The sequence below is a fragment of the Isoptericola haloaureus genome (genome assembly GCF_036689775.1).
Taxonomy (GTDB): Bacteria; Actinomycetota; Actinomycetes; order Actinomycetales; family Cellulomonadaceae; genus Isoptericola; species Isoptericola haloaureus.
This window is the reverse complement of sequence record NZ_JBAGLP010000118.1, coordinates 169,577-227,247: the sequence shown is the minus strand read 5'-3', so window position 1 is coordinate 227,247 and position 57,671 is coordinate 169,577. Positions and strand designations below refer to the sequence as shown.

Below are 57,671 nucleotides of genomic sequence, written 5' to 3'. Positions count from 1 at the left end.
TCCCTGAGCCCGGACGACCCGATCGCGGTGCACCTGTACGCCCCGGAGGACGCCGACGACGGCGTGCGGCGGCTCACGGTCGCCTCCCTGCAGGAGCAGCGGCTGACCCGCGTGCTCCCGATGCTCACCGACCTGGGTGTCGACGTGCTCGACGAGCGTCCGTACACGATCCGTCCCGCGGACGGCGGCACCCGGTACCTGTCGGACTTCGGCATCACCGCCCCCGACCCCGCGCTGTGGGAGGCCGACGGCGCCGCGGAGGCGCTCGAGGAGGCCTTCCGGGCGGTGTGGTCCGGCGAGGCCGAGAGCGACGCCCTCAACGCGCTGGTGCTGCACGCCGGCCTGGCGTGGCGCGACATCGTCGTCCTGCGGGCGATCGGGCGGTACCTGCGCCAGACGGGGTCGGCGTTCTCGATGGAGTACATCGACGCGGCGCTCATCGCCCACCCGCAGCTGGCCACCGACCTGGTGCGGCTGTTCGCGCTGCGCTTCGACCCGGACCTCGACGGCGACCGCGACGCCGAGGTCGACCGGGCCGCCGACGCCCTGCTCGGCGCGCTGGACGACGTCGCCAGCCTCGACCACGACCGCATCCTGCGGGCGTTCCTCGGGGTCGTGCGTGCCACGCTGCGCACCAACTTCTACACCCGGGCCGCCGACGGAGCCCCGACGCCGTGGGTGTCGATGAAGTTCGACTGCGCCCGGGTGCCCGACCTGCCCCGCCCGCACCCCATGGCCGAGATCTGGGTCTACTCCCCGCAGGTCGAGGGCGTCCACCTGCGCTTCGGGGCGGTCGCCCGCGGCGGCCTGCGCTGGAGCGACCGGCGCGAGGACTTCCGCACCGAGGTGCTGGGCCTGGTCAAGGCGCAGATGGTCAAGAACGCGGTGATCGTGCCGACCGGCTCCAAGGGCGGGTTCGTCGCCAAGCAGCTGCCGGACCCGGGCGACCGCGAGGCGTGGCTCGCCGAGGGCCGGGCCGCCTACCGCACGTTCATCCGGGGGATGCTCGACCTCACCGACAACCGGGACGGTACCGAGGTGGTGCCGCCCGAGCGGGTCGTGCGCCACGACGGCGACGACCCCTACCTCGTGGTCGCCGCCGACAAGGGCACGGCGTCCTTCTCCGACATCGCCAACGAGATCTCCGCCGAGTACGGGTTCTGGCTCGACGACGCCTTCGCCTCCGGCGGGTCGGACGGCTACGACCACAAGGCCATGGGGATCACGGCCCGCGGCGCCTGGGAGTCGGTGAAGCGGCACTTCCGCGAGCTCGACCACGACACGCAGTCCGAGGACTTCACGGTCGTCGGGGTCGGGGACATGTCCGGCGACGTCTTCGGCAACGGCATGCTGCTCTCGGAGCACATCCGGCTCGTGGCCGCCTTCGACCACCGGCACGTGTTCGTCGACCCCGACCCGGACGCCGCCACGTCGTTCGCCGAGCGGCAGCGGCTGTTCGAGCTGCCCGGGTCCACCTGGGCGGACTACGACGCCGACCTGCTCTCGCCCGGCGGCGGCGTGTTCCCGCTGTCGGCCAAGTCGGTCCGCGTGACCCCGCAGATCGCCGAGGCGCTGGGCCTCCCCGAGGGCGTCACCGCCCTCACCCCGACCGAGCTGAAGCGCGCCGTGCTCCTGGCGCCCGTGGACCTGCTCTGGAACGGCGGCATCGGCACCTACGTCAAGGCCGCCTCCGAGTCCCACGACGAGATCGGCGACCGGGCCAACGACGCGATCCGCGTCGACGGCGGCGACCTGCGGGTGCGGGTCGTGGGGGAGGGCGGCAACCTCGGCGTGAGCCAGCGGGGCCGCATCGAGGCGGCCATGACGGGGGTGCAGATCAACACCGACGCCATCGACAACTCCGCCGGGGTGGGCACCTCGGACCACGAGGTCAACATCAAGATCCTGCTCGGTGCCGTGATGCGCGACGGCCGCCTGGACCTGGCCGACCGCAACAAGCTGCTGCAGTCGATGACCGACGAGGTCGCGGAGCAGGTGCTGCGCGACAACTACGAGCAGAACGTGCTGCTGGGCAACTCGCGGGCGAACGCCGCGGTCATGCTGCCGGTGCACGCCCGCCTCATGGACTGGCTCGAGCAGCGCGGAGAGCTCGACCGCGCGCTGGAGGTGCTGCCCGACGTCGCCGAGATCACCCGGCGCGTCGAGCAGGAGCAGGGCCTGACCCGGCCGGAGTTCGCCGTCCTGGTGGCCTACGCGAAGCTCGCGCTCAAGGAGGACCTCAACGCGACCGACCTCGCCGACGACCCGTGGTTCGAGCGCACCCTGGCCGCGTACTTCCCGGCGCCGGTGCGCGAGGAGTACGGCGAGGACCTGGCCGCCCACCCGCTGCAGCGCGAGATCGTCGTGAACGCCGTGGTGAACTCGATGGTCAACCGCGGCGGCATCACCTTCGCCTACCGGGCCACGGACGAGACGGGGGCCTCGACCGACCAGATCGCGCGCGCCTTCGTCGCGGCCCGCGAGATCTTCGACCTGCGGGGCTTCGTGGAGGCCGTCGAGGCGACCGACAACGTCGTGGCCACCGCGGTGCAGACCGACCTGTACCTGGAGTTCCGCCGGCTGCTCGACCGCGCCGCGCGGTGGTTCGTGCACCACCGCTCCGACGGGCTCGACGTCGGGGCCGAGATCGAGGCCTTCGCCGGGCCCGTGCGCACCTACGGCTCCCGGCTGGGCGAGCTGTTCCAGGGCGAGGAGCTGCGTCAGTACGCCGAGCAGGTCGAGGCCCTGGAGGCGGCGGGGTGCGGCCCGGAGCTCGCCCGTCGCGGCGCGAGCCTGCTCGGGGCGCTGCCCCTGCTCGACGTCGCCGAGCTCGCGGAGACCCGCGGCTGGGACCTGGACGAGGTGGCGCAGACGTACTTCGCGCTGTCCGGCCGGCTCGGGGTCCCGGACATGCTCACCCGGGTCTCCGCGCTGCCGCAGGACGACCGCTGGGACTCGATGGCGCGCGCCGCGCTGCGCGACGACCTCTACGCGGTCACGATCGCCCTGACCGCCTCGGTGCTGGAGGCCACGGAGTCCGGTTCCGCGGTCGAGCGGATCGACGCCTGGGTCGAGGACGGGGGCGCGGCCGCCGGCCGGGCGCTCGAGGCCCTGGTGACCGCGTCCGGCGTGGAGGATCCGGGTATCGCCACGCTGTCCGTGGCCCTGCGCCAGCTGCGGTCCCTGGTGCGCTGACGACGTACCCACCGACGACCGACCCGCTGACGGCCAACCCGCTGTGGGCATGAAATCTGCAGTCCTCCACCGATAGAGGACTGCAGATTTCATGCCCACAGCGGTTCGGGACCGGCCCCGGGCGGGCCCCGGGCCCTGGGGCGGGATTCGCGTCGGGGGCCGGGGACGGGCCGGAGCGAGCGGTCAGGCCTCCAGCAGCAGCGCCTCGCCCTGCCCGCCGCCCCCGCACAGCGCGACGGCGGCGCGGACGCCGGTCTCGCCGTCGGCCCGGCGCCGGGCGAGCTCGTGCGCGGCGTGCACGGCCAGGCGCGCGCCGGACGCCCCGATGGGGTGCCCGAGCGAGATGCCGCCGCCGTGCGGGTTCACGATCTCCGCCGGCAGCCCCAGCACGCGGGCGGACGCCGCGGACACGACGGCGAAGGCCTCGTTGATCTCGACGTGGTCGAGGTCCTCGGCCGTCCAGCCCTCACGGCCCAGCGCCGCGGTGATGGCGTTCGCCGGCTGGGAGTGCAGCGAGGTGTCCGGCCCGGCCACCTGGCCCGCCGAGCGCACGGTCGCCAGCACCGGCACACCCGCCGCCTCGGCCCGCGAGCGCGTGGTCAGCACCAGCGCGGCGGCACCGTCGGAGATCTGCGAGGCGTTGCCCGCCGTGATCGTGCCCTCCCGCGAGAACGCCGGGCGCAGCCGCGCCAGGCTCTCGGCGGTGGTGTCCGGGCGGACCCCCTCGTCGGAGGAGACCACCACGGGGTCGCCCTTGCGCTGCGGCACCTCCACCGGGGCGAGCTCGGCGGTGAACATCCCGTCCTTGGCGGCGCGGGCGGCCCGCTGGTGCGAGGCCGCCGCCACCGCGTCCTGCTCGGTGCGGTCCACGTGCACCGAGCCCGTGTTGTGCTCCTCGGTGCTCAGGCCCATCGCCTGGCCGTCGAACGCGTCCGAGAGCCCGTCGCGGGAGACGGCGTCGAGGAGGGTGGCGTCGCCGTAGCGGAAGCCCGCCCGGGCGCCCGGCAGCAGGTGCGGGGCGTTCGTCATCGACTCCTGGCCGCCGACGAGCACCACGGACGCCTCGCCGGTGCGCAGCAGCCGGGCCCCGTCGACGACGGCGGTGAGCCCGGACAGGCACACCTTGTTGACGGTCACCGCGGGCACCGTCATGGACACCCCGGCGGCGACGGCGGTCTGGCGGGCCGGGTTCTGTCCCGCGCCGGCCTGCAGCACCTGGCCGAAGACCACCGTGTCGACGTCGGCGGCGAGCGCACCCGCCTGCTCCAGCGCGGCCCGGGCCGCCACGGCGCCGAGCTGCACCGCCGAGAGCGAGGCGAGGGAGCCGCCGAGGCGCCCCTGCGGGGTCCGGGCGGCGGAGACGACGACCACGTCGTCGGGTCGCAGGTCGGTCGTGCTGGTCATGAGGCTCGCTCCTCGTCGTCGAGGGCGGGGCCGGGATCGCCGGCGGCCGCCACGGGCTCGATGGTCCGGACGCGGGCGCGCACGGCGTCCACGACGAGCGCGAGCACCTCGTCCGGGCTCTCCAGGTGCGGCGAGTGGCCCACGCCGGAGAGCACGACTTCACGGTACGCCCCGCCGCGGGCCGCGTAGTCCTCCAGCACGGCCCGGGTCTGGCCGACCATCGGCTGCGGCGGGCACGCCTGGACCCCGGGCCACCCGGGCACGGCCCCCAGCGCCCCGAGCTGGGCCAGGTCGAGCGCCGAGGTGTCCGAGACGATCGCGTCGGCGTCGCCGCGGACCCACAGCACCGGGGGCTGCGGGGTGACCGCGGCGAACCCGGACAGGTCGAGGTAGCGCGGGGAGATCGCGTTGTTCATGCCGCGGGTCCCCGGCGCCACGGACGGCCAGCGGTCCGACGGCGTCAGGTCGCCCGGGTAGTGGTCCGGCCCGGTGCGGGTGCTGAGCACCGAGTCCAGCAGCTCCTCCTCCTGGTCGGCGATCGTGGCGGGGTCGGCGACGTAGAAGCCGCGCAGGACGCCGCGGGGCGACCCCGGCTCGTGGGAGCGGTCGCCCGCGGCGATAGCGGCCACGAAGTCCGGGTTGGCGGTGCCGCCGCCGGACCCGGCGTGGTCCTGGGACGTCGGCGTCCCCGCCAGGTCCCGGGTGCCCCCGAACCCGTACGGGGACATCGGCGCCTCGAGCACCAGCGCCGCGAACCGCACGGCGTCGTCGATCGCGAGCTGCAGCACCACCCCGGCGCCGGCCGAGTGGCCGAGCGCCGTCAGCGGGGGAGCACCGGGGGAGTCCAGCCCCAGCGCAGCGACCACCGCTGCCACGTCGTCGGCGAGGTCGCGCATCCCGCGCGTGGCGTCGATCGGCAACGGCTCGCTGTCGCCGAACCCGCGCAGGTCCACGGCCACGCCGCGCACGTCGTCGGGCAGCGCCGCGAGCAGGCGGGCGAAGAAGGCCGACGACGAGCAGTTGCCGTGCACGCACAGCAGGGTCGCCGCACCGCCCGGGCCGGTGTCGCGCACGTGGAACGTGCCCCGGGACGTGGTGACGTCGCTGCGGTGGACCGGACGCCCGCTCACGCGGTGCCCCCGACGGCCGCCGGCGGACGCACGGCGTGCGGTGCCGCCGCCAGCGGGGAGTCGTCCAGCTCGACGGTGATCTCCGGCTCGGTGCGCTCGCGGACCTCCTCCTCGGTCACGCCGGGGGCGAGCTCGCGCAGCACGAGGCCGTCGGGGGTGACGTCGAGGACGGCGAGGTCGGTGATGATGCGGTGCACCACCTCCCGGCCCGTCAGCGGCAGCGAGCACTCGTGCACGATCTTCGGCGACCCGTCCCGGGCGGTGTGCTCCATGACGATGATGAGCCGCGCGGCACCGTGGACGAGGTCCATGGCGCCCCCGGGGCCCTTGATCATCTTGCCGGGGATCATCCAGTTCGCGAGGTCGCCCGTGGCGGAGACCTGCATCGCCCCGAGGATCGCGGCGTCGATCTTGCCGGCCCGGATCATGGCGAAGCTCGTCGCCGAGTCGAAGATCGCCGCGCCGGGCAGCGTGGTCACGGTCTGCTTGCCGGCGTTGATGAGGTCGGGGTCGACCTCGTCCTCGGTGGGGAACGGGCCGACGCCCAGGATGCCGTTCTCGCTCTGCAGCACCAGGTGCTTGTCCGCCGGCACGTAGTTCGGCACCAGCGTGGGCAGGCCGATGCCGAGGTTCACGTACCAGCCGTCGAGCAGCTCGCGGGCGGCGCGGGCGGCCATCTCGTCGCGGGTGAGCGCCATCGCTCAGCCCTCCTTCCGTGCGGTCGTGCCGTTGGTCGTGCCGTTCGTCGTGACCGCGGCGCCGGCCGGGGACGCGTCCTCGCGCACCGTGCGGCGCTCGATGCGCTTCTCGATGTCGGGGCCGACGACGACCATGCGGTGCACGAACACCCCGGGCAGGTGGACGTCGTCGGGGTCGATCTCGCCGGGCTCGACCAGCTCCTCGACCTGGGCCACGCAGACGCGGCCGGCCATCGCGGCCAGCGGCGTGAAGTTGCGCGCCGAGCGGTGGAAGACGAGGTTGCCGAACCGGTCGCCCTGGGCGGCGTGCACCAGCGCGAAGTCGGTGCTGATCGCCTCCTCGAGGACGAACTCCTGGTCGTGGACGCCGTCGGCCGCCGCCACGGGGAAGGTGCGGATCTCCTTGGCGGGGCTGCCGACCGCGATCCCGCCGGCGCCGTCGTACCGGCGCGGCAGACCGCCGTCGGCCACCTGCGTGCCGACGCCGGTGCGCGTGTAGAACGCGGCGATGCCCGCGCCGCCGGCGCGCAGCTTCTCGGCGAGCGTGCCCTGCGGGGTGAGCTCGACCTCGAGCTCGCCGGTGAGGAACTGGCGCTCGAACTCCTTGTTCTCGCCGACGTACGACGACGTCATCTTGCGGAGGCGTCCGGCGTTCAGCAGGACGCCGAGACCCCAGTCGTCGACGCCGCAGTTGTTGCTCACGACCGACAGGTCGCTCGTGCCCTGGGCCAGCAGCGCCTCGATCAGGGCGATCGGGTTGCCGCACAGGCCGAACCCGCCGACGGCGAGCGAGGCGCCGTCCGGGATGTCGGCCACGGCCTCGGCCGCGCTGCCGACGACCTTGTCGAGCCCGGTCGGCTCGGCGGCCGGGGGAAGGGGTGTGCTCATCGGACCTCCTCGGTGCGGGCGCCCAGCAGGGCGCGCGTCTCCGCCGCGACGGCGGCGCTGCCGTCACGGCCCATGATGATCGTGTAGTGGTTGACGTCCGGCACGTCGCGGGGCCGCAGCGCCGGGGCCCGCTGGGTCCAGCGTGCCACGTGCGCGGGGTCGTACAGCGGGCTCGGCTCGTCCAGCAGTCCGCGGGGAGCCCGCAGCAGCGTCGTCGGCCGCTCCAGGCGGGCCAGGGCGCCCGCGACCGGCCCGCCGTCGTGCAGGTCGAGGGCGTCGGCGGCCACCGCCTCCGGGTTCGACGCCGGGCGCAGGCCGTCCGGCGTGGCCACGAGGTCGTAGTCGACGTAGTCCAGCACGGCCGGCCCCCACACGGCGGTGAACGCCGGGTGCTGCGACCAGAAGGACCGGTAGGCCTCCGTGTCGGGGAACGTGCGCCGCAGCCGGTCGGCCGCCGGGCCGAGCACGGCCCGCAGGCGCTCGGCCGGTGTGGCCGCGGGATCGAGCCCGGGCGGCTCGGGCAGGGGCACGCCGCCGTCGACGAGCAGCAGACCCGCCACGACGTCGGGGTGCTGGTCGGCGACGGTCACGGCGACGAAGCCACCCATGGAGTGCCCGAGCACCGGCACCGGGCCGTCGGCGACGGCCCGGGCCACCGCGGCGACGTCGTCGGCGTGCCGGGTCATGCCGAAGGGACCGGGCAGGTCGCGGCTGCGGCCCCGGCCGCGCAGGTCCGGCGCCACGACCCGCACCCCGGGCAGCTCCCCGGCCAGCAGCGGCCAGGCCAGGTGCGAGGCGGTGATGCCGTGCACCGCCAGCAGGGTCGGGGCGTCGGGCGCGACGACGCCGTCGGCGTCGACCGGGTCCCACACGCCCACCCGCAGCGCCCCGCCGTCGACCGGGACGTCGAGCGTCCGGTAGCGGTGCCCGGGCACGACGTGCCGCAGCGCGACGGCGTCCGGCGCGGCGGTCACTTGGCGCTCCAGCCGCCGTCGACGGTCCACGAGGCCCCCGTGACCATCCGGGCGGACGGCCCCGCGAGCCAGGCGACCAGCTCGCCGACCTCCGCCGGCTCGGTGAGCCGCTTGATCGCCGACTCGGTCAGCAGCACCTTCTCCAGCACCTCGGACTCGTCGATGCCGTGCACCCGGGCCTGGTCGGCGATCTGCTTCTCGACCAGCGGCGTGCGCACGTAGCCCGGGTTGACGCAGTTGCTGGTGGCCCCGTGCGGGCCGCCCTCCAGCGCGGTGACCTTCGACAGGCCCTCGAGGCCGTGCTTGGCCGCCACGTAGGCGGACTTGAACGGCGAGGCGACCAGCCCGTGCACGGAGGAGAGGTTGACGATGCGGCCCCAGCCGCGCTCGTACATCCCCGGCAGGGCCGCCCGGACCAGCAGGAACGGCGCCTCGAGCATGATGCGCTGGATGAGCCGGAACGCGTCGGGGTCGAACTCCTCGATCGGGCTCACCCGCTGGATGCCGGCGTTGTTGACCAGCACGTCGGCGTCGAGCGTCAGGTCGTCCAGCGCGGCGGTGTCGGCCAGGTCGACCACCCAGGCCTCCCCGTCGACGTCGGCCGCGACGCGCTTCGCCGCCTCGGCGTCGCGGTCCGCGACGACCACGTGGGCCCCGCGGGCGGCCAGCGCCGCCGCGCAGGCCGCGCCGATCCCGCTGCCGCCGCCGGTGACGACGGCGCGGCGGCCGTCCAGGTACGTCTCGGTGCTCATGCGGACGGTCCTTCCTGGGGCGCCAGCGCCCGTTCGATGAACTGCATGGTCTGGGCGAAGACGTCCTCGGGGATCTCCGGGAGCCGGTCGTCCTGCCCCGGCCCGCCGCCGTCGGCCGGGCCGTCGGCCCCGCCCCACAGCACCCAGCGCATCCCGACGATCTCGCCGATGCCCATCAGCGCCCAGGCGGCCACGGTGGGGTCGACGTCGCCGACCTCGCCGTTCGCCCGCGCCTTGTCCAGTCCGGTGACGTACCCCTCGACGATGCGCTGGTAGTGGCGGCGCAACGCGTCCGGTGCGACGAACTCGGCCTGCCGCACCACCCGGTACAGCGCGGGGTGCTCGGCGGTGAACCGGAAGAAGGCGCGGAACCCGGCTCGCTCGGCCTCCAGGCGGTTGGACGCCTGGGAGCTCGCCTCGTACATGGCCTGGCGCACGCGCTGGTTGAGGTCGTCCACGAGCTCGACGAAGACGGCGTGCTTGCCCTCGAAGTACAGGTAGAAGGTGCCCATCGCGACGCCGGCGGCCTCGGTGATCTTCACGATCGAGGCGTCGTGGTAGCCGAGGTCCGCGAACACCTGCTCGGCGGCGGCGAGGATCTTCGCGCGGGTCCGGTTCCCGCGGGCGGTGCGCGGCGCGTTGCTCATCGGGCCTCCTCGGTGCGGGCACGCAGGGCGTGCCGGGGGATCTTGTGCAGGGACGTGCGGGGCAGCGCGTCGACGAGCGCGAACCGCTGCGGGACCTTGAAGTGCGCGAGCTCGGCGCGGCAGTACGCCTCCAGCTCCTCGGCGTCCGTGGCGTACCCGGCCCGGGGCACGACGAAGGCGTGCCCGACCTCGCCCCACCGGTCGTCGGGCACGCCGACGACGGCCGCCTCGGCGACGCCGGGGTGCCGGTGCAGCACCGCCTCGACCTCGGCCGGGCTGACGTTCTCCCCGCCGACGATGAACAGGTCCTTGAGGCGGTCCACGATCCGGTGGTAGCCGTCGGCGTCCCGCTCGACCAGGTCCCCGGTGCGCAGCCAGCCGCCCGCGAACGCCTCCGCCGTGGCCTGCGGGTCGCGGAAGTACCCGGCGAACAGCCCCGGCCCCCGCACCAGCAGCTCGCCGGTGGCTGCGCCGTCCAGGTGCTCGCCGGTGGCCGGGTCGGCGATCGCGACGTCCACGTGCGGGTACGGCTTGCCGGCCGACCCGGGGCGCTCGCGGGCCTCGTCGTCGGGCAGGCACAGGACGTTGGGTCCGGCCTCGGTGAGGCCGTACCCCTGGGTGAGGGCGACGCCGCGGCGGTGCCACGTGCGCAGCAGCGGTTCCGGCATCGGCGCCCCGCCCACGACGGCGGTGCGCAGCGAGGACAGGTCGGTGCGGGCGAAGCCGGGGTGCTCGGCCAGCAGCAGGTACTGGGTGGGCACGCCCATCATGGTGGTGACGTGCCGTTCGGCGATCAGACGGAGCACCCGCTCGGGCTCGAAGGTGCGCTCGAGCACGACGGTGGCCCCGCTCCACCAGGCCAGCAGGGGCTGGATGTTCCACCCGCCCGCGTGGAACTGCGGCAGGACGCTGAGGACGACGTAGTCGTGCGACATCTCCACCGTGCGCGAGAAGGCCAGGTTGGTCCAGAAGCAGTTCGCGTGGGTCAGCACGGCGCCCTTGGACCGGCCCGCGGTGCCCGAGGTGAACAGCAGCAGCAACGGGTCGTCGTCCTGCACGTCGCGCTGCTCGCCGGGGCCCTCGTCCCGGCGTCGCGAGGGCGGCGGCACCGCGGCCTCGACGCCGGAGCGGCCCAGCCCGGTGGACCGCGGCGGCAGGACGAGCCGGTCGAGCGCCGCCGCGGCCAGGGTGGCGAACTCCTGCTCGACGAGGACCAGGGCCGGGTCCGCGCGGTCGATCTGGTCCGCGAGCTCGCGGGGGGAGGAGCGCCACGACAGCGGGGCGAGCACGAGGCCTGCCTGGGCGCAGGCGAAGAACAGCACGACCTGGTCGGCGCTGTTGCCGGTGACGGTGGCGACGCGGTCGCCGACGCCGTAGCCCGCGGCGCGCAGCGCGCCGGCGAGCTGCGTGGCCCGGTCGTCGAGCTCGGCGTAGGTGAGCGTCACCCCGCGGTCGTCGACGGCGACGCGGTGCGGTGTCGACGTCGCCCGGTCGCGCGTCCAGCGCCCCAGCGTGTGCAGCCCCGTCATGCCGACTCCTCGATCGTCTCCCGTGCGGCCTCGCGCTGCCGGTCCCGGCCGGACCGGTGGGCCAGCCGCTGCGCCGCGCCGGCGATCCCGCCGGGCAGGAACAGCACCACGAGGACGAACAACGTTCCCAGGATGAACAGCGGTTCGCTCAGGGGCACGCGCAGGACGGACGGCAGCCCGGCGATCGCCTCGGAGGAGGCCAGCGCACCGAGTCGCTGGTCGAGCAGCGTGTACAGCACGCCGCCGACGACGGCGCCCCACCGCGACCCGACCCCGCCGAGCACGACCATGACGAGCAGGGTGAGCGTGAAGTCGGCCGACGTCACCCGCGGGACGGCCCCGGACTGCAGCAGCAGGTAGGCCATGCCGACCCCGGTGGCCAGGGTGGCCGCGACGACGAAGACGAGCAGCTTGACCAGGTAGGGGCGTCCGCCGACGACGCGCACGCGCATCTCGTTCTCGCGGGTCGCCGCGGCCACGTGGCCGGCGCGGGAGCGCTCGACCCACAGCACGATCGCGTAGACGACGACCAGGACGGCCAGGGCGAGCCAGTAGAGGTTGCGCGTGTTCGCCACGCCCACGAGGGCGTCGGGGACGTGCGTGGTGTCCAGGGCGAGGCCCTCCTCGCCGCCGGTGGCACCGGCCGGGTTGCGACGGACCAGCACGTTGCCCGCCTGGGCGAACGCGAGGGTGACCATCGCGAACGAGATCCCGGTGACCCGCAGCGAGATCGCCCCCACGAGGTGCGCGACGGCGATGCCGCCGACGAGCACGACGCAGGCGGCCGGCAGCAGCGGCAGGTCCGTGCGGTCCAGCACGATCGCCAGCCCGTAGACCCCGACGGCGAAGTACAGCGCGTGCCCGAAGCTGAGCAGCCCGGCGACGCCGAACAGCAGGTGGTAGCTCAGGGCCAGGGCCCCGACGAGGAGCGCCAGGGCGAGGACCTGCAGGGTGCCCGGGGTGTAGGTGGGGCCGGGCAGCACGCCGGGCAGGGAGATGGCGAGCAGCGGCAGGCAGGCGAGCAGGACGACGAGCCCGAGCCCGATGGCCGGCGGGAGCCAGCGGCGTCGTGCCGGCACCGTGCCACCGTCGTCGGCGGGCAGCGGGGCGGTCTCGTCGGACCGGGGCGAGGACTGCTGGGTGGTCGACGTGGTGGTCATGCTCTCCTCCCGAGGAGGCCGGAGGGACGGACGAGCAGCACGAGCGCCAGGAGCAGGACGACCACGAGGTCGCCGTAGCCCCAGTAGTAGTTGGCGAACTGCTGCAGGACCGCGACGAGGACGGCGGCGACCGCGGCGCCGGTCAGCGACCCGAGCCCGCCGATGACGGTGACGATGAAGGCGAAGATGAGCAGCTGGGCGCCCAGGTGCGGCGAGACGTACCCGAAGTACTGGGAGGCGAGCACCCCGCCGAGGCCCGCGGCCGCGCCGCCGACGGCGAAGACCAGCGTGAACGCCTTGCGGACGTCGATGCCGAGCGCCGTGACCATGGCGCGGTTCTCCACGCCGGCCCGGATGATCAGGCCGAAGCGCGTGTAGCGCAGGAACAGCACGATGCCGACGAGGACGAGGACGGCCGCGCCGATCGCGAGGAACCGGTCGTTGGGGACGGGGGCGCCGGCGACGTCGGTGGTGCCGCGCAGCCAGGCGGGCCCCTCGATGAACTCGGGGTCCGAGCCCCAGGCCCCCTCGAACAGGGCGACGGTGGCCAGGGCGAGGCCGACGGTCACCAGGACCTGCTCGATGTGGCGTTCGTAGAGGCGCCGGACCAGCAGCAGCTCGGTGAGGGCGGCGAACGCGGCCCCGACGCCGGCGCCGACGACGAGCGCGAGGCCGAAGACGGCCCAGCTGTCGGCGCCGAGCCGGCGGGCCACCTCCCACCCGGCGAAGGCGCCGAGGGTGAGGAACGATCCGTGGGCGAAGTTCAGCACGCCCATCAGCCCGTAGATGAGCGACAGCCCGGAGGCGACGAGGAAGTACAGCGCACCGAGGCCGAGCCCGGTGATCAGCAGCAGGACGATCGTGCTCATGCGGCGTTCTCCGAGGTGTGCACGCCCAGCAGGCGCTGGATGCGGTCGGGGTCGTCGAGCAGCTCGGCGGCGTCGCCGGTGTGGACCACGCGGCCGGCGTCGATGACGACCACGGTGGTGGCGAGCCGTTCGATGACCTCGAGGTTCTGCTCGACCAGGAGCACCGGAGCGGTCGCGGCCGCCTCGGCGAGCGCCGTCGCGACCTCCCCGACGATCTTGGGCGCCAGGCCCTTGGTCGGCTCGTCGACGAGGAGGAGGCGGTTGTCGTTGAGCAGCGCCCGGGCCAGGGAGACCATCTGCTGCTGACCGCCGGAGAGCGTGCCCGCGCGCTGCGCGGAGCGCTTGACGAGGTCGGGGAACAGGTCGGCCACGAGCTCGCGGCGCGGGGCGGCGTCCCGTTCGGCCAGGCGCAGGTTCTCCGCGACGGTCAGGCCCGCGAAGACCTCGCGGTCCTCCGGGACGTAGCCGACGCCGCGGCGCACGATGCGGTCGGTGCTCAGCCGGTCGATGCGCTCGCCGGCGAGGGTCACCTCGCCGGTGCGGGCGTAGAGACCGAGGAGCGCCTTGAGGGTGGACGTCTTGCCGACGCCGTTGCGGCCGAGGACGGCCGTGACGCCGGTCGCGGGGACGTCGAAGGTGACGTCCTCGACGACCTGCTGGCCGGCCACGGTGGCGCGCAGGTTCGTCACGCGCAGGATCGGCTCGGTCACGCGACGTCTCCCAGGTAGGCGCTCTGGACGGTGGGGTCGGACATCACGGCCTCCGGGGTGTCGTAGGCGAGCAGCTCGCCGTGGTGCATGACGGCGACCCGGTCCACGAGCCCGAGGACGACGTCCATGTGGTGCTCGACCATGAGCACGGTGCGGCCGCTGCGGTGCAGCCGGCGGATGACCTCGCTGAGCCCGGGCACGTCCGAGGAGGAGACCCCGGCCATGGGCTCGTCGAGCAGGATGACGCTCGGGTCGGTGGCCAGCAGGACGGCGATCTCCAGCTTGCGCTTGTCCCCGTGGGAGAGGTCGCCGGCGGCGACGCCGAGGCGGTGCTCCAGGCCCACCTCGGCGAGGTGCTCGACGGCACGCCGGGTGGCGGCGTCGCGCCGGTGCGGGAACGCCAGCACCGACAGGCTGCGGCCCAGGTGCATCTGGGCGGCGAGCCGGACGTTCTCGAGCACGTCCAGACGCGGGAAGACGCTGGAGGTCTGGAAGGTGCGGCCCAGCCCGGCACGGGCCCGTCGGGCGACCTGGTCGCCGGTGACGTCGCGGCCGTCGATGCGGACCGTGCCCGTCGTGGGGCGCAGGACCCCCGAGACGAGGTTGAACAGCGTCGTCTTGCCGGCACCGTTGGGGCCGATGACGCCGATCATCTCGCCCGGCGCGACCTCGAGGGTCACGTCGTGCAGGATCTGCGCGCCACCGATCTGCAGGCCGAGGCCGTGGGTGGCGAGGGCGGGCACGGTGCGGTCCGTGCCGGGCTGGTGGTGCGGCATCGTCAGTCGGCCTCCGGCGGGGCGACCGCGTCGGACGGCACCTCGTCGACGAGCTCGGGCATCCAGGAGCCGTCGGTCTCGACCAGTCCGACCTGGTACATCGGCTGCAGCACCGCGTGGTCGGTCTCGCGGATCGTCGTCGAGCCCTTGGGGCCGTCGAACGTCCAGCCCTCCAGCGCGCCGACCATGGCGTCGACGTCGTCGCCGCCCTCGGCGATCGCGTGCACGATCATCTGCGCCGCGACGAAGCCGTCGGGCGTGAACAAGTCGGGCGTCCCGCCGGCCTCCTCGACCGCCGTGACCATGGCGTCGTTGACCTCGTTGTCCGGCGCGCCGGGGAAGTAGTGGTTGAGGAAGTCGACCTTGGCCGCGGCGTCGCCGTAGGCGTCGTAGGTGGCGGCGTCGCCGAGGCCGGTGACCACGGTGGTGGCGTCGAGGACGCCCTGCTGGTCGAGGCCCTGCCACATCGCGCCCGACGACGCGCCCGCCCAGGCGACGAAGACGAGGTCGGGGTCGGCGTCGATCACCTGACGGGCGAACGGCGTGAACTCGGTGGCGTCCTCGGGCACGAGGATGCTGTCGACGTCGGCGCCCTGGGCACCGAGGACGCCGTCGACGGCGGCGAGGTTGCCCTGGCCGAACGCGGTGTCCTGGGCGAAGACGAGCACCTTCGCGCCGTCGGGCTCGACGAACGTGCCGGCCGTGGCGACGTCCTGCAGCGACTGCCTGCCGGAGCGGAACGTGTAGTCGTTGATGCCGGTGATCGCGTCGGCGGCGGCCGGGCCGGAGACGTAGAGCACCTGGTTCTGCTCGGCCTGCTCGGCCAGCTTGAGCGCGATGCCGGAGGAGACGGTGCCGCCCATGATCTGCACGCCCTGGCCGATGATGTCCTTGGCGTGGTTGACGGCCTTGTCCGGGTCGCCGGCGTCGTCGAGGTAGGTGACCTCGATCGGCTGCCCGTCGACCTCGCCGGTGCCGTCGGTCGCGTAGTCCAGGCCGGCCTCGAAGCCCTGGTGGTAGGCCTCGCCGTAGGCGGCGAGCGGTCCGGTCTTGGAGTAGATGATGCCGACCTCGACAGGTTCGGCCGCGGCGCTCTCGCCGCCGTCGTCGGTGCCGCCGACCCCGCCGTCCGCCGGTGCGCACGCCGCGAGCGCGAACACCGTGACGGCAGTGGTGGCCAGTGCGAGGGACTTCTTCGTGACCCGCATGACTCTGCCCTTCGTTGGGTTCTCACCCGCCAAACATGACAGGTGATTCAGGTATGAGGATCTTGTCGGGCGAGGCGTCCGGATGTCAAGACGGTGCCCCCGGGATCGGGTCACGATCCCGTCACGAACCGGTCCTGCCGCCCGCCGCCCGGGCAGCACGAAGGCCGCCGCCCGTGGTGGGCGACGGCCTTCGACGGGACGGGCCGGGCGGTCGGGACGACGCGGCCGGCGCCCGCCTCAGTGCTCCCTGCGGTCCTCCTCGTCGCCGATGACCGTGGTGACCTCGTCGGGCAGGTCGTCGCGGTTCATGTCCGGGCCGCGCTCCTGCTTGGCGTCCCACCGCAGGGTGAGGGCGCCCAGCGTGGCGGCGATGACGGACGCGATGAGGATGGCGGCCTTGGCCCCCAGCGTGTACTCCGAGCCCTCCTCGAAGGACAGCTCGGCGATGAGCAGCGAGACCGTGAACCCGATGCCCGCCAGGAAGGCGACGGGCAGCAGGTCGCGGACCCCGATGCCCTGGGCCAGCCGCAACGGGGTCACCCGGGTGACCAGCCAGGTCGTGCCCAGGATGCCCAGGAGCTTGCCGAGCACCAGGCCCGCGACGATCGCGTACACCACCGGCTGGCCCAGGATCTCGGCCGGACCGCCGCCGTCGACCAGGTTCACACCGGCCGAGAAGAAGGCGAAGACGGGCAGGGCGAGCCCCTGCGACCACGGCTTGACCGCGTGCTCGTAGTGGTGCGTCCGCGTCTCGTGCTCGCCGTGGATCGGACGGGCCGTGGCCGCGAAGCCCATCAGGACACCCGCGATCGTGGCGTGCACCCCCGAGGCGTGCATGAACGCCCAGGCGATGACGAACAGCGGGACGAGGATCCACCACTTCGGCGACCGGGTGCGGACGTACCAGGCGAAGACCGCGATGACGACGAGCGAGCCGCCCAGCCAGGCGCCGTTGATCTCGCTCGTGTAGAAGACCGCGATGATGATGATCGCCAGCAGGTCGTCGACCACCGCCAGCGTCAGCAGGAAGGTGCGGATCGCCACGGGCAGGCCCTTGCCGAAGACGGCCAGGATCGCGAGCGCGAAGGCGATGTCCGTGGCGGTGGGGATGGCCCAGCCGTGCAGGGCCTCCGAGCTGCCGAGCGTGAGGACCACGACGACGTAGAAGATCGCCGGCAGGGCCATGCCGCCGACGGCGGCCAGCATCGGGACGCCGGCCTGCTTGGGGCTGCGCAACGAGCCGGCGACGAACTCGTGCTTGAGCTCCAGGCCGACCGTGAAGAAGAAGATCGCGAGCAGGCCGTCGGCGGCCCACTTCGCCAGCGTCAGGTCGAGGTGGATGTACACGGGGCCGATGTACGCCGGGCCCACCACCGTCTGGGACAGCGTCTCGTAGGCCTCCCGCCACGGTGAGTTGGCGAAGATCAGCGCGATCACGGCGGCACCGATGAGGAGGGCACCACCGGTGGTCTCCCGGCGGAGGAAAGTCGCCAGGCGGGTGCCGAAGGACTGGGTCGTCGTGTCGTGGCTCAGGGCATGCTCCTGGGTCGTCGATGGGCACGGGCCGGCGTTCCAGCCGACTTCACCGACCAGACTTCCCGGCTCGCCAGAGGCTCATGCTACCCGCGCACCGTTCGCGCGCCCGGTGGTCAGGGCGTGTCGTCGGTCATCCCCCGGAGGCGGAGCACGGTGCGCCAGTTGCGTCCCGTCGTCCACGTCCCGGTGGCGCGGTCGAGCCGCGCGCTCGTCAGACGACTGCGTCCGATGCCGTCCGGGTAGTGCACGAACAGCGCGCCGTCGACCGTCGCCAGCCGCTCCGGGCCGTCGTGGTCGGCCGCGAGCCGTGCCACGCCGTCGGCGTCCACCGGATCCGGGCCGAGGTGGAGCTGCAGGTGGGAGGGGTCGTCCTGAGCGGGTCCGGGGAAAGGGTTCGCCGCGACCAGGTGCGTCAGCCGGTCCGCGGACACCGCCAGCAGCGGCACCGGCGCGCCCAGTGCGGCGGCCAGCGCCGCGCCCACCCCCGCGGCGACGCCCGGGGCGTCGTCCGGGTCGTCCGTGCCCGACGACGCCACGAGGTTCCCGCTGGTCGCGTACGTGCGGGCGTCGCGGAGACCTGCCTCGGCGGCCGCGGCGCGCAGGTCGGCCGCCGCGACCCGGCGGTGCGGGCCGAGGTTGACCCCGCGCAGCAGCACCACGTAGCTCGTCACGGCTCCATCGTGCCCCGCGGGTCACGGCCGTGTGAATTCTGGATGACACCTTCGCGCCACGCCGTCGGTGTGACCCTGCTCACGGCCGACGGGACGTAGCGTGACCGGCAGGACACCCACCCAGGGTGTCCCCGGGAGGCCAACCGATGGAGTGCATGCTCCGTGCAGGAGGGCCGGCCCCGGTCCTGGTGCACGACGTGCGCGAGGCCGGTCGCCCGCCCCACCCGCCGTTCCGCTCTGCACGAGGGAGCACATCGTGGCCCACACCGATCCCACCGCCCACCCCCGGACGTTCGTCGTCGACACGTCCGTGCTGCTGTCCGACCCCCGCGCCATCCACCGGTTCGCCGAGCACGACGTCGTGCTGCCCGTCGTCGTCGTCACCGAGCTCGAGGCCAAGCGGCACCACGCCGAGCTCGGCTACTTCGCCCGCAGCGCCCTGCGGGCCCTCGACGACCTGCGGATCACGCACGGTCGCCTGGACGCCCCGATCCCCATCGGTGACGACGGCGGGACGTTGCGGGTCGAGCTGAACCACAGCGACCCGGAGGTGCTGCCCGCCGGGTTCCGGCTCGGGGACAACGACACCCGCATCCTGGCGGTGGCCGCGAACCTCGCGGCCGAGGGCCGCGACGTCACCGTGGTGTCCAAGGACCTGCCCATGCGGGTGAAGGCCTCCGCCGTCGGGCTGCGGGCCGAGGAGTACCGCCACGAGCTCGCGGTCGACTCCGGGTGGACCGGGATGCGCGAGATCGCCGTCACCGACGACCAGCTCTCCGCCCTGTACGACGGGACCGAGCTCGAGCTCGCGTCCCTCGCCCCGGAGGTCATGGCCGAGGCCTCCCCGCTGCTGTGCCACACCGGACTGGTCATCCACGGCGGGGGCGGGTCGGCGCTCGGCCGGGTCACGGCCGACAAGCGGATCCGGCTGGTGCGCGGCGACCAGGACGTGTTCGGGGTGCACGGCCGCTCCGCCGAGCAGCGGGTCGCCATCGACCTGCTCAACGACCCGGACGTCGGCATCGTCTCGATGGGCGGGCGCGCCGGGACGGGCAAGTCGGCCCTGGCCCTATGCGCGGGCCTCGAGGCGGTGCTCGAGCGCCGGCAGCACCGCAAGATCCTCGTCTTCCGTCCGCTGTACGCCGTCGGCGGGCAGGAGCTGGGCTATCTGCCGGGGTCCGAGTCGGAGAAGATGAACCCGTGGGCCCAGGCCGTCTACGACACCCTCGGTGCCCTGGTCTCCCCGCACGTCGTCGACGAGGTCATCGACCGCGAGATGCTCGAGGTGCTGCCGCTGACGCACATCCGCGGACGGTCCCTGCACGACGCCTTCGTCATCGTCGACGAGGCCCAGTCGCTCGAGCGCAACGTGCTGCTCACGGTCCTGTCCCGGATCGGGCAGGGGTCGCGGGTGGTGCTCACCCACGACGTCGCCCAGCGGGACAACCTCCGCGTCGGGCGCCACGACGGTGTCGCCGCGGTGATCGAGGCGATGAAGGGGCACCCGCTGTTCGCCCACATCACCTTGACCCGGTCCGAGCGCTCGCCGGTGGCGGCGCTCGTCACCGAGATGCTCGAGGGCCTGGAGATCTGAGTCCCGCCCCCCGAAGCGTTGTGGGCGTGAAATCTGCAGGTCGGCACGGGGTGGCGACTGCAGATTTCACGCCCACAACGTCGGGCGGTGACGCCGTCGGGCGGTGACGCCTGGCGGCCGGGGGAGAGGTCAGGCCTGCGGCGGGCGCGTCATCGACAGCACGTCGAGCGCTGCGTCGAGCTGGGCCTCGGTGACCTCGCCCCGCTCGACGAACCCGAGCGCCACCACGGCCTCGCGGACCGTGATCCCCTCGGCCACCGCCTCCTTGGCGACCTTGGCCGCGGCCTCGTAGCCGATCACGCGGTTGAGCGGCGTGACGATCGACGGCGAGGACTCGGCGAAGGCGCGGGCCTTGTCGACGTTGGCCGTCAGACCGGCGACCGTCTTGTCGGCCAGCACGCGCGAGGCGTTGGACAGCAGGCGGATCGACTCCAGCACGCCCTGGGCGATCACCGGGATCTGCACGTTGAGCTCGAAGGTGCCCGTCGCGCCGGCCCACGCGACGGTCGCGTCGTTGCCGACGACGCGCGCCGCGACCATGAGCACGGCCTCGGGGATCACCGGGTTGACCTTGCCCGGCATGATCGACGACCCCGGCTGCAGGTCCGGGATGGCGATCTCGCCGAGACCCGTGTTCGGGCCGGACCCCATCCAGCGCAGGTCGTTGCAGATCTTGGTGACCGACACGGCGATGGTGCGCAGCGCACCGGACAGCTCGACGAGGCCGTCCCGGGCGGACTGCGCCTCGAAGTGGTCGCGGGCCTCCGTCAGCGGCAGCCCCGTGTCCTCGCGCAGCAGCTCGATCACGCGCTGCGGGAAGCCGGCCGGGGTGTTGATGCCCGTGCCCACGGCCGTCCCGCCCAGGGGGACCTCGGCGGCGCGGGGCAGCGCGGCCTCGACGCGCTCGATCCCGTACCGCACCGCGGCGGCGTACCCGCCGAACTCCTGGCCGAGCGTGACCGGCGTGGCGTCCATCAGGTGCGTGCGGCCCGACTTCACGACCTCGGCGTACTCCTCGGCCTTGGCCGACAGCGCCTCGGCGAGGTGCTGCAGGGCCGGGACGAGGTCGCGGACGACGCCGGCCGTGGCGGCCACGTGCACCGACGTCGGGAAGACGTCGTTCGAGGACTGCGAGGCGTTGACGTGGTCGTTCGGGTGCACGTCGCGGCCCAGGGACCGCGTGGCCAGCGTGGCCAGCACCTCGTTGGTGTTCATGTTCGACGAGGTGCCCGACCCCGTCTGGAAGACGTCCACCGGGAAGTGGCCGTCCAGCTCGCCCGAGGCGACCTGGTCGGCGGCGGCGGCGATGGCGTCCGCGACGTCCTGGTCGAGCACGCCGAGCTCGGCGTTGGTGAGCGCCGCGGCCTTCTTCACCCGGGCGAGCGCCTCGATGTGGCTGCGCTCCAGCGGCGTGCCGGAGATGGGGAAGTTCTCGACCGCACGCTGCGTCTGGGCGCGGTAGAGAGCGTGGGCGGGGACACGGACCTCGCCCATCGTGTCGTGCTCGATGCGGTACTCGGTCGCGGGCGCGTCGGCGCCACCGGCGGCGGTGTCGGAAGTCATGCGTCTATCGTGCCGCACCCGACCCCGCCGCCGCGTGTGAGAGGAGTCACGCGCTCAGCGCAGCGGTTCCTCGCCCACGTCACCGGCGACCTCGATGAGCCGCGCGGACCCCTCGGCGAGGTCGTACTCGACGCCGACGATCGCCGTGCGCCCCTCGGTGACGGCCGCGTCCAGGGCGCGGGAGTAGCCCCGCAGCGTCGCGACGGTGTGCCGCACGTGCGCCGTGCGCAGCCGGTCGGCCAGGACCGCCTCGTCCTCGTCCTCGGACTCGTCGGGCGAGCCGGAGAGCTCGGCGATCGAGGGGATCACCTTGTCGACGACGGAGCGGACGAACCCGGGCGGCTGCTCGCCGGTGCGCAGCGTGTGCGCCGTCGCGCCGACCGCGCCGCACGAGTCGTGGCCCAGGACCACGATCAGCGGCGCTCCCAGGACCTCCACGCCGTACTCGATCGAGCCCAGGACCGTGGTGTCCACCACGTGCCCGGCCGTGCGGACCACGAACACGTCCCCGAGGCCCTGGTCGAAGATGATCTCCGCCGCCACCCGCGAGTCGGAGCAGCCGAACACGACGGTGTGCGGGTGCTGCGCGGCGGTCAGCTCGGCGCGACGCACCGACATCTGCGACCTCTCGGCCGGCTCGTCGTGGACGAAGCGCTCGTTGCCGGCCCGCAGCGCGGCCCAGGCTTCCTTCGGGGTCATGCATCCTCCAGGTCGTCGTTCCACGGCGGGTTCGCTCCCGCACGCGACACGGTCACGGCCGCCACGGCGGCGCAGCGCGAGAGCAGCCGCTCGACCGTGGCGTGGTCGATCGTAGCCAGTGCCTCGCGGTGGTCGGCGCCGAGCAGGTCGGCCGACCACAGGCCGTCGAGCAGGGCGCCCATGAACGAGTCCCCGGCCCCGACGGTGTCCACGACCTCGACCGGTCGGGACGGCACGTGCACCTCGCCCGTCGCCGTGACCGCCGTCGAGCCCTCCCCGCCGAAGGTCACGACCACCAGCGCGGCGCCGAGGTCGTGCACCCAGGCGCGGGCGACGTCCAGGGCGGCCGTCTCCGGTGCGAGCCAGGCGAGGTCCTCGTCGCTGACCTTGACCACGTCGGCCAGCCGGACGAGCTCCTCGACGCGCGCACGGGCCTCGGCCGCGTCGCCCATGAGCACGGGACGGGCGTTCGGGTCGTAGGTGATGGTCGACGTCGCGCGTGCGGCCTCGACCACGGCGCGGACGTCGGTGGCGCCCGGCTCCAGCACGGCCGCGATCGAGCCGGTGTGCACGGCCAGCGTCCCGGCGTCCGCGGCCGTCCCGGCGGGTACCTGCCAGTCGAGGTCGAACGCATAGGTGGCGGTCCCGGCGTCGTCCAGCGTGGCCTGCGCCACGGACGTGCGCGCCGCGCCGTCGCTGCCCGGCGCCAGCGTCACGCCCGAGGCGGCCAGCCAGGACCGCACGGTGTCGCCGCGTTCGTCCCGCCCGAGCCAGGTGGCCAGCCGGGCGTCCCGTCCGAGGCGGCCGAGCGTGAGCGCGACGTTGGCCAGCGAGCCGCCCGGGTGCTCGGCGCTCGTGCCGTCGGGTCGGTGGACGACGTCGACCAGCGCCTCCCCGACGGCGAGGACGTGGCCGGCCATCAGCCCTGTCCGTCCGGTGCGGCGGTCTCGGCGCTCGAGGCCGACTGGGCGGCGGCGAGCCGCTCGCGCGCGCCGTCGAGCCACTCCTGGCAGCGGGCGGCCAGGGCCTCGCCGCGCTCCCACAGGGCGAGCGACGTCTCCAGCGGCTCGCCGCCGGCCTCCAGCCGGGAGACGACCTGGACCAGCTCGTCGCGCGCCTGCTCGTACGTCAGCGTGCCGACGTCGGGGGCGTCGGTCGGGGCGGGGGTGAGGTCTGCGTCGGTCACGACACCAGTGAACCGCACCGGTCCGACATCGCGCCCACCGGTCCAGCGGCCGGGCACCGTCGCCCGGGTCGCCCGGGTCGCCCGTCGCGTAATTCGGTTGCCCTCGCGCGGGCCGGACCCGACGATCGGTCCATGGGTCACCTCGAGGTGGCGCACGTCTCCTACGTGCTGCCGGACGGACGTGGACTGCTCGACGACGTCTCCTTCCGGGTCGGTGAGGGCAGCACGACGGCGCTCGTCGGCCCCAACGGCGCCGGGAAGACCACCCTGCTGCGGATCCTGACCGGTGCGCTCCGGCCCGACGCCGGCACGGTGACGGCCTCCGGCGGACTGGGCGTGATGTCGCAGTTCGTCGGCTCCGTGCGCGACGCCACGACGGTGCGCCAGCTCCTGGCCTCCGTCGCGCCGGACCGGATCCGGCAGGCCGCCCGCGCCGTCGAGACCGCCGAGGACGACCTGCTGACGGTCGACGACGAGGCGTCGCAGATGCGGTACGCCCAGGCGCTGGCCGACTGGGCGGAGGTACGCGGCTACGAGGCCGAGACGCTGTGGGACGTGTGCACGACGGCGGCGCTCGGTGTGCCGTTCGAACGGGCGCAGTACCGCGAGGTGCGGACCCTGTCGGGTGGCGAGCAGAAGCGCCTCGTCCTCGAGGCGCTGCTGCGCGGTCCCGACGAGGTCCTGCTGCTCGACGAGCCGGACAACTACCTCGACGTGCCCGGCAAGCGGTGGCTCGAGGACGCGCTGCGGGCCACCCGCCAGACCGTGCTCCTCGTGTCCCACGACCGCGAGCTGCTCGCCGGCGTCGCGGACCGCATCGTCGCGCTCGAACCCGGTGCCGACGGGGCGGACGCCTGGGTGCACGGCGGCGGGTTCGCGACGTTCCACGAAGCGCGCCGGGAGCGGTTCGCCCGGTTCGAGGAGCTGCGCCGGCGCTGGGACGAGAAGCACGCCCAGCTCACGAAGCTCGTGCTCACCCTGCGGCAGGCCGCCGCGAACAGCCCCGACATGGCGTCCCGTTACCGTGCGGCCCAGACGCGGCTGCGCAAGTTCACCGAGGCCGGCCCGCCGCCGGAGCCTCCCCGCGAGCAGCAGGTCCGGATGCGGCTGCGCGGAGGCCGGACGGGGACGCGCGCCGTGACCTGCGAGGCGCTGGGCCTGACGGGGCTGATGCAGCCGTTCGACCTCGAGGTCTTCTACGGCGAGCGCGTCGCGGTCCTCGGGTCGAACGGGTCGGGCAAGTCGCACTTCCTGCGGCTCCTGGCCGGCGACGACGTCGCGCACTCGGGCCGGTGGCGGCTCGGGGCACGGGTGGTGCCCGGGCACTTCGCCCAGACCCATGCTCACCCCGAGCTCGCGGGGCGGACCCTCGTGGAGATCCTCTGGGCCGACCACGCCCGGGACCGCGGGGCCGCCATGGCCGCGCTGCGCCGCTACGAGCTCCACGGGACGGCGGACCGCCCGTTCGACCGGCTGTCCGGGGGCCAGCAGGCCCGCTTCCAGATCCTGCAGCTCGAGCTCGGCGGGTGCACGGCGCTGCTGCTCGACGAGCCGACGGACAACCTCGACCTGGCCAGCGCCGAGGCGCTGCAGGAGGGGCTGGAGGCCTTCGAGGGCACGGTCCTGGCGGTCACCCACGACCGCTGGTTCGCCCGCGGGTTCGACCGGTTCCTCGTCTTCGGTGCGGACGGCCGGGTCCGGGAGACCCCTGAGCCGGTGTGGGACGAGGACCGCGTCGAGCGCGTCCGCTGACCTCCCGTCTCCCCCGCGCCCCCGTCCGTTGTGGGCATGAAATCTGCAGTCGCCACCGCCCGCTGACCTGCAGATTTCACGCCCACAACGTTGGCGGGTGGCGGCATGGCGGCGGGCGGCGGCGAGTGCGGCGCAGGGTCAGGGCGTGGTCGAGGTGACCTCGGCCTCCAGGGCGCCGGCGGCGAGCCGTACGTGGACGCCGTCGCCGGGGGAGACCTCGTCCGCGGCCCGCACCACCGCGCCGTCGCCGCGCTGCACGACGGCGTAGCCCCGCTCGAGCGTGGAGGCGGGCGACAGGGCACGCACCTGCGCGGCGAGCCGGCCGACGTCGCCGGACGCTGTCAGCAGAGCCGCCTGCAGCAGGTGCCGGGCGTGCCGGAGCCGCTCGGCGACCTGTGCCTCGCGGCCCTCGACCATCGTCTCCGGGCGGGCGAGCACCGGGCGCGAGCGCACGGCGTCGAGGCCGTGCTGCTCGCGCTGCAGCAGTCCCTGGACGGCGCCGCGCATGCGCTGGCGCGCCTGGGCGACCCGCTGCCGTTCCTCCGCGACGTCGGGGACGACGCACTTGGCGGCGTCCGTCGGGGTCGACGCCCGGTGGTCGGCCACCAGGTCCACCAGGGGGGTGTCGGTCTCGTGGCCGATCGCGCTGACCACCGGCGTCGTGCACGCGGAGACGCGGCGCACCAGCGCCTCGTTGCTGAACGGCAGCAGGTCCTCGACGGAGCCGCCCCCACGGGCCAGGACGATCACCTCGACGGACGGGTCGGCGTCCAGCTCGGAGACCGCCTGCGAGACCTCCGCCACCGCGTTGACGCCCTGGACGGCGACCTCGCGGATCTCGAAGCGCACCTGGGGCCAGCGGGCGCGGGCGTTGACCACGACGTCGTGCTCAGCCTTGGACTCCCGCCCGCAGACCAGGCCGACGACGGCCGGCAGGAACGGCAGGGGACGCTTGCGACCGACGTCGAACAGCCCCTCGGCGGCCAGCACGCGGCGCAGCTGCTCGATCCGGGCGAGCAGCTCGCCCACGCCGACCTGCCGGATGGCCGCCGCTCGCAGCGACATCCGGCCCCCCTTGATCCAGAACTCCGGCTTGGCGTGCACCACGACGTGGTCGCCCACCTCGGGCCGCGCGTCCAGGCCGTCGAAGGCACGGGTGAGCATGTTCACCGGCAGGGAGGCCTCGACGTCGGTGTCGCGCAGCGTGAGGAACTGCATCCCCGAGGTGCGACGGTAGGTGTGCTCGATGACCTGACCCTCGACCCACACGGGCGACATGCGGGCGACGTAGTCGCGGATCTTGCTCGACAGCAGGCGTACCGGCCAGGGGCGCTCGGCCGTCGTCTCGGCGGCCCGCTCGGGCAGCGGCTGGACGTCGTGGCCAGGTGTGTCGGGTCCGGTCGCGTCGGTCACGGCACCCAGCATGCCCCACGGCACCCACAGCGACCGCGACGGGTCGGGCCGTCCGTCACCGACCCTCCACACCGGGCTCCTACACTGGCACCGTGACTGCGACCGCACCGGCCCCCGTCCGACCGACCCCGACCAAGCGCGTGCTGCTCGCGGCGCCGCGCGGCTACTGCGCCGGCGTCGACCGCGCCGTGGTCGCCGTCGAGAAGGCGCTGGAGAACTACGGCGCCCCCGTGTACGTCCGCAAGGAGATCGTGCACAACAAGCACGTGGTGGAGACGCTGAGCGAACGCGGCGCGATCTTCGTCGAGGAGGCCGACGAGGTCCCGCGCGGGGCGCGCGTGGTGTTCTCCGCCCACGGCGTCTCCCCGGCCGTGCGCGAGTCCGCCGCCTCGCGGGACCTGCAGACCATCGACGCCACCTGCCCGCTGGTGACCAAGGTCCACAAGGAGGCGGTGCGGTTCGCCAAGGCGGACAAGACGATCCTGCTCATCGGCCACGACGGCCACGAGGAGGTCGAGGGCACCGCCGGCGAGGCGCCGGAGCACACCATCGTGGTGAACTCGCCCGAGGAGGCGGACGTCGTCGAGGTCCCGGACCCCGACAACGTCGTGTGGCTGTCGCAGACCACGCTGTCCGTCGACGAGACGATGGAGACGGTGCGCCGCCTGCGCGAGCGGTTCCCGAGCCTGGCCGACCCGCCCAGCGACGACATCTGCTACGCGACCCAGAACCGCCAGGTGGCGGTCAAGAAGCTCTCGCCGGAGTGCGACCTGGTCATCGTCGTGGGGTCGGCGAACTCGTCGAACTCCGTGCGTCTGGTCGAGGTCGCCCTCGACGCCGGCGCGACGACGGCCTACCGGGTGGACCGCGCCACCGAGATCCAGGACGCCTGGTTCGAGGGCGTGAGCACGGTCGGCGTGACGTCGGGGGCGTCCGTTCCGGAGATCCTCGTCGACGACGTGCTGCGCCAGCTCGACGAGCGGGGCTACGGCGAGGCGGAGGAGGTGCGCACCGCGACCGAGGACCTGGTGTTCTCGCTGCCGCGTGAGCTGCGTCCGCCGCGCGACGCCCGCCAGCTCCCGATCCAGCCGGCCTGATCCCGGTCGACCCGATCGGCGGGGTCGTGTCGGCCTGATCCCGGCCCGAGCCCTGGCGCTCGGGCCGGCCTGGCCCGAGCGCCGCGAACGCGGAACCGCCGGGGTCTCAGCCCGCGGCGGACTCGTCGTCCTGCGTCGACGTCTCCTGGGCGCGCTGCAGCGCACGCCGGTCGGAGTCGACCAGCGTCTCGACCGCGGACCGGTCGTCGTCGATGCTCACCTGGCCGATCCCGACCACTCCGCCCTCGTCGGCGGCCAGCAGCTCGGGCTTGGTGATGGGGCGGGTGGTCTCCTCGAGGCCCTTCATCTCGTCCATCTCGTCCTTGGCGTCGACCACGTCGAGCTCGACCATGCGGCGCGCCGAGGTGAGCACGTTGCGCTCGAGCGACCCGATCATCTTGTTGTAGTTCTTGGTGGCCCCGTCCAGCGACTTGCCCATCTTGGTGACGTGGTCGGTCATGGTCACCAGGCGCGAGTGCAGCTCCTTGCCGACCTTGAGCACCCGCTGGGCGTTGTCCGCGAGGGCCTGCTGCCGCCACGAGTAGGCCACCGTGCGCAGCAGCGCCAGCAGCGTCACCGGGCTGGCCAGGATGACGTTCTTGCGGGCAGCGTCCTCCATGAGGGCCGGGTCCCGCTCGAGGGCCGCCGACAGGAACGACTCGGCGGGCACGAACATGACGACGAACTCCGGGGCGTTGTCGAACAGGTCCCAGTACCGCTTGGACGCCAGGTCGTCGACGTGCTTGCGCATGTGCCGCACGTGCGCCGCGAGCCGCTGGTCGCGGACCGCCGGGTCCTCGGACTGCTGGGCCTCCAGGTAGCCGAGGAAGGCCACCTTGGAGTCGACGACGATGTGCTTGCCGCCGGCGAGGTTCACCACGAGGTCCGGGCGCAGGGTCTCGCCGTCGTCGTTGGTGGCGTGCACCTGGACGTCGAAGTCGACCTGCTCGATCATGCCCGCCGCCTCGACGACCCGCTGCAGCTGCAGCTCGCCCCAGGCGCCCCGCTCCTGGGAGGACCGCAGTGCGGTGACCAGGTCGCTGGTGCCCTTGCGCAGCTCGCCGGAGACGTCGGCCAGGCTGCGCATGTTCTCGGTGAGGCGGGAGTCGAACTCGATGCGCCGCTTCTCCTGCTCGGCGACCTCCGTGCGGACCTTCTCCAGGCTCTTCCCGATGGGGTCGACGAGCGCCTTGAACGCCTCCTCGCGCTGGGCGAGCGTCTCGTCGTGGCGGACCGTGGACTGCTTGAGCCGCTGCTCTGCCAGCTCCAGGAACTGCTTGTTGGACGAGGACAGCGCCTCACCGGCCAGGGAGCGGAACTGCTGGGCCATGCGCTCCTGGTCGCCCTTGACCTCGGCGAGCTGCCGGTCGGCCTGCTCGCGCACCGCGTTCGTCTCGCGCTGGTGGCGCTCCTGGGCCTCGGCGACCCGGCGGTCGCCGTCGTCCCGCGCGGCCTCGACCTGCTCACGCAGGTGGGCGCTCTCCCGGCGGACCGACTCGAGCTCGCTGTGCAGGCGTACCGACTCCATCTCCTGGGACCGGTGCCGGCCCGTGGTGCGCAGCGCGTGCCAGAGCCAGCCGAGGAGCACCCCCACGGCCAGGGTGCCGAGCGAGAGCAGCAGGGCGGTCGTCGTCTCCATGCCCACCAGGCTGCCACGGGGCACCGACACGACCCGGCCGACGCACCGTGTCCAGGTCCGACGGGCGGATACGGTGGGCCCGTGACGCACCCCACCGCCCCGCCGGACCCGGCGGCAGCCCTCAGCCTGCGCGGCCTGTGGAGACGCTTCGGGGACAAGATCGCCGTCAGCGGCGTCGACCTGGACGTGCCGGCCGGCTCGTTCTTCGGGCTCGTGGGCCCCAACGGCGCCGGCAAGACGACGGCGCTGTCGATGGCCACCGGCCTGCTGCGGCCGGACTTCGGCACGGTGCACGTGCTCGGCACCGACCTGTGGGCCCGTCCGGACGAGGCCAAGCCGCTCCTCGGCGTCCTGCCGGACGGCGTGCGGTTGTTCGACCGGCTGACCGGGGCCCAGCTGCTCACCTACTCCGGCCTGCTGCGCGGCCTCGACCGGGACACGGTGGCCCGGCGCGGCGAGGACCTGCTGCGCGCGATGGACCTGCTCGCGGACCGCGACACGCTCGTGGTCGACTACTCGGCCGGCATGACCAAGAAGATCGCGCTGGCCGGGGCGATGATCCACGCGCCGCGGGTGCTCGTGCTCGACGAGCCCTTCGAGGCCGTCGACCCCGTCAGCGCCGCCAACATCCGCGCCATCCTGCAGCGCTACGTGGACGGCGGCGGCACCGTCGTCGTCTCGAGCCACGTGATGGACCTCGTGCAGCGCATGTGCTCGCACGTCGCGATCATCGCCGGCGGACACGTCCTCGACGCCGGGACCGTCGACGCGGTGCGCGGCGGGCAGAGCCTGGAGGACCGGTTCGTCGCCCTGGTCGGCGGCCGTCAGGAGTCGGGAGGGCTGGAGTGGTTGCGCACCTCGTCCGACTCAAGCTGACGCTCCTGGGCAACACGCTGCGGCGCAGCGTCTGGCAGGCGGTCGGGCTCGTCGTGGCGACGCTGTACGGGCTGTCGGTGGTGACGCTCGCGGTGACGGCCGCGGTCGCCGGCGGCCTGGCCGACCCGGTCGTGACCGGCCAGGTCCTCACCGTGGCGGGGTCCGCCGTCGTCGTGGCCTGGTGGGTCGTGCCGCTGTTCGCCTTCGGCCTGGACTCCACGCTCGACCCGCAGCGGTTCGCGCCCCTGGCCATCCCGCGCCGTCGGCTCCTGGCCGGCCTGGCCGTCGCCGCGCTGGTCTCCGTACCGGCCCTGGTCACGCTGCTCGGCGCCGTCGGCGTCGCCTTCGCCTGGGTGACCGACCCGGCCGCCCTGGTCGCGGCGCTCCTGGGCGCCGCGGTGGCGGTGGCGTTGTGCGTGCTCGGCGCGCGGGCCGTCACGACGCTGCTCGCCCCGCTCCTGGACTCGCGACGTCACCGCGAGGTGCTCATGGTCGCCGCCGTCGTGCCGCTGCTCGCGGTCGGACCGTTCTTCGCCTGGGTCACGTCGCCGACGCGGGTCGAGGGCGAGGGCGGGGGTGTGACCATGACCGTGTCCGGACCGGGCGACCTGGTGCCCGCCGTCGTCGCACCGGCGGCCGAGCTCCTGGCCTGGACCCCGCTGGGAGCCCCGTGGGCGCTGCCGGGGGCCGTGCACGACGGCGCCTGGGGGCTGGCCGCGGCACGGCTCGGGATCGCGGTCGGGGCCCTGGTCCTGCTCGTGGTCGTCTGGGACCGCGCCCTGGCCCGGGCGCTGGTCGCCCCTCGCGGCGGCCGCGCGGGCGGGACCGCGAGGGGTCTGGGCTGGTTCGGCCGCCTGCCTGCCACGCCGACGGGTGCGGTGGCGGCACGGTGCGCCACCTACTGGGTGCGCGACCCGCGGTACGCCACCACGCTGGCGCTGGTGCCGCTGCTCCCCGCCGTCGCCGTCGTGCTCGGGTGGACCACCGGCGCCGGGGCCGGGCTGCTGCTGCTCGCGGCCCCGGTCGTGGCGTTCCTGCTGGGCTTCGCCGTGTCCGACGACGTCGGCTACGACAGCACGGCCTTCGCGCTCCACGTGGCCTCCGGCGTGCCGGGCCGTGCCGACCGGTGGGGTCGCGCCCTGCCCGTGCTGGTGGTGGGCGTCCCGCTGGTCGTCGCGCTCGCCGTCGTCGGCGCCGCCGTGGCGGACCGCTGGGCCGCCCTGCCGGCCGTGCTCGGGCTGGCGCTCGGCGTGCTGGGGGCGGCGCTGGGGACGTCGAGCGTGGCGTCGGCCCGGCTGGTGTACCCGGTGCCCAAGCCGGGACAGAGCGCCTTCTCCACGCCCCAGGGCGCGACGACGGCGACGATGGTGGCGCAGATGGCCGCGTTCGCCGTCATCGCGGCGCTGACGCTGCCGACGACGGCGCTGGCCGGTGCGGCGGTGCTCCTGGCGAGCGTGCCGCTGTCCCTGGCCGCGGCCGGGGTGGGGCTCGCGACCGCGACGGTCGCCGTCGTGGTCGGTGTGCGGTGGGGAGCCCGCGTGTACGAGCGACGCCTGCCGGAGCTGCTCGCGCAGGTCAGGTCGTTCGCCTGACGGCCCCCGCGCTCGGGCGTGTCGGCCCGACCTGAGAGACTGGGGGGCGTGAATCCCGAGAACGACCGACCTTCCGTGCCGCTGCCCGAGGGCTGGACGGTGGTGGTTCCCGACCTTGCCGACGTGCCCCGGCTGGGCGCGCTGCGGGCGCGCCAGGCGGCTCCGCACACCGGTTCCGACACCCCCGACACGGCTCAGATCGAGAACGAGATCGCCGGCGCCGCCTCGTGGACCCGGCGGCACCTCGCGGTCAAGGACGCCGACGGCGAGCTCCGCGCCTGGGCCCACGCGCACGACCGGGCGGCGGGCCGGACCGTGCTCGGCATCGAGATCGACCGGTCGCTGCCCCGCGAGACCCAGGACCGGCTGGCGGCCTGGTGCTACGACGAGCTCGCCGCCGTCGGGCGGGAGATGGCCCAGCTGCGCGGCGAGTCCGCGACGCAGCTCGACGCCGGTGCCTTCGCCGGGGACGAGCGGCTGCGTTGCTGGCTCGCCGACGCCGGGTTCACCCACGTGCGCACGTGGTGGCAGATGACGCGCCCGGTCACGCCGGACGAGGCCGAGCCCGGGGTCTTCCCCGAGCCGAAGCCGGGGGTGGAGATCCGCCGGGTCGCGCAGCACGAGAACGGCATGCCGGTCGCCGAGGACCTCAACGCCGTGCACCAGGTGCTCGAGACCGCCTTCACGGACCACTTCAACTCCTACCAGGAGTACTTCACCGAGTTCGTGCAGCGGCTGCGCGAGGACCCGGGCCACCGCTGGGACCACTGGTGGCTCGCCTGCGCCGACGACCCGGAGGACCCCGACGCCGACCCGTTCCCGGCCGGTGCCCTGGTGGGCTCGGAGCTGGCCCCCGACGCCTCCGGGGTGCGCGGGACCTACATCGACTACATCGGCGCGCTGGCCGAAGCCCGCGGCCGCGGGGTGGCCACCGCCCTGCTGCACGCCGTCATCGCCGACGCCGCCTCCCGGGGCCGCAACCGCGTGGGCCTCGAGGTGGACGCCGACAGCCCCACCGGTGCCGAGTCGCTGTACACGAAGCTGGGGTGGCGCACGAAGTACGTCACCGAGTCCTGGCACCGCGAGATCACCGTCGACTGACGGCGCCCCCGCCGGGGGAAACCCTCGCCGGGGACACTCTCGCCGGGGACACCCTCGCCGAGATCGACCCTCCCGGACCGAGATCGACCCACCGTGGGTCGATCTCGGTCCGGGAGGGTCGATCTCGCGGTGGCAGTGGCGTCTGCCGCGGTGGCAGTGGCGTCTGCCTCGGGGGGACGACGACGGGCCGGGCGCGCACGACGCGTAGGATGGGGCGACGTGGCTCTCACTATCGGCATCGTCGGCCTGCCCAACGTCGGCAAGTCCACGCTCTTCAACGCACTGACCCGGAACTCCGCGCTCGCGGCGAACTACCCGTTCGCGACGATCGAGCCCAACGTCGGAGTGGTCCCGCTGCCGGACGAGCGGCTGGGCAAGCTCGCGGAGATCTTCTCCTCGGAGCGCGTGCTGCCGGCCACGGTGTCGTTCGTGGACATCGCCGGCATCGTCAAGGGCGCCTCGGAGGGCGAGGGCCTGGGCAACCAGTTCCTCGCCAACATCCGCGAGGCCGACGCCATCTGCCAGGTGACCCGCGCGTTCGACGACGGCGACGTGATCCGCGTCGAGGGGTCCACCGACGCCTCCGGCGACATCGAGACCATCTCCACCGAGCTCATCCTGGCCGACCTCCAGACGCTCGAGAAGGCGCTGCCGCGCATGGAGAAGGAGGTCAAGATCAAGAAGGGTGACCCCGTCCTGTTCGCCGCGGCGAAGAAGGCCCAGGAGATCCTCGAGGAGGGCACCACGCTCTTCCAGGGCGCGGCCGCCGCCGGCCTCGACCTCACCGAGGTGGCCCCGCTGCAGCTCATGACGGCCAAGCCGTTCATCTACGTCTTCAACACCGACGACGCCGGGCTGGCGGACGAGGCCATGCAGACGAAGATGCGCGAGCTCGTCGCCCCGGCCGAGGCGATCTTCCTGGACGCCAAGTTCGAGGCCGAGCTCGTCGAGCTCGAGCCGGACGAGGCCGCCGAGATGCTCGCGGAGACCGGCCAGGAGGAGTCCGGCCTGGACCAGCTCGCCCACGTCGGCTTCGACACCCTGGGCCTGCAGACCTACCTCACCGCCGGGCCGAAGGAGGCCCGCGCGTGGACGATCCGCAAGGGTTGGACCGCCCCGCAGGCGGCCGGCGTCATCCACACGGACTTCGAGCGCGGCTTCATCAAGGCCGAGGTCATCTCCTTCGAGGACCTCGTCGAGGCCGGTTCCGTCGCCGCCGTGAAGGCCGCGGGCAAGGCGCGCGTCGAGGGCAAGGACTACGTCATGCGCGACGGCGACGTTGTGGAGTTCCGCTTCAACGTCTAGCGCTGTCGACGGATCGCGTGAAGCTGACCCGGTGTCAGGTCGGTCGGGATGCACGGGTCCCGCCGACCTCCTCGTGGCCGTCACGTCCGGTGGTCGTGGCATCCGCGACGGCTTCCCCCCGTCCCCGCACAGCGTGCAGGGCGGTACCTGACATCATGGAAAGGTCCGAGGAAACAACGATCTTGGACGGATCCAACTCTTGACAGTGAGAGGTTGTCATGAGCGTGTACCGGGTGATCGACGTGATCGGGACGAGCTCCTCCTCCTGGGAGGACGCTGCGGCGGGCGCCATCAGGACCGCGAAGGGATCGCTGCGCGACGTCAGAGTGGCCGAGGTGACCCAGCAGGACGTCGTCGTGGGAGATGACGGGGAGCTGGTCTACCGGACCAGGCTCCAGCTGTCGTTCAAGTACGAGTCGGAGTAGCCGGCGCCGGGTGTCGGTGAGCGGCTGGGTGTCGCGCGCGGACGTTCACGTCGTGGCACGTCCACGTCGGTACGCCGTCAGCGGCATGATCTCCAGGTGCATCGCCGTCCGGCCCGACTCGGGACCGGGGGCGAAGACGACCCGGATGGGGGAGAGCCCGGCGGGCGTCAGGTCGATGGTGAAGGCGAAGGGGTCCGCCGGGTCGTCGGGGACCAGCTCGACACCGCGGTAGAGGAACGGGACGGGGTGGAGGCACCGCAGCACGAGGCGGCCCCGGCGGACGAGCACCTGGATCCCGGCACCGACGATCGAACGCAGGCGCAGGTCGCTGAGGGTGCTGGGGAGCGTGTAGGTGCCACAGACCCGGTCCCAGACCTCGGGTCGTTGCGCCACGTCGGTCCGCGCCGTGGCGGGCGGTACGCCCAGGAGCCTGCGCACCAGCCTGTTGGCCTCGTCGGGGACCCAGAACATGCCCAGGCGCGCTCCGGTCACCACCGCGAAGACGGCGGTCCGTGAGTCCGGGGCGAGGACCAGGGCGGAGTCGAAGCCGGGGATGATCCCCTGGTGCTCGGCGGTCGGGTGGTCGCCCAGGCGCCCGCGGAAGAACGCCAGGCCCATCCCGGGGATCCGCGGGTCGGGCTGGTAGTGCGGCGCGACCATGTCCGCGACGGTCCCGGGAGCCAATGCCCGACCATGCGTGTTCGCCCCGCCGCCGACCAGCGCCTCGGCGTACCGCAGCATGTCGACCGGCGTCGACCAGGCGGCTGCCGCGCCGACGGTGGCCATGTTCGTCACCGGCACCGGGCGCGGCCCGCGCGCCGTCAGGCGGTAGCCGGTGGCGCGCCGCGGGTCCCCGGGCCGGGACTGGTCGAGGTCCGTGCTGGTCATGCCCCACGGTGCGAAGACGTGCTCCGCGAGGTGGTCGGCCAGCGGGGCGCCGGTGATGTCCTCGACGATCTGGCCGAGGGTCGCCGGTCCGTGGTTCGTGTAGCAGAACCGGGTGCCGGGCTCGGCCGCACCGTGCAGGACACCTCCGTAGTAGTCGCGCAGGGACGGCGCGGGGACGTCGGCCGGTGTGCTCTCCCCGAAGTCGGGGCGGGCGGCGTGACGCAGCGACAGCGACTCGGGGAGCCCGGCGGTGTGGGTCAGCAGCTGCCGCACGGTGACGGGCCGGTCCGTCGGCGCCGGCGGCTCGAGCCGGTAGCCCCGCAGGTAGTCGTTCGCCGGCGCGTCGAGGTCGACGAGGCCACGCTCGACGAGCTGCATGACGGCGACGCCGGTGAACGTCTTGGTGATCGACGCGACGCGGAAGGCGGTGTCCGCCGAGACGGTGGAGCCGGTGGCCAGGTCGGCGAGGCCGCTCGTCGCGACCTGTGTCGTCACGCCGTCCTCGACCAGGCCGAGTGCGATCCCGACCGCCGCCCGGCGGTGCCGGATCGCCTCGACCTCCGCGTCGAGGTCGATCGCTGTCCCTGCCGACATGTCGCCGCCTCTCCGGCCGCGACGGAGACCGCGGCGGCCGGGTCAGGTCGTGGGGTCCGCCCGGATTCTCAGGCAGCTCCAGGATAGGCAGCGGCGTCCGCGCCCGCTCGCGGCTCGTCGGCCACAGGACCGGTCGCTCCGGACGACGGTGTCCGGGGGTCGAGATTCACCCGGCGGGAGCCGCGGATCCACCGTAGGGTCGCGAATATGGCGTCGTCATCAGAATGAGACCGAAAAGCGCCCTCCGCGTGACGACCCTTTTCCATAACACGGGAATAGGACGATTGTGTGATGGAATTCCGGGTGGTGTTTCTCCGCCGTTTCGGCGCAACCGCCCAGTTCGTTCCCAATGATTCTTGGCAGTCTCAGATCCATAACGATCACCAGTCAATCTCGGAAAGTGGCAATTTCGCCTTCTGCTCGCTGGGTACGGTGTGGCGAACACCACGGACCCCCTGGCGGTGAGGTCGGCCACTCGTGACCCGGGCGGCCGCCGAACCTGGCGGGGGGCCCTTCCCATGAGGAGGAACCCCAGTGAAGATCAGGCGTGCAAGCGCGGCCGTCGCGGCCGTCGCCACCGGCGCTCTCCTGCTGTCGGCCTGCTCGAGCCCGGCGTCGGACGACCAGCCGGAGACCGAGGAGACCACGGCGGCCGAAGAGACCGCCGACACCGAAGAGATCACGGACTCGTGCAAGGTCGACACCGGTGTCACCGAGTCGGCCGACGGCGAGATCCAGTACTCGGCCGGTGAGGTGCAGTGGGCCGGCTACAACGGCCTGCTGCCGGACACCTACTCGACGTACAACTCCGTCGTGAACGACCGCATGATGGGCGGCTTCATGTACTTCGGGGTCGACGGCACCATCTGCCAGGACGAGGAGTACGGCTCGTTCGAGGCCGTGTCCGAGGACCCGCTGCAGGTGCAGTACACCCTCGCCGACGACGCGACGTGGTCCGACGGCACCCCGATCAGCTACGCCGACTACCTGCTCGACTGGGCGACCCAGGCGGTCACGGTCGACGGCGCGATCACCGAGGACGCCTCGGAGGAGCCGCTGTTCAACCACGTGTCCGGTCTGACCCTGGGTGACTACGTCCCCGAGGGCCCGCAGGCCGACGGTGCGGACGCCAAGTCGTTCCAGTACGACTACGAGCGCGTCTACGCCGACTGGCAGCTCAACGTCTCGAGCGCCTTCCCGGCGCACGTCGTGGCCGACCAGGTCGGCGTCTCCGTCGAGGAGCTCGTCACCGCCATCGAGGAGCTCGACATGTCGGTCCTCGAGCCGGCCGCCGAGTTCTGGAACACCGGCTGGCTGTCCTCGACCCCGGGCGAGCTGCCCGACCCGGCGCTGGTCCCGGTCTCCGGTCCGTACATGCTCAAGGAGGACGGCTGGATCGCCGGCCAGTCCATCACGCTGACGGCCAACGAGAACTACTGGGGCACCCCGCCCGCGACGACGGAGCTCACCTTCCGCTTCGCGGCCGCGGACACCCACGTGCAGGCGCTGCAGAACGGTGACCTCGACGTCATCGAGCCGCAGGCCACGGTCGACACGATCCCGCAGCTCGAGCAGATCGGCTCGTCCGTCGAGGTCCTCACCGGTCAGACCCTGATCTGGGAGCACCTGGACTACAACTTCGGTGACAGCTCGGTCTTCGCCGACAACCTGGCCGCCCGCGAGGCCTTCGCCTACTGCGTGCCGCGTCAGAAGATCGTCGACGACCTGATCGCGCCGATCGACGAGAACGCGGTCGTCATGAACGCCCGCGAGGTCTTCCCGTACCAGACCGAGAAGTACGAGGAGGTCACGGCCGAGTCCTACGACGGCCGCTACGACGAGGTCGACCTGGAGATGGCCACGGAGAAGTTCGCCGAGGCCGGTCTCGAGGAGGGCACCGAGATCCGCATCGGTTACTCCGCGCCGAACCCGCGTCGTGCCGACGAGGTCGCCGCCATCAAGTCGTCCTGCGACCAGGTGGGCTTCAACATCGTCGACGCCGGTGACCCGGAGTTCTTCGCCGCCGGTGGTGCGCTGGAGACCGGTGACTGGGAGATCGCCCTGTTCGCCTGGGCCGGTTCCGGTCAGATCGCCTCCGGCCAGAACATCTACGCCTCCGGTCGCCCGCAGAACTTCGGCGGGTACTCCAACGAGACGGTCGACGAGGCCTGGGACACCCTGGCCTCGACGGTCGACGAGTCGGTCCACCTGGAGCAGACCAAGGTGATCGAGTCCGAGCTGTGGGACACCCTGTACGGCATCCCGCTGTTCGCTCACCCGGGTGTCGTCGCGCACTCGGCCGACCTGGAGAACGTCCGCTTCACCGCGGCCCAGGACGGGATCGTCTGGAACGCCGAGCAGTGGTCTCGCGCCTCCTGACGTCCTGACCGCCTGACAGGCACCGTGTGGGGGCAGGGATGACCTCCCTGCCCCCACACGCCTGCCTTGACCGAAAAGGGGCACAGCGTGCTCAAGTTCATCCTTCGACGACTGGGGATCTCGTTCCTCGTGCTGTGGGCGGCGTCGCTGCTCATCTTCGTGCTGACGATCAACGCGGGCGACCCCCTGGCAGATCTGCGCGAGTCCAACGCCGAGAACCGCGAGAGCCTCATGGCCCTGCGCACCGAGCAGATGGGCCTCGACCTGCCGTGGTACGAGCGCTACTGGGAGTGGCTCTCCGGCGTCGGCGGCTGCTTCACCGGCAGCTGCGACCTGGGGACGACTGTCAACGGCGCCAACGTCCTCGACCTGACGGCGCAGGCCGCCGGCTCGACGCTCCGACTCGTGACGCTGGCGACCCTGCTGGCGATCGTCGTCGGCATCGCCGCGGGTATCGTCTCCGCGATCCGTCAGTACACCGGCTTCGACTACGGTGTCACGTTCCTCGCCTTCCTCTTCTTCTCGCTGCCCGTGTTCTGGGCGGCGGTGCTCCTCAAGGAGTACGGCGCGATCCGCTTCAACGACTGGATCGCCAGCGGCGACATGGAACCACCGATGATCCTCGGCTTCGCCCTGGTCGCGGCGGCGATCATCCCCGCCGTGCTGGGCGGCCCCTGGCGCCGACGCCTCTACACCGGGGCGGCCACCTTCACCTTCGTCGCCGTGCTGCTGTACGTGCTGAACGTGCTCGACTGGTACCGGAACCCGTTCTTCGGGCTCGCGATGGTGCTGCTCACCTCGCTGGGTGCGGCGGTGCTCGTCACCGCCCTCGTGGCCGGGCTGGGCAACCGACGGGTGCTCTACGCGGCGCTGACCACCGCCGTCGTCGGGACGCTCAGCTACCTGGTCTTCGCCGGGGTCCTGCTGGAGCCCACGTGGCTGCAGCTGATCGGCCTGTTCGTGCTGGCGATCGTCGTGTCGATCGCGATCGGCGCCGCCTGGGGCGGCTACGCCCGCAAGCAGGCGATGTTCATCTCCGCGGTCACCGGTGTCATCACCTCCGGGGTGATCGTCTTCGACATCCTGGTGGCGCACTGGGCCGGCTTCCTCGAGCTCAAGTCGCGGCCGATCTCCACGATCGGGTCGCAGACGCCGAACTTCAGCGGTGACTTCTGGGAGTCGGTGCTGGACTCCGGGATGCAGCTCATCCTGCCGACGATCGTGCTGACCCTGGTCTCGGTCGCCTCGTACTCCCGGTACACGCGGTCCTCGATGCTCGAGGTGATGAACCAGGACTACGTCCGCACGGCGCGCTCCAAGGGCCTGTCCGAGCGGGCGGTCATCACCAAGCACGCGTTCCGCAACGCCCTGATCCCGATCACCACGATCGTCGCCTTCGACTTCGCGGGCCTCATCGGCGGTGCGGTGATCACCGAGCGCGTCTTCGGCTGGAAGGGCATGGGCGCCATGTTCCAGGAGTGCCTGGACCGGGTCGACCCCGACCCGGTGATGGCCTTCTTCCTGGTCACGGGAACGGCGGCGGTGCTGATGAACATGCTCGCCGACATCGCCTACGCCTACCTCGACCCACGGATCCGGCGGTGAGACCCATGACCGGACCCCGTACGCACCACACCCGCGGAGCGCACCATGACTGACCTCAAGAATCCGCCGGCCGAGGAGAAGTCCTACAGCCAGGGCCAGCTCGTGCGGATGCGGTTCTTCCGCCACAAGGGAGCCATCATCTCGATGGCGGTCATGGCGCTGGTGATCCTGGTCGCCTTCACCTCGATCGGCATCGGCCCGATCCCCGGCTGGTGGGACAAGGTGCCCGAGCTGCAGTACCCGAAGATCGGCGACGGCGCCCCCAGCTGGGAGCACCCGTTCGGTCAGGACACCGGCGGCAAGGACTACTTCGCCCTGGTGATGCTCGGGACCCAGAAGTCCCTCATCATCGCGTTCGGCGTGGGGATCATCTCCACCGTCATCGGCACGCTGGTCGGGGCCCTGGCCGGCTACTTCCGCGGCTGGGTCGAGGCCGTGCTCATGCGCATGACGGACCTGCTGCTCGTCATCCCGCTGCTCGTGCTCGCCGCGGTGCTGGGCAAGATGGCCAGCTCCTGGGGCATCTGGGGACTGACCCTCATGCTGGGCCTCGTCACCTGGACCGGTCTCGCCCGCCTGGTGCGCGGCGAGGTGCTGTCCCTGCGCGAGCGCGAGTTCGTCGTGGCGGCCTACGCCGTCGGCACGAGCAGCAGCCGGACGATCTTCAAGCACATCCTGCCCAACGCCATCGGGACGATCATCGTCTCGGCGACGCTGGCCATCTCGGCGGCGATCCTGCTCGAGACGGCGCTCAGCTTCCTCGGGTACGGCGTGCAGGCACCGGACACCTCGCTGGGCCTGCTGATCCAGCAGTACCAGACGGCGTTCACCACGCGTCCGTGGCTCTTCTGGTGGCCGGGGCTGATGATCCTCGCCATCGCCCTGAGCGTGAACTTCATCGGCGACGGTCTGCGCGACGCGTTCGACCCCCGCCAGAACAGGACCAAGGCCTGATGACCACCCTCGATCTCTCCTCCGCGCCGGACGCCACCACCCCCGGCGACGCCGTGCTGTCCTTCACCGACCTCGAGGTGACCTTCGGCACCGAGTTCGGCGACGTCCACGCCGTCAAGGGCATCTCCCTGGAGGTGCGTCCGGGTGAGGTCGTCGCCCTGGTGGGCGAGTCCGGGTCCGGCAAGTCCGTGACGTCGACGACGGCGCTCGGTCTGCTGCCGGGCAACGCCCGCGTCTCGGGACGGGTCCAGGTCGGCGACCAGATCGTCGGCGACCTGGACCCGGCTGGGCTGCGCAAGATGCGCGGCAACGACATCGCCATGGTGTTCCAGGAGCCGATGACCGCGCTCAACCCGGTGCTCACCATCGGCGACCAGCTCACCGAGGCGCTGCAGCTGCACGGCATCGCCTTCGGCAAGCAGGCGATGGCCCGGGCCGCCGAGCTGCTCGACATGGTCGGCATCCCGGAGCCGGAGCGGCGTCTCAAGCAGTACCCGCACGAGCTGTCCGGCGGTCAGCGCCAGCGCGTCGTCATCGCCATGGCGATCTCCTGCGACCCCAAGGTGATCATCGCCGACGAGCCGACCACGGCCCTCGACGTCACCGTGCAGGCCGACATCCTCGACCTGCTGCGCTCGCTGAAGGACAAGCTCGACACCGGCATCCTGCTCATCACCCACAACATGGGTGTGGTCGCCGACATGGCCGACCGCGTCGCGGTGATGTTCAAGGGCGACCTCGTCGAGACCGGCAGCGCCGCCCAGGTGCTGACCGACCCGCAGCACGACTACACCAAGCGGCTGCTCAAGGCGGTGCCGCACCTCGGCGAGGGCCGGGGCCAGGACGACGCCGCGGTGGCCCGCTCGGTGGAGACCGAGCGTGCCGACGCCGAGACCCCGGCGCTCGAGCTGGACCAGCTGGTCATCGAGTACCACCGGCTCGGCAAGCCGCCGTTCCGCGCGGTCGACGACGTCTCCTTCACCGTCGGTGCGGGCGAGATCGTCGGACTGGTGGGCGAGTCCGGGTCGGGCAAGTCCACCATCGCCAAGTGCGCCCTCGGCCTCATCCCGGCGCGCTCGGGGTCGGTCCGGATCCTCGGCGAGGACTTCGGCGCGATGCGCAAGAAGCAGCTCAAGGACCTGCGCCGGCGCATCGGCGTCGTGTTCCAGGACCCGGCGGCCTCGATCAACCCGCGCTTCCCCGTGGGCGAGGCCATCAACGAGCCGCTGGCCGTGCACAAGATCGGCGACGCGGCCTCGCGGCAGAAGCGGGTCATGGAGCTGCTGGACGCCGTCGAGCTGCCCCGGTCGTACTACAACCGGTACCCGCACGAGCTGTCCGGTGGTCAGCGCCAGCGCGTCTCCATCGCGCGGGCGCTCACCCTCGAGCCGGAGCTCATGGTGGCCGACGAGCCGACGTCGGCCCTCGACGTGTCGGTCCAGGCCGCCGTGCTGGAGATGTTCCTGGACCTGCAGAGCGAGTTCGGGTTCGCGTGCCTGTTCGTCAGCCACGACCTGGCCGTCATCGACATGCTCGCCCACCAGGTGGTCGTCATGCAGGAGGGCCGCATCGTCGAGAAGGGGACCCGCGACCGGGTGCTGCGCTCGCCGCAGGAGGAGTACACCAAGCGGCTCCTCGCCGCGGCGCCCGTGCCGGACCCGACCGAGCAGAAGGAGCGTCGCGAGGAGCGGCACCGGCTGCTCGCCGAGTGGGGCGACGAGGTCTCCGAGATCCGCCTGCGCGAAGGGGCCTGACGGCCCCATGCTGCGGTCCGCGTGGCGGCGCGCTGTCGCGCACCGCGGCCTGCTCGCCCTGGTCGCCCTGCTCGTCGCCGCGATCGCGGCGACGAGCGGGGCGACCGCGGGGGCGGTCACCGCCACGACGACGGACGCCGCCCGCACGGCTCTCGACGCCGGCTCGACGGCGTCGCTGCAGGTGACCACGCGGGTCGCCGAGGATCCGGCGGCCCAGGACGCCCGGGTGCGCTCCACCGTCGCCGACCTGTTCGGCGACGCCCCGCTGCGCGTCGACCGCACCGAACGCCCTGACGGCGACGACACCCCGTTCGTCGAGTGGACGCTGACTCCGGTCGTGACGGAGGTCCTGCCCGCCGACCTCGCCGGGTTCGCCGCGGGCGGCGACGCGCTGCACGGTGTGCTGCGGGCCGACGACGCGGTGGCCGTCCGCGGCCTGACCGTCGAGGGCGACCTGGCGCAGCGTGCGGTCGCCGAGCAGCAGGCCCAGGCCGCCGCCCGGGCGGTGCTCACGGTGCCGGTCGCGCTGCTCGTCCTGGTGGCCCTGGTGGCGCTGGTGCAGGTCGCCCGCCTGGTCGCGCAGGCCCGGGAGCGCGAGACCGAGATCCTCGTCGCCCGCGGCGCCGACCCGGGCCGGCTGACGGCCGCTGCGCTCGGAGAGGCGGCGACGGTGTGCCTGCTCGCCGCCGCCGCGGGTTCCGCGGCCGCCGCCGGTGCCCTGAGCGTGGCCGGCACCCCCTCGCCGGCTCCGACGGTGCTGGTCGCGGGCGGTCTGGCCACGGCGGTCGCCGGCACGACCGTGCTCACCGTCGTGGCCGGTTCCCGGGCACGCGCCGTCGCGCGCCGTCGGCTCGCCGACCGGTCGGGACGGCTGCAGCGCGCCGCGGCCGCCGGCACCGTCGCCGGTGTCGGGCTGCTCGCCGTCGCCGGCATGTGGCGTCTGCGCTCCCTCGGGTCGCCGCTGGTCGCGGCGGACGGCGCCACGACCTGGGATCCTCTCGCCGCCGCGGGGCCGGCGCTCGCGCTCGCCGCGCTGGGCCTGCTCGCGCTGGCGCTCCTGGGTCCGCTCGCGCGGGCCGGAGCGCGGCTCGCCGCGAGGGGTCGCGGTGCGACCGCCGTGCTGGCCGCCCGCCAGGTCTCCCGCGGTCTGCGGGTCGCCGTCGTCCCGGTGGTGCTGCTGGTGCTCGCCGGGGGGTCGTCGGTCCTGGCCGCGACCTACGCCGGCACGGCCCCGCAGGCGCGGGCCGACCTGGCCACGCAGCAGCTCGGCACCGACGTCCGGGCCGTCGACGGCGCCGGGGCACGGCTGGCGCCCGAGCGACTCCCGATCCGCACGGCACGGCTCGCGGACCTGGACGGGGCGTCCGGCGCGGTCCCCGTCCTGGCCCAGGACGCCACGGTGCAGGGCGACCCGCTCGGGCTCGTCGCGATGCCGGCCGACGCCGCGCCGGACGCGGTCCGTCCCGTCGGGGCCGCCGCGGCCGTCGCCCCGCTGCGCGGCACGGACCCGTTCGCCGCCGCGCCCGTCCTGCCGTCCGGGACGACGGGGCTCACGATCGACCTGACGGGGACCGCCGTCGCCGACCCCGCCGCGCTGCCCCTCGGGGCCCGCGACCGGTCCGAGCAGGCGCTGGACGTCGCCGTCACGGTGTGGCTCGTCGACGCGCACGGAGCCCTGGCCGTCCTGGACGCCGGCGCGCTGACGCTGACGGACGACCCTGCCGACACCGAGCTGGCCGCCACCGTCCCCGCCACCCTCGCCGACGCCTCCGAGCTGCGGGTCGCGGCGCTTGAGTGGGACCTGCCCGGCGTCCTGGTCCCCACCGAGGTGTCCGTCGCGGTGAGCGGCCTCGACGCGGACGTCGAGGGCGCGCAGGTCCCCGTGGACGTCGCCGGGACCCGCTGGGCCGCCGCGGGGACCGCCCCGACCGCCTCCGACGACGGCGCTCTCGGCGCCGACCTGACGCTCGGGTCCCGTGACGGGACCTGGCTGCGGCTGCTGGCTGCCGACGGACCGGGAGCGCCGCAACGCCCGGTGGTCCCGGCGGTGGTCACCGAGGCGGCGGCGCAGCGCTGGGACGCCGCCGTGGGGGACGAGCTGGAGGCCACCGTGGCCGGTGCCGAGGTGGTCCTCCGGGTCGCCGCGACCACCGACACGGTGCCCGGGGAGTCGACGGCCGAGGCCGCCTGGGTCGATCTCGGGACCCTGGAGGCCGCGCTGCTCGCCACCACGGGCCAGCTGCCTCGGCCCGCCGAGGCCTGGGTCGCGGCCGACGAGCCCGGCGACGCCGCCGCCGTCGACCGCGTCGCCGACGACGTGGCGCAGCGCCTCGGCCCGACGGACGCCGGCGACGGCACCGCCGGCGTCGTCGTGCGGACCGTCGCCGACGTCACCGCGTCCGACGCCGGAGCGCCGGTCCGGCTCGCCATGGTCCTCGCGGCCGCCGGGGCGACCGTGCTCGCCGTCCTCGGCCTCGCCGTCGTGGCCGTGACGACCCTGGGCGCGCGACGCGGCGAGGTCGTCGTCCTGCGCGCGCTGGGTGTGGGCCCCCGGCAGCAGGGCAGGGGGCGCGCCGGCGAGCTCGTCGTGCTCGGCGGCGTCGGCCTCGGCGCCGGCGTCCTGGCGGGTGCGGCGCTCGCGGCGGCCACCGTGCCCGGTCTCGCGCACGCCGTCGTGCGGGGCGGGACGACGCCGGGCCTCGTCGTCGACGCCACGGTGCTGGTCCCACTGCTCCTGGCGGCCGTGGTCGGCGTGCTGCTGGTCGGCGCCGTGGTCGCCTCCCGGGTGGCCGCGCAGGCGCGCGACACGACCTACCGGGCGGAGGTGCGATGAGCCTGCTGCTCCTGGTGCGCCGGCACCTGCGCACCGCGGCCGGCGCCGTGCTGGCCCTGGCGGCGGTGACGGTCCTCGCCGCCGGCACCCTGTCGACGGTGCCGCGGGCGGTCGCCGCGGTGCACGCCGACCAGCTCGCGCACGTCACGGCGCAGACGTCCGCCCTGACGTCCGACGTCATCGCGACGACGCCCGTCTTCCCCGGCTACGGCGAGGACTACGACGCCTATGGCGGCGTGCACCGCGAGGGTCCGACCGACGGGGAGGTCGACCCGCCGGTGCCCGACCTCGACGGCTACCTCGCCGGGCTGCGCGACCTCGCCGCCTCGCGACCGGCCCCGCTGTCCGGCGTCCTCGGCGAGCCCGACCTGGTCGTCGCGGCGGACCGCACCGGGGTGGAGCGGGTCGAGGGCAACGACGTCGCCGCGCCGGGGATCGTGCTGCAGGCGGGCCCGTCGGCGTCGGCGCAGGTCCAGGTGGTCGAGGGGCGCTGGCCGGCCTCCACGCCCGTCCCCGCCGACCCGACGGCGATGCTGCCCGGCTCCGACGGCGTGGTGGAGTTCGAGCCCACCGCGATGGAGGTGGCGGTCTCGACCGCGGTCGCCGCCGAGCTCGACTGGGCCCTCGACTCGGTGCACGCCACCGACGAGCCGCTGCTGCCGCCGCTGCACGTCGTCGGCCTCTGGGAACCGCTGGACGCCGACGCCGACTACTGGGCGCACGTCCCCCGCACGACGACTCCCGAGATCGTGTTCGACCCCAACATCGGCAAGATCGTCACGGCGGGGGTCTTCGCCGACCCGGCCACGCTCGGCTCCTGGGTCCCCGCGCCGTCGGCGCGTGTCTGGTTCCCGGTCGACACCTCCGGCGTCGCCGCGCAGGACGCGCCGGCGCTGCTCGCCCAGCTGCGCGGCCTGACGGCCACGACCACCACCGTCGTCGACGGCGACTCCGCCGTGCTCGAACCGGCCACGGGGTTGCTCGACGTGCTGGAGACCGCGCTGGGCCAGCGCGCCGGCGTCGACGCGATCGTCACGGTGCTCGCCGTCGGACCGCTGGGCGCCCTGGCCGCCGTCCTCGTGCTCGCCGCCGGGCTGGTCGTCGACCGGCGCCGCGCGACGCTGGCGCTCGCACGGGCGCGGGGTGCGTCGATGACGTGGGTCCGCGGGGTGGTCGCGCTCGAGGGCCTGGTCGTCGGGCTGCCCGCGGCCGCGCTGGGGTTCGCGGCCGGGCTCGCCGTGGTGCCCGGGACCGTGACGTCCGGGCAGGTCGGCGCGGCGGTGCTGTGCGGGCTCGCCCCGGCGCTCGTGCTGGCCGCAGTGACCCCGGCCGCCGGGCTGCGGGCCGGCCGCGCGGATCTCGGGGCCGTCCCCGCCCGACGCCGGCACCTGCGCCTCGGGGTGGAGGCCGGCGTCGTCCTCGCCGGGGCCGGGACGTCGTGGCTCGCGGTGGACCGGGGCGTCGTCGCCGCGACGGGCTCCTCGACAGGCCCGACCGGCACCGGCGGCGGTGTCGACCCGCTCCTGGCCGTGGCCCCGCTGCTGGTCGGCGTCGCCGTCGCGCTGGTCACGTTCCGGCTCGTGCCCCCCGTGGCGCGCGCCGTGGAACACCTCGCCGCACGGGGCTCGGGACTCGTGCCGTTCCTCGGGGCGGCGCGCGTGCGCCGTGACCCGGCCGGGGGCCCGTTGCCCGCGGTGGCGCTGGTGCTCGCCGTCGGTGTCGCCCTGTCGTCGGTGGTGCTGTCCGGCACGGTGCGCCAGGGCGTCACCGACGAGGCCTGGGCGGAGGTCGGGGGAGACCTGCGGGTGGCCGGTCCGGTCGTCGACGGCCCGACGGCCGACTCCCTGCGGGGGATCGACGGCGTGGCCGCGGTCGCGCCCGTCGCCGACGCCGGCCGGTTCGCGCTCGGCCGTGTCGGCAGCGGCAGTCCCGTGACCGTGTGGACCACCGACGCCGCCGAGCTCGCGCGGGTGCAGCAGGACGTGCCGGGAGCGCCGGACGGGCTCGACCGGCTCGCGGCCACCGGCGACGGACGGCTCCCGGTCGTCGCGGTCGGCGACGGGGCCGGGCAGGTGACCGACGGACAGGTGCTGTCCGGGCCCGGGGGCGCTCGCACGGAGGTCGTCGTCGTGGACCGCGTCGACGCCCTGCCCGGCCTGCCGCCGTCGTCGGGCGCCCTGCTGGTCGACGCGACCGCGGCCGGGGACCGGGTGGGGATCGCACCGGGGACCGCGCGCCTCGCGCTGGTCGGCCTGGCCGGCGGCGGCGGCGCCGCCGAGGCTCCGGACCCCGACCGGGTCGAGGCGGAGATCGGCGTGCTGCTGCCCACAGCCGTCGTCGACGACCCGCGCGAGGGTGAGCAGGCGCTGCTGTCCTCGCCGGCCGCCGCCGGTCTGGCGGCGGCGTTCACCGTCGCCGTCGCGCTCTCGGCGCTGCTGTGCGTGGCGACCGTGACGCTGATGCTCGTCCTGGCCACGCCGGCCCGCACCCGCGTGCTGGCCGTGCTGCGCACCCTCGGCCTGCCCCGCCGGGCCGAGCGCGGGCTGGTGGCGTGGGAGGTCGGGCCCTGGGCGGTCGCCGCGCTGCTGGCGGGCGGCGTCGTGGGCGTGCTGGTGCCGGCGCTCGTGCTGGCGGTCGTCGACCTGACCCCGCTGACCGGGGGTACGGCGTCGCCCGCGCTGGTGGTCGACCCCTGGGGGCCCGCGGCGCTCGCCGGGGGCCTGCTCGTCGCGGTGGTCGCCGGCACGCTGGTGGCCGGATCGGTGGGGCGGCGCCGGGGTGCCGAGACGTGGCGGACGGCGACGGACTGATGACGAGGAGCGAGGAATGAGCGAGATCCTGTGCCGCGGGCTGGTGCGCATCTTCGCCACCGACGGCGTGGAGGTCCAGGCCCTGCAGGGCCTGGACCTGGAGGTCGAGGCCGGCGACCTGGTGGCCGTCGTGGGTGCCTCCGGGTCGGGGAAGTCCACGCTGCTGGGCATCCTGTCCGGGCTGGACACCCCCACCGGAGGGTCGGCCGTCGTGGCGGGCACGGACCTGCTCACGATGGGGCGCCGGGACCGGGTCGTCTACCAGCGCCGCACGGTCGGGTTCGTCTGGCAGCAGACCTCCCGCAACCTGCTGCCGTACCTCACGGCGGCCGAGAACGTCCGCCTCGTGCTCGACCTGGGCGGCGGCCCGCGGGCCGATCGCGCGGCGCGCACCGACGAGCTACTCGACCTGCTGCAGGTGGCCGACGTCGCCGACCGGTACCCGGCCGAGATGTCCGGCGGGCAGCAGCAGCGGGTCGCGATCGCCGTCGCGGTGGCGAACCGCCCGCGCGTCCTGCTCGCCGACGAGCCGACCGGCGAGCTCGACGAGGCCACCAGCGCGGACGTGCTGGAGGCGCTGCGCGCGGTCAACGCGGCCACGGGCACGACGACGCTCATCGTCACGCACGACCCGACGGTGTCGGAGCACGTGGCCCGCACGGTGCAGATCCGCGACGGACGCACCTCCACCGAGGTGCTGCGCCGGACCGCCACGGACGCCGACGGCGTGCGGCGCGACGTCGCGGAGGAGTTCGCGGTGCTGGACCGGGTCGGGCGCCTGCAGCTGCCGCACGACGTCGTCGAGGCCCTGGACCTGCGCGACCGGGTCCGGCTGCGGCTGCAGGACGACCACGTCCAGGTCCGGCGGGACCGCGACGACACGCGCGACGAGACCCGTGGCGACGCCCGCGAGGACGCCCGCGGGTCCACGGGGGAGGAGAGCTGATGCCGACGACGGTGACGACGCCGGTCCTGCGGACCGAGGACGTGCGCCGCACGTTCGGCCGGGGGGCCGGCGAGGTGCACGCCCTGCGCGGGGTGTCCGTGGAGGTCGCGGCGGGCGAGCTGCTCGTGGTGCGCGGTCCGTCGGGGTCGGGCAAGACCACGCTGCTCAACGTGCTCGGCGGGCTGGACGCGCCGTCGTCGGGCCGGGTGTGGCTGGACGACCGCGAGCTGACGGCGCTGGACCAGGACGAGGTGCTGGCGCTGCGGCGCGACGAGGTCGGCTACGTCTTCCAGTCCTTCGGTCTGCTGCCGGTGCTGTCCGCCGCGGAGAACGTCGAGGTGCCGCTCCGGCTGCGCCGGGTCCCGCCGGCCGAGCGGGCGGCGCGCGTGGCGGACGCCCTGGACCGGGTGGGACTCGCCGACCACGCCGACCAGCGGCCCTACGAGCTCTCCGGCGGTCAGCAGCAGCGCGTCGGCATCGCCCGGGCCCTGGTGGCGGCCCCCCGGGTGCTCCTCGCGGACGAACCCACCGGTCAGCTCGACACGGCGACCGGGCGGCGCGTGATGGACGTGCTGGCCGAGCTCGTGCACACCGCGGGCGTCGCGGCCGTCGTCACGACGCACGACCCGGAGCTGGTCCGGCGGGCGGACCGGGTGGTGGACCTGCACGACGGCGCGACCGCCGAGGCTTGATCCTGCCGTCCCGCCACGGGACAGCGTTTTCACCCGCTCCCAGATGTCGAGCGGGTTCCGATCGGGTCACGATCGTGGTACCGGTCGCCGGGAAGGGTGACCGGGGACACGATGAGGGGTTAGGCTCCTGGGCGCATCTTGTGCTGCGGACGCAGATCCGCGCCCGCACCCCTCGCGTCGGAGCACCCCTCCGACGGCGTGCACATCAACTCAGGAGGACACGTGACACCTCGCGGACGTATGGCAGGCATCGGGGCCTTCACCCTGGCCTCGGCCCTGCTGCTCTCGGCTTGCGGCGGCTCTGGCAGCTCCGACGAAGGCGACTCGACCGCGGCTGCGGAGGGCGACAGCACCGGCGTCGTCTCCATCAGCAGCGGCGAGCCCCAGAACCCGCTGACCCCCGGCATGACCAACGAGGTCTACGGCGGTCTGGTGGTCAAGAACATCTACTCCGGTCTCGTCTACTACGACGCGGACGGCAACGTCCAGAACGAGGTCGCGGAGTCCATCGAGTCCGACGACAACGTCAACTGGACCATCACGATCCAGGACGGCTGGACCTTCTCGGACGGCACCCCCGTCACGGCCCAGAGCTTCGTCGACGCGTGGAAGTACGTCGCGAACCTGGACAACGCCCAGAACCAGCAGTACTTCTTCAACGGCTTCGCCGGCTTCAGCTTCGAGGAGCCGTCCGACATCGCCGTCGAGGTCGTGGACGAGACGACCTTCACGGCCGAGCTCGCGCAGCCGGCGTCGGACTTCCGGCTGTGGCTGGGCTACTCGGCGTTCAACCCGATGCCCGAGGCGTTCTTCGAGGACCCGGAGGGCTTCGGCTCGGAGCCGATCGGCAACGGTCCCTACGAGCTCGAGTCGTGGGAGAACGACAGCCTCATCACGCTCGTGCCCCGCGAGGGCTACGAGGGTCCGCGCCAGCCGGCCAACGGCGGGCTCGAGATGGTCGCGTACGTCGAGGAGGACACGGCGTACAACGACATGCTCGACGGCAACCTCGACGTGCTGCCGAACGTGCCGTCCTCGGCCTTCGCGACCTTCGAGGACGAGCTCGGCGAGCGCGCCGTGAACCAGCCGGCCGCCGTCATCCAGGTCGTCAACGTGCCCGAGTGGCTCCCCGAGTTCCAGGGCGAGGCCGGCGTCATGCGCCGCCAGGCCATCTCCATGGCGATCGACCGCGACACGATCACCGAGACGCTGTACAGCGGCTCGCGCACTCCGGCCAGCGACTTCACCTCGCCGGTCATCGCCGGGTTCTCCGACGACATCCCGGGCTCCGAGATCCTCGACTACGATCCCGAGGGCGCTGCCGAGATGTGGGAGCAGGCCGAGGAGATGGACCCGATCGGCGACTACACGCTGCAGATCGCGTCCAACGCCGACTCGGACCACCAGGACTGGATCGACGCGGCCTGCAACACCATCCGCACCGACCTGGGCATCGGCTGCGAGTTCGCGCCGTACACCACCTTCGACGAGTTCCTCAACGCGCGTGACGACGAGTCCGTCGAGGGCATCTTCCGCGGTGGCTGGCAGGCCGACTGGCCGTCGATGAGCAACTTCCTGGGCCCGATCTACGGCACCGGGGCCGGCTCGAACGACATGAACTACTCGAACGAGGAGTTCGACGCCCTGCTGGCCGAGGCCGCCGCGGCCGAGGACGAGGCCACCGCGGTCGAGCTGTACAAGCAGGCCCAGGAGATCCTGTTCCAGGACGTCCCGGGCATCCCGCTGTGGTACCAGAACGCGACCGGCGGCTACGCGGAGACCGTCGAGAACGTCGAGTTCGGCTGGGACAGCGACCCGATCCTGTACCAGATCACCAAGGAGTGATCCGCTGACACGGACGGGGCACCCGCCTCGGCGGGTTCCCCGTCCGTCGTCGTTTCCGAGCGGTCGCGGCGTCGGGTACCGTCTGACGTCGACCACTCGTCGCGAGGGGGCGGGGGTGCGCACCACAGCACCCCCGCCCCACCGCTGTCCGCGTCCCCGCACGGTCGCGGTTCGAGGAAACCCGTAGCCTGGGGGGACCCCCTGGGCACACGAGGAGATAAATCGCATGCTCTGGTATCTCGGACGCAGGCTGCTGCAGGTGATCCCTGTGTTCCTGGGGGCCACCCTGCTGCTGTACGCGCTGGTGTTCCTGCGGCCCGGTGACCCGATCGCCGGCCTGGGTGGTGAGCGTGGCCTGCCCGAAGCGGTGCAGGAGCAGATCCGCGCCCAGTACAACCTGGACCAACCCTTCATCATCCAGTACCTGCTCTTCCTGCGCGGCGTGGTGACGCTCGACTTCGGCGTCGACTTCCGCGGCCGCGAGATCACCGAGGTGATCGCCAACGCGTTCCCCGTCACGATCCAGCTCGCCCTCATGGCGCTGGTCATCGAGGCGGTCTTCGGCATCGGCTTCGGCCTGGTCGCCGGGATGCGCAAGGGTGGCATCTTCGACGCGACCGCCCTGGTCGTCAGCCTCTTCTTCATCGCGGTGCCGACGTTCGTCGTCGGTTTCGTCATGCAGATCGTCGTGGGCGTCCGGCTCGGCTGGCTGCCCGTCACCGCGGGACGAGATCCCGACTTCGTCAGTCTGCTGATGCCGGCCATGGTGCTCGCCGCGGTGTCCTTCGCCTACGTGCTGCGCCTGACGCGCACGTCGGTCGCGGAGAACCTGTCCGCCGACTACGTCCGCACGGCGCGCGCCCGCGGTCTGCGTCGCTCGCAGGTCACCGGACGCCACGTGCTGCGCAACTCCCTCATCCCCGTGGTGACGTTCCTCGGCGCCGACATCGGCGCCCTGATGAGCGGGGCGATCATCACCGAGGGCATCTTCAACATCAACGGCGTCGGCGGCACGCTCTACGACGCGATCATCCGCGGCGAGAGCATCACCGTCGTGTCGCTGACCACCGTGCTGGTGCTGGTCTACATCGGGGCGAACCTCCTGGTGGACCTGCTCTACGCCGCCCTCGACCCGAGGATCCGCTATGCCTGAGAACCGCTACGAACCCGTGGGCCGGTCGGCGACCCCGACCCCGGCCCCGCGCCCCGGCCAGGAACACTTCACCGCGCCGGCCGACGAGGGCGGCCTCGGCGCCGTCGACGCCGTCGCGACCGACGAGACGCCCACCAGCCTCTGGCGCGACGCCTGGCACCAGATGCGCCGGCGTCCGCTGTTCTGGGTGTCCGGGACGGTCATCGTCATCGTCGTGCTGGTGGCGGCCTTCCCCGGCCTGTTCACCTCGATCGAGCCGCGCGCCTGCGACCTGACCCGCGCGCTCGAGGGCCCGCAGGCCGGCCACCCGTTCGGGTTCGACCGCCAGGGCTGCGACATCTACTCCCGGACCATGTACGGCGCCCGGGCCTCCGTCGTCGTCGGCGTGCTGGCGACCTCGATGGTCGTGATCCTCGGTACGACGATCGGCGCGATCGCCGGGTACTACGGCAAGTGGTTCGACACGATCCTCAGCCGGATCACCGACATCTTCTTCGCCATCCCGCTGGTGCTCGGCGCCATCGTCATCATGTCGATCGCGACCAACCGCACGAGCTTCCTGGTCGCCTTCGTGCTGGCGGTCTTCGGCTGGACCCAGATCGCCCGCATCACGCGCGGCACCGTGCTCTCGGTGAAGAACAACGAGTTCGTCACCGCGGCGAAGTCCCTCGGCATGGGCCGCGGGCAGATCCTGGTGCGGCACGTGCTGCCGAACTCGGCGGCGCCGATCATCGTCTACGCGACCGTGGCCCTGGGCCAGTTCATCGTCGCCGAGGCGACGCTGAGCTTCCTCGGCATCGGCCTGCCGCCGGACGTGGTCTCGTGGGGCGGCGACATCAGCGCCGCCCAGGGCGCGATCCGGACCGACCCCGAGATCCTGCTCTACCCGGCAGGCGGCCTGGCCGTGACGGTGCTCGGCTTCATGATGATGGGCGACGTGGTGCGCGACGCCCTCGACCCGAAGGCGCGGAAGCGATGACGACACAGTTCCCCGTGAGCGACGGCAACGCGACGCCCGAGTCCGCCCCCGCCGTCGCCGACCCGAACAAGCCCCTCCTGGAGATCCGTGACCTGCAGATCTCCTTCACCACCGGGGTCGGTGAGGTGCACGCCGTGCGCGGCGCGAACCTCACCGTCTACCCCGGTCAGAACGTGGCCATCGTCGGCGAGTCCGGATCGGGCAAGTCGACGACGGCCGCCTCGATCATCGACCTGCTGCCCGGGACCGGCAAGGTGACCGGCGGGTCCATCATGTTCGACGGCCGCGAGCTGGTCGGCGCGCCCCGGGCCGAGACCGAGGCCCTGCGGGGCCGCGCGATCGGCATGGTGCCGCAGGACCCGATGTCGAACCTCAACCCGGTCTGGCGCATCGGCACCCAGGTGACCGAGGCGCTGAAGGCCAACGGGTTCAAGGGCTCCAAGGCCGAGCTGCGCACCCGCGTGGCGGACGTGCTCGCCGAGGCGGGCCTGCCCGACGCCGAGCGCCGGGCGCGCCAGTACCCGCACGAGTTCTCGGGCGGCATGCGCCAGCGTGCGCTCATCGGCATCGGCCTGGCCTCGCGGCCGCGGCTGCTCATCGCCGACGAGCCCACGTCGGCCCTCGACGTGACCGTGCAGCGCCAGATCCTGGACCACCTGGGCGACATGACCCGGGACCTCGGCACCGCCGTGCTGTTCATCACCCACGACCTCGGGCTCGCCGCCGAGCGGGCCGAGCACCTCGTGGTGATGTTCAAGGGTCAGGTCGTCGAGTCCGGCCCGGCCCAGCAGATCCTCGCCGACCCGCAGCACCCGTACACGAAGCGTCTGGTCGCCTCGGCGCCGTCGCTGGCCTCGCGCCGGATCCAGACGGCGCACGTGTCCGGGCAGGAGTCCGCCGAGCTGCACGCGCACCACCTGGGCGAGAAGCCGCCGGCCTCGAACGAGGCGGTCAAGGTCGAGCACCTGACCAAGGTGTTCCAGATCCGCGGCGCCCGCCCCGGGTCGTCCACGGACTTCACGGCGGTCGACGACGTCTCGTTCACCCTCGGGCGCGGGCGGACGCTCGCCCTGGTCGGCGAGTCCGGCTCGGGCAAGTCCACGGCCGCCAACATGGTGCTGGGGCTGCTGGAGCCGACGTCGGGCACGGTCGAGTTCGACGGCACCGACGTGTCGACGCTCAACCCGAAGCAGGCGTTCGCCTTCCGACGGCGGATCCAGCCGGTCTTCCAGAACCCGTACGGGTCGCTGGACCCGATGTTCTCGATCTACCGCTCCATCGAGGAACCCCTCAAGCTGCACGGCGTGGGGTCGAAGAAGTCGCGCGAGAAGCGGGTCCGCGAGCTGCTGGACATGGTCTCGCTGCCGCAGTCGGCGATGCGCCGCTTCCCGAACGAGCTCTCCGGCGGTCAGCGCCAGCGCATCGCCATCGCGCGGGCCCTGGCGCTCAAGCCCGAGGTCGTCGTGCTCGACGAGGCGGTCTCCGCCCTCGACGTGCTCGTCCAGGCGCAGATCCTCGACCTGCTCGACGAGCTGCAGACGGACCTCGGCCTGAGCTACCTCTTCATCACTCACGACCTGGCCGTCGTCCGGCAGATCGCCGACGACGTGGTGGTCATGCAGAACGGCAAGGTGGTCGAGCAGGCCACCACCGACGAGGTCTTCGACAACCCGCGCCAGCAGTACACCCGGGACCTCCTCGAGGCCATCCCCGGCGCCCACCTCGTGGGGAACGTCGCGGGCGGCTGACGCCGCCGGTCGCGCCCGACGAGCACCGTGCGACGCAGGACGCCGTCAGACCCCGACCGGGGGTCCACGGCGTCCTTGCGTTTGCCGGTTCGCCCTGATCCCGACAGTCTGAGAGCCATGCCACCCCGCCGTAGCACCCTCGCACCCGCCGTCTTCTATCCAGCGGGTGGACTGATCCTCGTCTTCGTCCTCCTCGGCATCTTCGCCACGGACGCGACGGCCGAGGTCATGTCCACCCTCCAGTCGAAGGTCATCAACGGCTTCGGCTGGTACTACGTCCTCATCGTCGCGGCCTTCGTGATCTTCGCGATCTACGTCGGCCTGAGCCGCTTCGGCGACATCACCCTCGGCAAGGACGAGGAGACCCCCGACTTCAAGCTGCCCGTGTGGTTCGCGATGCTGTTCGCGACCGGCATGGGGATCGGGCTGGTCTACTACGGCGTCGCGGAGCCGCTGTGGCACTACACCGACCCGAAGCCGGGCGTCACCGGTGACGACGCCTCCATCGCCGGGCAGGCGATGGGCCAGACCTACCTGCACTGGGGCGTGCACGCCTGGGCGATCTACGTGGTCATCGGCCTGGCCCTGGCCTATGCGATCCACCGCAAGGGCCGGCCGGTGTCGATCCGGTGGGCCCTCGAGCCGCTGCTGGGCGAGGAGCGCGTCAAGGGCTGGCTCGGCAACGTCATCGACGTGCTCGCGATCTTCGGCACGGTGTTCGGCGTGGCCACCTCTCTCGGCCTCGGTGTGCTGCAGCTGTCGGCCGGGCTCGAGTACCTCGGCGTCGCCGAGTCGACCGTCGCGCTGCAGATGGGGCTCATCGCCGCCATCACCGCGGTCGCCGCACTCTCCGTGGCGTCCGGTCTCGAACGCGGCATCAAGTGGCTGTCCAACGGCAACATGATGCTCGCGGGCGCCCTGGTGGTCACGGTGCTGATCATGGGGTCCTCGCTCTACGTGATGCGCGAGTGGGTCCAGTCCCTCGGCTTCTACCTCCAGAACGTCATGCAGATGACCTTCGACACGCTCGCCTTCCAGGGGGCGGACGGCCTCGCCTGGGAGTCGAGCTGGACGATCTTCTACTGGGGCTGGTGGATCTCCTGGGCGCCCTTCGTCGGGCTGTTCATCGCCCGCATCTCGCGCGGACGCACCGTGCGTGAGTTCGTCCTCGGCACCCTCATCGTCCCGATGCTGGTGACGACGGTCTGGTTCAGCGTGTTCGGCGGCACCGCGCTGCGGCAGGAGATGATGGAGCCGGGCTCGATGCTCGACGCCGAGACCGGTGCGGTGAACTCCGACACCGCGATGTTCCAGCTGTTCGAGACGCTGCCGGGCGGCGGTGCGTGGCTGGCCGTCATCGCCATGATCCTCGTCGTCGTGTTCTTCGTGACGTCCTCGGACTCGGGGTCGTTCGTCGTGGACATGCTGGCCAACGGCGGCGACCAGAACCCGCCGCTGTGGAGCCGCCTGTTCTGGGCGATCCTCGAGGGCGGCGTCGCGGCGGCCCTGCTGTACGCCGGGGGTCTGGCGACGCTGCAGACGGCGTCGATCCTCACGGCCCTGCCGTTCTCGGTGGTGCTGGTCGCCATGGCCGTCTCGGTGTGGAAGGCGCTGGACGCCGAGCACAAGGCGATCGTGCGCACCGAGCGACGGCTGCGGCGGCGGGAGTTCAAGCAGGAGGTGACCGAGCACGTCACGGAGCACGTCACCGAGCACGTGACCGAGCACGTCAACACCCAGCTGTCGGAGATGACCGGGCAGATCCCGGTCGTGACGGACGCCGACTCCGACGGCAACGGGACCTCGGTCGCCGCACGTCGCCGGGGTCCGCGGAACTGGCGCCGTCGGGCACCCGGGCCGGAGACGGACACCTCCGGGTAGGATGGACCGGCCCCGGGTTCCCGGGTGCCGCCCCTCCCACGGAAAGAGAACCCTTGATGTCTGTGCGCTCCGACCTGCGCAACGTGGCGATCGTCGCCCACGTCGACCACGGCAAGACCACCCTGGTCGACGCCATGCTGCGGCAGGCCGGCGCCTTCGCGGCGCACCAGCAGGTCGACGACCGCGTCATGGACTCCGGTGACCTGGAGCGGGAGAAGGGC

At 73.2% G+C, this 57,671-nt stretch carries 45 protein-coding genes (2 of these 45 running past the window's edge); 23 read left to right on the top strand and 22 right to left on the bottom strand.

From position 1 onward, the window contains the following. Nucleotides 1-3,195, top strand: the 3' portion of a protein-coding gene (locus V5O49_RS11265; protein ID WP_332902319.1) for an NAD-glutamate dehydrogenase. Its footprint begins 1,581 nt before the window's first position; 3,195 of the gene's 4,776 nt are visible here — the last part of the coding sequence; its start codon lies off the left edge, out of view; the stop codon is at nucleotides 3,193-3,195. Nucleotides 3,196-3,378: 183 nt separating this feature from the next. Here V5O49_RS11265 and V5O49_RS11260 read toward each other — a convergent pair whose 3' ends face one another. From V5O49_RS11260 to V5O49_RS11190, 15 genes are all read right to left on the bottom strand, one after another. After that, complete coding sequence (locus V5O49_RS11260) at nucleotides 3,379-4,599, bottom strand: acetyl-CoA C-acetyltransferase (protein ID WP_332902318.1); 1,221 nt, start codon at nucleotides 4,597-4,599, stop codon at nucleotides 3,379-3,381. Continuing rightward, entirely contained in the window at nucleotides 4,596-5,729 is a 1,134-nt protein-coding gene (locus V5O49_RS11255; RefSeq protein ID WP_332902317.1) for an alpha/beta hydrolase, read from the bottom strand. The genes V5O49_RS11260 and V5O49_RS11255 overlap by 4 nt, the downstream gene beginning before the upstream one ends. Continuing rightward, the gene (locus tag V5O49_RS11250) at nucleotides 5,726-6,427 is read right to left on the bottom strand and encodes a 3-oxoacid CoA-transferase subunit B (RefSeq protein WP_278236739.1); all 702 of its coding nucleotides are present in this window, start codon (nucleotides 6,425-6,427) and stop codon (nucleotides 5,726-5,728) included. The genes V5O49_RS11255 and V5O49_RS11250 overlap by 4 nt, the downstream gene beginning before the upstream one ends. 3 nt (nucleotides 6,428-6,430) lie before the next feature. After that, the gene (locus V5O49_RS11245) at nucleotides 6,431-7,315 is read right to left on the bottom strand and encodes a CoA transferase subunit A (protein WP_332902316.1); all 885 of its coding nucleotides are present in this window, start codon (nucleotides 7,313-7,315) and stop codon (nucleotides 6,431-6,433) included. Next, a complete protein-coding gene (locus V5O49_RS11240) occupies nucleotides 7,312-8,289 on the bottom strand; it encodes an alpha/beta fold hydrolase (protein ID WP_332902315.1) in 978 nt (325 codons plus the stop codon). The genes V5O49_RS11245 and V5O49_RS11240 overlap by 4 nt, the downstream gene beginning before the upstream one ends. Then, nucleotides 8,286-9,041 carry a 3-hydroxybutyrate dehydrogenase gene (locus V5O49_RS11235; protein WP_332902314.1) on the bottom strand — a complete coding sequence of 252 codons (756 nt, stop codon included), beginning with the start codon at nucleotides 9,039-9,041 and terminating at the stop codon, nucleotides 8,286-8,288. The genes V5O49_RS11240 and V5O49_RS11235 overlap by 4 nt, the downstream gene beginning before the upstream one ends. After that, complete coding sequence (locus tag V5O49_RS11230) at nucleotides 9,038-9,688, bottom strand: TetR/AcrR family transcriptional regulator (RefSeq protein ID WP_278236743.1); 651 nt, start codon at nucleotides 9,686-9,688, stop codon at nucleotides 9,038-9,040. The genes V5O49_RS11235 and V5O49_RS11230 overlap by 4 nt, the downstream gene beginning before the upstream one ends. Next, on the bottom strand, nucleotides 9,685-11,217 hold the full coding sequence (locus tag V5O49_RS11225) for a class I adenylate-forming enzyme family protein (RefSeq protein WP_332902313.1): 1,533 nt from the start codon (nucleotides 11,215-11,217) through the stop codon (nucleotides 9,685-9,687). Before V5O49_RS11225 ends, V5O49_RS11230 begins: the two co-directional genes overlap by 4 nt. After that, entirely contained in the window at nucleotides 11,214-12,377 is a 1,164-nt protein-coding gene (locus V5O49_RS11220) for a branched-chain amino acid ABC transporter permease (RefSeq protein WP_332902312.1), read from the bottom strand. The genes V5O49_RS11225 and V5O49_RS11220 overlap by 4 nt, the downstream gene beginning before the upstream one ends. After that, nucleotides 12,374-13,246 (bottom strand): branched-chain amino acid ABC transporter permease, encoded by an 873-nt coding sequence (locus V5O49_RS11215; protein ID WP_278236746.1) that lies wholly within the window; start codon nucleotides 13,244-13,246, stop codon nucleotides 12,374-12,376. The genes V5O49_RS11220 and V5O49_RS11215 overlap by 4 nt, the downstream gene beginning before the upstream one ends. Continuing rightward, complete coding sequence (locus tag V5O49_RS11210; protein WP_278236747.1) at nucleotides 13,243-13,956, bottom strand: ABC transporter ATP-binding protein; 714 nt, start codon at nucleotides 13,954-13,956, stop codon at nucleotides 13,243-13,245. Before V5O49_RS11210 ends, V5O49_RS11215 begins: the two co-directional genes overlap by 4 nt. Further along, nucleotides 13,953-14,732 (bottom strand): ABC transporter ATP-binding protein, encoded by a 780-nt coding sequence (locus V5O49_RS11205; protein WP_332902311.1) that lies wholly within the window; start codon nucleotides 14,730-14,732, stop codon nucleotides 13,953-13,955. Before V5O49_RS11205 ends, V5O49_RS11210 begins: the two co-directional genes overlap by 4 nt. Before the next feature lie 2 nt (nucleotides 14,733-14,734). Continuing rightward, nucleotides 14,735-15,940, bottom strand: coding sequence for a substrate-binding domain-containing protein (locus tag V5O49_RS11200; RefSeq protein WP_332902310.1), 1,206 nt, complete (start codon nucleotides 15,938-15,940; stop codon nucleotides 14,735-14,737). A 237-nt stretch (nucleotides 15,941-16,177) separates the two neighbouring features. Continuing rightward, nucleotides 16,178-17,377: a Na+/H+ antiporter NhaA gene (gene nhaA / locus V5O49_RS11195; protein WP_332902309.1), complete on the bottom strand. Its 1,200-nt coding sequence runs from the start codon at nucleotides 17,375-17,377 to the stop codon at nucleotides 16,178-16,180. Between the two features lie 212 nt (nucleotides 17,378-17,589). Further along, a complete protein-coding gene (locus V5O49_RS11190) occupies nucleotides 17,590-18,147 on the bottom strand; it encodes a DUF1697 domain-containing protein (protein WP_332902308.1) in 558 nt (185 codons plus the stop codon). Nucleotides 18,148-18,403: 256 nt separating this feature from the next. Here V5O49_RS11190 and V5O49_RS11185 point away from each other — a divergent pair, with 256 nt between their 5' ends. Beyond that, a complete protein-coding gene (locus V5O49_RS11185; RefSeq protein WP_278236752.1) occupies nucleotides 18,404-19,741 on the top strand; it encodes an RNA 5'-3' helicase PhoH2 in 1,338 nt (445 codons plus the stop codon). Nucleotides 19,742-19,870: 129 nt separating this feature from the next. Here the strand turns inward: V5O49_RS11185 and V5O49_RS11180 are convergent, their stop codons facing one another. The 4 genes from V5O49_RS11180 to V5O49_RS11165 are packed head-to-tail and all read right to left on the bottom strand — an operon-like array spanning nucleotide 19,871 to nucleotide 23,189. Further along, nucleotides 19,871-21,304, bottom strand: a complete 1,434-nt coding sequence (locus V5O49_RS11180) for a class II fumarate hydratase (RefSeq protein WP_332902307.1) — start codon at nucleotides 21,302-21,304, stop codon at nucleotides 19,871-19,873. A gap of 54 nt (nucleotides 21,305-21,358) precedes the next feature. Continuing rightward, nucleotides 21,359-22,003 carry a carbonic anhydrase gene (locus tag V5O49_RS11175; protein WP_332902306.1) on the bottom strand — a complete coding sequence of 215 codons (645 nt, stop codon included), beginning with the start codon at nucleotides 22,001-22,003 and terminating at the stop codon, nucleotides 21,359-21,361. Next, nucleotides 22,000-22,923 (bottom strand): carbohydrate kinase family protein, encoded by a 924-nt coding sequence (locus V5O49_RS11170; protein ID WP_332902305.1) that lies wholly within the window; start codon nucleotides 22,921-22,923, stop codon nucleotides 22,000-22,002. Before V5O49_RS11170 ends, V5O49_RS11175 begins: the two co-directional genes overlap by 4 nt. Beyond that, nucleotides 22,923-23,189, bottom strand: coding sequence for an exodeoxyribonuclease VII small subunit (locus V5O49_RS11165; RefSeq protein ID WP_332902304.1), 267 nt, complete (start codon nucleotides 23,187-23,189; stop codon nucleotides 22,923-22,925). The genes V5O49_RS11170 and V5O49_RS11165 overlap by 1 nt, the downstream gene beginning before the upstream one ends. Before the next feature lie 132 nt (nucleotides 23,190-23,321). Here V5O49_RS11165 and V5O49_RS11160 point away from each other — a divergent pair, with 132 nt between their 5' ends. Beyond that, nucleotides 23,322-24,941 (top strand): ABC-F family ATP-binding cassette domain-containing protein, encoded by a 1,620-nt coding sequence (locus tag V5O49_RS11160; protein WP_332902303.1) that lies wholly within the window; start codon nucleotides 23,322-23,324, stop codon nucleotides 24,939-24,941. A 138-nt stretch (nucleotides 24,942-25,079) separates the two neighbouring features. Here the strand turns inward: V5O49_RS11160 and xseA are convergent, their stop codons facing one another. Continuing rightward, a complete protein-coding gene (gene xseA / locus V5O49_RS11155) occupies nucleotides 25,080-26,366 on the bottom strand; it encodes an exodeoxyribonuclease VII large subunit (protein WP_405001170.1) in 1,287 nt (428 codons plus the stop codon). Nucleotides 26,367-26,446: 80 nt separating this feature from the next. Here xseA and V5O49_RS11150 point away from each other — a divergent pair, with 80 nt between their 5' ends. Then, a complete protein-coding gene (locus V5O49_RS11150; protein ID WP_278236761.1) occupies nucleotides 26,447-27,451 on the top strand; it encodes a 4-hydroxy-3-methylbut-2-enyl diphosphate reductase in 1,005 nt (334 codons plus the stop codon). 106 nt (nucleotides 27,452-27,557) lie between these two features. Here V5O49_RS11150 and V5O49_RS11145 read toward each other — a convergent pair whose 3' ends face one another. Beyond that, nucleotides 27,558-29,090: a DNA recombination protein RmuC gene (locus V5O49_RS11145; RefSeq protein ID WP_332902301.1), complete on the bottom strand. Its 1,533-nt coding sequence runs from the start codon at nucleotides 29,088-29,090 to the stop codon at nucleotides 27,558-27,560. Between the two features lie 81 nt (nucleotides 29,091-29,171). Here V5O49_RS11145 and V5O49_RS11140 point away from each other — a divergent pair, with 81 nt between their 5' ends. The 5 genes from V5O49_RS11140 (at nucleotide 29,172) to V5O49_RS11120 (ending at nucleotide 34,389) form a co-directional block, all read left to right on the top strand. Next, complete coding sequence (locus V5O49_RS11140) at nucleotides 29,172-29,966, top strand: ABC transporter ATP-binding protein (protein WP_332902300.1); 795 nt, start codon at nucleotides 29,172-29,174, stop codon at nucleotides 29,964-29,966. Continuing rightward, nucleotides 29,936-31,558 (top strand): hypothetical protein, encoded by a 1,623-nt coding sequence (locus tag V5O49_RS11135; protein ID WP_332902299.1) that lies wholly within the window; start codon nucleotides 29,936-29,938, stop codon nucleotides 31,556-31,558. Before V5O49_RS11140 ends, V5O49_RS11135 begins: the two co-directional genes overlap by 31 nt. 48 nt (nucleotides 31,559-31,606) lie before the next feature. Continuing rightward, the gene (locus V5O49_RS11130; protein WP_332902298.1) at nucleotides 31,607-32,659 is read left to right on the top strand and encodes a GNAT family N-acetyltransferase; all 1,053 of its coding nucleotides are present in this window, start codon (nucleotides 31,607-31,609) and stop codon (nucleotides 32,657-32,659) included. 219 nt (nucleotides 32,660-32,878) lie between these two features. After that, nucleotides 32,879-33,964 (top strand): redox-regulated ATPase YchF, encoded by a 1,086-nt coding sequence (ychF, locus tag V5O49_RS11125; RefSeq protein WP_278236766.1) that lies wholly within the window; start codon nucleotides 32,879-32,881, stop codon nucleotides 33,962-33,964. Nucleotides 33,965-34,182: 218 nt separating this feature from the next. Continuing rightward, nucleotides 34,183-34,389 (top strand): dodecin family protein, encoded by a 207-nt coding sequence (locus V5O49_RS11120; protein ID WP_332902297.1) that lies wholly within the window; start codon nucleotides 34,183-34,185, stop codon nucleotides 34,387-34,389. Nucleotides 34,390-34,434: 45 nt separating this feature from the next. Here the strand turns inward: V5O49_RS11120 and V5O49_RS11115 are convergent, their stop codons facing one another. Then, on the bottom strand, nucleotides 34,435-35,871 hold the full coding sequence (locus V5O49_RS11115) for a serine hydrolase domain-containing protein (protein ID WP_332902296.1): 1,437 nt from the start codon (nucleotides 35,869-35,871) through the stop codon (nucleotides 34,435-34,437). 534 nt (nucleotides 35,872-36,405) lie between these two features. On the opposite strand from V5O49_RS11115, the gene V5O49_RS11110 reads away from it, so the two are divergent. The 14 genes from V5O49_RS11110 to typA form a co-directional block, all read left to right on the top strand. After that, nucleotides 36,406-38,250 (top strand): ABC transporter substrate-binding protein, encoded by a 1,845-nt coding sequence (locus V5O49_RS11110; protein ID WP_332902295.1) that lies wholly within the window; start codon nucleotides 36,406-36,408, stop codon nucleotides 38,248-38,250. A gap of 87 nt (nucleotides 38,251-38,337) precedes the next feature. Further along, complete coding sequence (locus V5O49_RS11105; RefSeq protein WP_332902294.1) at nucleotides 38,338-39,855, top strand: ABC transporter permease; 1,518 nt, start codon at nucleotides 38,338-38,340, stop codon at nucleotides 39,853-39,855. 45 nt (nucleotides 39,856-39,900) lie between these two features. Continuing rightward, nucleotides 39,901-40,809 (top strand): ABC transporter permease, encoded by a 909-nt coding sequence (locus tag V5O49_RS11100; protein WP_278236771.1) that lies wholly within the window; start codon nucleotides 39,901-39,903, stop codon nucleotides 40,807-40,809. Beyond that, entirely contained in the window at nucleotides 40,809-42,563 is a 1,755-nt protein-coding gene (locus V5O49_RS11095) for an ABC transporter ATP-binding protein (RefSeq protein WP_332902293.1), read from the top strand. The genes V5O49_RS11100 and V5O49_RS11095 overlap by 1 nt, the downstream gene beginning before the upstream one ends. A gap of 7 nt (nucleotides 42,564-42,570) precedes the next feature. After that, complete coding sequence (locus V5O49_RS11090) at nucleotides 42,571-45,396, top strand: FtsX-like permease family protein (protein ID WP_332902292.1); 2,826 nt, start codon at nucleotides 42,571-42,573, stop codon at nucleotides 45,394-45,396. Further along, entirely contained in the window at nucleotides 45,393-48,206 is a 2,814-nt protein-coding gene (locus tag V5O49_RS11085) for an FtsX-like permease family protein (protein WP_332902291.1), read from the top strand. Before V5O49_RS11090 ends, V5O49_RS11085 begins: the two co-directional genes overlap by 4 nt. Before the next feature lie 16 nt (nucleotides 48,207-48,222). Beyond that, nucleotides 48,223-49,152, top strand: a complete 930-nt coding sequence (locus V5O49_RS11080) for an ABC transporter ATP-binding protein (RefSeq protein ID WP_332902290.1) — start codon at nucleotides 48,223-48,225, stop codon at nucleotides 49,150-49,152. After that, entirely contained in the window at nucleotides 49,152-49,844 is a 693-nt protein-coding gene (locus V5O49_RS11075) for an ABC transporter ATP-binding protein (RefSeq protein ID WP_332902289.1), read from the top strand. The genes V5O49_RS11080 and V5O49_RS11075 overlap by 1 nt, the downstream gene beginning before the upstream one ends. Before the next feature lie 222 nt (nucleotides 49,845-50,066). Next, on the top strand, nucleotides 50,067-51,689 hold the full coding sequence (locus V5O49_RS11070) for a peptide ABC transporter substrate-binding protein (protein WP_332902288.1): 1,623 nt from the start codon (nucleotides 50,067-50,069) through the stop codon (nucleotides 51,687-51,689). A 226-nt stretch (nucleotides 51,690-51,915) separates the two neighbouring features. After that, nucleotides 51,916-52,842, top strand: coding sequence for an ABC transporter permease (locus V5O49_RS11065; protein ID WP_278236778.1), 927 nt, complete (start codon nucleotides 51,916-51,918; stop codon nucleotides 52,840-52,842). After that, complete coding sequence (locus V5O49_RS11060; RefSeq protein WP_332902287.1) at nucleotides 52,835-53,821, top strand: ABC transporter permease; 987 nt, start codon at nucleotides 52,835-52,837, stop codon at nucleotides 53,819-53,821. The genes V5O49_RS11065 and V5O49_RS11060 overlap by 8 nt, the downstream gene beginning before the upstream one ends. Beyond that, a complete protein-coding gene (locus V5O49_RS11055) occupies nucleotides 53,818-55,569 on the top strand; it encodes an ABC transporter ATP-binding protein (protein WP_332902286.1) in 1,752 nt (583 codons plus the stop codon). The genes V5O49_RS11060 and V5O49_RS11055 overlap by 4 nt, the downstream gene beginning before the upstream one ends. Before the next feature lie 117 nt (nucleotides 55,570-55,686). Further along, entirely contained in the window at nucleotides 55,687-57,450 is a 1,764-nt protein-coding gene (locus V5O49_RS11050) for a BCCT family transporter (RefSeq protein ID WP_332902285.1), read from the top strand. Between the two features lie 56 nt (nucleotides 57,451-57,506). Then, nucleotides 57,507-57,671, top strand: partial view of a translational GTPase TypA gene (typA, locus tag V5O49_RS11045; protein ID WP_332902284.1) — the 5' end (the start) only. The gene runs 1,746 nt beyond the window's last position; 165 of the gene's 1,911 nt are visible here — the first part of the coding sequence; its start codon is at nucleotides 57,507-57,509; its stop codon lies beyond the right edge, outside the window.

What these genes read in the sequence shown, in the direction of transcription:
- V5O49_RS11260 (WP_332902318.1), bottom strand. Translation starts at nt 4,599, where the DNA reads ATGACCAGCACGACCGACCTGCGACCCGACGACGTGGTCGTCGTCTCC.
- V5O49_RS11250 (WP_278236739.1), bottom strand. Translation starts at nt 6,427, where the DNA reads ATGGCGCTCACCCGCGACGAGATGGCCGCCCGCGCCGCCCGCGAGCTG.
- V5O49_RS11245 (WP_332902316.1), bottom strand. Translation starts at nt 7,315, where the DNA reads ATGAGCACACCCCTTCCCCCGGCCGCCGAGCCGACCGGGCTCGACAAG.
- V5O49_RS11235 (WP_332902314.1), bottom strand. Translation starts at nt 9,041, where the DNA reads ATGAGCACCGAGACGTACCTGGACGGCCGCCGCGCCGTCGTCACCGGC.
- V5O49_RS11230 (WP_278236743.1), bottom strand. Translation starts at nt 9,688, where the DNA reads ATGAGCAACGCGCCGCGCACCGCCCGCGGGAACCGGACCCGCGCGAAG.
- V5O49_RS11225 (WP_332902313.1), bottom strand. Translation starts at nt 11,217, where the DNA reads ATGACGGGGCTGCACACGCTGGGGCGCTGGACGCGCGACCGGGCGACG.
- V5O49_RS11220 (WP_332902312.1), bottom strand. Translation starts at nt 12,377, where the DNA reads ATGACCACCACGTCGACCACCCAGCAGTCCTCGCCCCGGTCCGACGAG.
- V5O49_RS11215 (WP_278236746.1), bottom strand. Translation starts at nt 13,246, where the DNA reads ATGAGCACGATCGTCCTGCTGCTGATCACCGGGCTCGGCCTCGGTGCG.
- V5O49_RS11205 (WP_332902311.1), bottom strand. Translation starts at nt 14,732, where the DNA reads ATGCCGCACCACCAGCCCGGCACGGACCGCACCGTGCCCGCCCTCGCC.
- V5O49_RS11200 (WP_332902310.1), bottom strand. Translation starts at nt 15,940, where the DNA reads ATGCGGGTCACGAAGAAGTCCCTCGCACTGGCCACCACTGCCGTCACG.
- V5O49_RS11180 (WP_332902307.1), bottom strand. Translation starts at nt 21,304, where the DNA reads ATGACTTCCGACACCGCCGCCGGTGGCGCCGACGCGCCCGCGACCGAG.
- V5O49_RS11175 (WP_332902306.1), bottom strand. Translation starts at nt 22,003, where the DNA reads ATGACCCCGAAGGAAGCCTGGGCCGCGCTGCGGGCCGGCAACGAGCGC.
- V5O49_RS11170 (WP_332902305.1), bottom strand. Translation starts at nt 22,923, where the DNA reads ATGGCCGGCCACGTCCTCGCCGTCGGGGAGGCGCTGGTCGACGTCGTC.
- V5O49_RS11160 (WP_332902303.1), top strand. Translation starts at nt 23,322, where the DNA reads ATGGGTCACCTCGAGGTGGCGCACGTCTCCTACGTGCTGCCGGACGGA.
- xseA (WP_405001170.1), bottom strand. Translation starts at nt 26,366, where the DNA reads ATGCTGGGTGCCGTGACCGACGCGACCGGACCCGACACACCTGGCCAC.
- V5O49_RS11145 (WP_332902301.1), bottom strand. Translation starts at nt 29,090, where the DNA reads ATGGAGACGACGACCGCCCTGCTGCTCTCGCTCGGCACCCTGGCCGTG.
- V5O49_RS11120 (WP_332902297.1), top strand. Translation starts at nt 34,183, where the DNA reads ATGAGCGTGTACCGGGTGATCGACGTGATCGGGACGAGCTCCTCCTCC.
- V5O49_RS11115 (WP_332902296.1), bottom strand. Translation starts at nt 35,871, where the DNA reads ATGTCGGCAGGGACAGCGATCGACCTCGACGCGGAGGTCGAGGCGATC.
- V5O49_RS11100 (WP_278236771.1), top strand. Translation starts at nt 39,901, where the DNA reads ATGACTGACCTCAAGAATCCGCCGGCCGAGGAGAAGTCCTACAGCCAG.
- V5O49_RS11095 (WP_332902293.1), top strand. Translation starts at nt 40,809, where the DNA reads ATGACCACCCTCGATCTCTCCTCCGCGCCGGACGCCACCACCCCCGGC.
- V5O49_RS11090 (WP_332902292.1), top strand. Translation starts at nt 42,571, where the DNA reads ATGCTGCGGTCCGCGTGGCGGCGCGCTGTCGCGCACCGCGGCCTGCTC.
- V5O49_RS11085 (WP_332902291.1), top strand. Translation starts at nt 45,393, where the DNA reads ATGAGCCTGCTGCTCCTGGTGCGCCGGCACCTGCGCACCGCGGCCGGC.
- V5O49_RS11080 (WP_332902290.1), top strand. Translation starts at nt 48,223, where the DNA reads ATGAGCGAGATCCTGTGCCGCGGGCTGGTGCGCATCTTCGCCACCGAC.
- V5O49_RS11075 (WP_332902289.1), top strand. Translation starts at nt 49,152, where the DNA reads ATGCCGACGACGGTGACGACGCCGGTCCTGCGGACCGAGGACGTGCGC.
- V5O49_RS11065 (WP_278236778.1), top strand. Translation starts at nt 51,916, where the DNA reads ATGCTCTGGTATCTCGGACGCAGGCTGCTGCAGGTGATCCCTGTGTTC.
- V5O49_RS11060 (WP_332902287.1), top strand. Translation starts at nt 52,835, where the DNA reads ATGCCTGAGAACCGCTACGAACCCGTGGGCCGGTCGGCGACCCCGACC.
- V5O49_RS11055 (WP_332902286.1), top strand. Translation starts at nt 53,818, where the DNA reads ATGACGACACAGTTCCCCGTGAGCGACGGCAACGCGACGCCCGAGTCC.
- V5O49_RS11050 (WP_332902285.1), top strand. Translation starts at nt 55,687, where the DNA reads ATGCCACCCCGCCGTAGCACCCTCGCACCCGCCGTCTTCTATCCAGCG.